The organism is Scytonema sp. UIC 10036, from assembly GCF_009725235.1.
In genome coordinates this window covers 57672-115342 of sequence record NZ_WJFC01000011.1, presented here as the reverse complement: position 1 = coordinate 115342, position 57671 = coordinate 57672, and the positions used below count along the sequence as shown (strand labels likewise).

The window sequence follows — 57671 nt, the reverse complement described above, 5'->3', positions numbered from 1 at the left end:
TCTAATGATTTAATTCCCATGTTATTTTCTCCAATTGCTAATTGCTAATTGCTAATTGCTGATTGCTGATTGCTAATTGCTGATTTCTCTTGCTATTAGCCATTAGCCATTAGCCATTAGCTAAATTGTAAAAAAATCATCTTCTGCCCATACAGGCATAGTGTCTTTTGATACAAGAGTGAGTAGGGCGTAGTCTTTCTTGTTCACTCCTGTAGGTAAATCTTTAGGAACTCCCATCATGGTTTGTGTTTTAAATACTGTTCCTGGCTTGAGGTCGTAGAAGGGGAATTCTGGTTCGGTACAACCCAAACATGGCATCCCCGCACGGGTTTTAGAGGAAACTCGATTCCACAAAATTCGGTTGCAAGAAGAATGGGTCATCGGTCCGCGACAACCTAAGTCGTAAAACAAGCATCCTTTCCGCTGACCAAATTCGGTGGTTGAGGCTTTGTAAGCAAAGTGGATATTGCGGGTACAGCCTGTTTGGGTATAAGTGTTGAAGAAGGTTTGGGGACGGTGCAGTTCGTCAAGAACTATATCACCAATTCGATTTGTGGCGATCGCAACTAATATTTGAGTTATCCAGTCAGGATGGGCTGGACATCCGGGAATATTGATAACGGGTAATCCCGATTTTGCCCGGAAGTCTTGACCTAAAAACCCCCCTTCTTGACGTTTCAGAAATTGCAATCCTGTAGATTCGCTGGGATTGGGTGCCATTGCGGGTATTCCTCCCCAACAGGCGCAGTCTCCCACTGCTACAACATAGTTGGCAACTTTTGATAAGTCTTGTAACCAGTCTTTCATGGGACGCTCGGCAAAACGGTTCCACTCCCCAGTTCCATCAGGTGCATTAACAACTGTGCCTTCAAAGACGAGAATATCTATGAAAATTTTTCCTAAAAGGCATTGCCACAGCATTGTTTGCAAGTTTGTACCTAGTTCCACACCTAGAGACGGATGCCAAAGTATGTTAATACCAAAGTCAGTGATGAGGTCGCAGACTGTAGGTTCTTCAGCATTAAGAAATGACATCGTGTTGCCCGAACAAGCACCACCTTGCAGCCATAGTAAGTTAGCCATTTGCTATTTAGTAAAAAAGTATAAAGTATGAAGGGATCTGACCAACTTTTGTACAGTTTCTCCATATCATCTCGTGTATTGTTTAATTCTACTGTTTATTATTTACATAAATTTTATCTTTTTTAGCTAAAAATATATTTATAATCAACCGAAAAAGTTAGAAGATAACACCTTCTTTTGATGTTTCAAGCTAATATGTGAGCAATTGCATCATTATATTCATCTCAAAGTATGGGTACAGTTTTCCGTACCCATACTGAGTTTTTTAGGAAATTTAGTAGGGTGGGCAATGCCTACCACAAGCGATATATGGTGGGCTTTAGACCTACATACTAATATAGATTAAAGGCCTTTCGCTCGTTAAGCGATCGAAGCGAGTTTTGAGTTTTTTGAAAACCTATAATAATTTCACCAAAATCTCAAAAAAATCTAAAATTTATTCCACAAAGACTTTATAATAAATATTAATAAAACACTTATTTACTTGAAAAATAAAGTGTTTTATATTGAAAGAAAAGAACTCTTAATCGCCGAACTTTTTAGGAAACTCAGGCGACTCATTTTAGAAGAGCCTCTCTATTGTAAGGGATTCAATTGCGTAAAGCCTCAAGAAACACATTTACAATTCGGTGTTGGGGAAATCGTATTTCCTTTATGTGTCACAAATATGTTGTGTCCTTGGGGTAAATCTTCATCTTATGGAAAACCTAAGTTCCAGACAATATCCAACTTCCTCAATTACGAATTACGACTTACGAATTACGAATTAGTATTATGACCCCTAGCATAACAGATTCAGCAGTAAAGGCGGCAATGGATGTCCTTGCTTCGTCTCCAGCATCGACACAAGAAAAAATTCAAATGTTAATTGAAATGGCGCAGGGCTTTCAAAAAAAGCCGAAAGCTGCTCAAGATTTGTGGAATGCTCTGTCATTATACAACCAGGCACACGATCTATGTGGTAACGAGCATTTGCTGTGGAAAGCCAGAGCGAATGCAGGAATGGCAAGTACTTTAAAGGCGATTCCCGATATTGGGGCGCAATCGCTGTTAGAAGCAAAAGAACAATTAGAAGAGGCGATCCCAATTTTGCAACAGCTTGCTTTACCAGAGGAAGTGGCAGAAGCCCATATGAATTTAGGGTTGGTGTTACAGTCACTCGTGCCTTTTAATTTAGCACGGATAACAGATGGCATCCAAGCTTACCAAAAGGCATTGCAAGTATTTACTAGTCACGACTACCCGCAAGAATACGCGATTTTACATAATAATATTGCGATCGCATACCTGTCAATGCCCGTTACATCAGAACGGCAATACTTATATCAAGGCTTAGCTGTACAAACCTTTGAGGAAGCACTCAAGCATATTCGACTGATAGATCATCCTAGAGAATATGCGATGTTACACAACAATCTCGGTAATGCTTTGCAGTATTTACCAAGTACACACCCGATAGACAATATTTTACGGGCTATAGCTGCCTATGACGAAGCATTAAAAGTACGCGATCGTCAAGACACACCCCTTGAATATGCTAATACAATTTCTAATAAAGCCAACGCTCTATTAAATTTACCAGATGATTTAGATAAACCCGAATCTGGGAATCCTCAAAATCTTGCAAAAGCGAATGCCTACTATGAAGAAGCTTTGGACATTTTCACCCAATACGGGCAGATAGAACAAGTGCAAATAATAAATCAGCTAAGGGATAGTGGTTAGTTGTTAGTCGTTAGTCGTTAATAGTTCTACCACTCACAACTAACAACTATCCACTATCCACTATCCACTAACAACTAACCAAAAGAATGTCAAACTTTTTAACCAATCCTTCAGTCAGAGAATTATTTACCAGTTTAATGGCTGATGAATTAAATCTAACAACGGGATTTATTTGGTTTTTAGTAGCAACAGTCATATCCATGATTGGTGGTGCTATAGGAGGAATGTGGTTAGCCGGACGCGATATTGGATACGAGTTTTCTGCTCTACTTGGTGGGTTATTTGGTCCGGCTGGTGTGATTCCTGGAGTTGTTCTAGCACTTATAGTTATAGATTTGTTGAGGAGTTTTTAGGAGGAGTTATGTTAGAGATAGGCTGGTTTACAGCCCGTTTATTTTTTAAGGGGAAACTACTGCGATCTCCTATGTATTTTGTACAGCAAACTTCATTCGGTATTGGCATCAGTTCGCTCATACTGTTCTTGTTTGCACAAGCAAACGTCAGTCTTTGGATGTCAGTTCCAATATCGAGTTTTATAGGTGGCTTAATTATGCCAGTTCTCCTTAAAGACATCAAGCTAAAGTAATTTTTTCGGTCAGACTGGCAAGTCAATAGATGAGCTACTTGTCAAAATGGAATTGATGAAGTTTAAACTCCGAACTTTAAAGGGTTTCAGTGATAGCACCAACAAGCACGCAAAAAGAGACAGAAATTGCCAACAGCTTACTCCTTTCGCCTCAAGGTGCTCGAGTCATTTTGGGAAAAAGTCTGGAACCAGGGCAATTAGCAATGCCTGTCGCACCTAGCAGACAAGAAATGTTTGGTCCTCGTGGTGCCTGTTTGATATCGGAAACAGGACCTTTGTGGGTATCAGACACAGGGCATCATCGTTTGTTAGGATGGCGCAACAGACCAACAGAAGATGGTCAAAAAGCAGATTGGGTCATTGGACAACCAGATTTTAACCATGAGGGACAAAATGCGAAAGGCGAAGTTGGGAGGGCTACTCTAAGTGTTCCAACTGGTATTTGTGCTTGTGGGGAAGGATTGGCGGTAGCAGATGCTTGGAACCACCGGGTTTTAATTTGGAAAAAATTGCCAGAGGATAACAATGTTCCAGCAGATATTGTGCTAGGTCAAGCTAGCTTTACTGAAAATCAACCCAATCGGGGAAATCAAGAAGCTGCAGCCCATACCTTGAACTGGTGTTATGGAGTTTTTTACCATCAAGGAAAGCTGTTTGTGACTGATACCGGAAATCGACGAGTTTTAATTTGGTATCAAATCCCCGAAGAAAACGGTCAGCCTGCCGATCTAGTATTGGGACAACCAGATATGATGTCCCGTAATGAAAATGGTGGTGGCTCTCCTTCTGCATCCAGTATGCGTTGGTGCCACGATATCACCGTTTGGGACGACAATCTGGTTGTCACAGACGCAGGTAACAATCGGGTGATGATTTGGCAGGGAATGCCAACAGAAAACAATGCTCCTTGTACAGTCGTGTTAGGACAAAAAACTTTTGATTCAGTAGAAATGAATCAAGGAGTTTATTTTCCCAGCGCTCATAGTCTGAGTATGCCGTATGGTGTGGCTTCTGTAAGGAAGTGGTTGTTAGTGGCAGATACTGCTAATTCCCGGTTATTAGGATGGAAACAACCCCAGTCAATCGTGACTTTGCTTGGGGTAAGGAGTGATGCGATCGCCGGACAATTGGATTTTCACAGTAAAGGTGAAAATCGCGATTATGGATTGCCAACGCGAGACAGCCTGAATTGGTGTTATGGAGTGAAGGTTTGCGGCAATACAACGGTTATCGCTGACTCGGGAAACAACCGAATTATGTTATGGCACTTGGACTATGAACGTTGAAGAAATTAGAATTTGCGGTACTGTACAAGGAGTTGGGTTTCGACCTACAGTATATCGCCTTGCCAAAGCTTGTGGTTTGTGTGGCGATGTTCGTAATGATGGTCAAGGAGTCTTGATTCGAGTATCTGGCAAACAAGAATCGATAGACGAATTTGTCCACAAATTACAGAAAGAATGCCCACCATTAGCAAAAATTAATGTATTAACGCGCAAGCGTTATCAAGGCGAATTTCAATTCGACGACTTTGTGATTTCTGGCAGTGTAAGTGACAGGGTGAAAACCGAAATTGCCCCTGATGCTGCTACTTGTCCGCAATGCAAAGCAGAAACCCTCGATCCCTTCAGCCGTTGGTATCGCTATCCCTTCACAAACTGCACTCACTGCGGTCCTCGCTTGAGTATTATTCGTGCCATTCCTTATGACCGTAGCAATACAAGCATGGATGCTTTTGCCATGTGCTCGGATTGTTTTGGCGAATATAAGGATGTCAATAATCGCCGCTTTCACGCTCAACCCGCAGCCTGTCATGTCTGCGGACCTAACGCTTGGTTAGAACGTTCTGATGGTAAACCAATAACAAGTTCTATGTTTTCTATGCTAGACGATATTGATTCTGTTTGTACCTTATTACAAAAAGGTGAGATTGTGGCCATTAAGGGTTTAGGAGGATTTCACCTAGCTTGCGATGCTACCAATGAAACCGCAGTGCAAAAACTGCGCCAGCGCAAAGGACGCCAAAGCAAGCCTTTTGCTTTGATGGCACGAGATATGGCTGTCATTGAAGAATACTGCACTCCTACCATTGTGGAAAAAGAATTACTTGAAAGCCCTACAGCACCTATTGTATTGCTTGAAGCAAAGGCAGGAGGTGATGAGGGTGAAAGAGGAAGTGGAAGAATCACCAAAATGGAAAACTGGGCAGCCAAAAAAAAACTTACACTTCAAGCCGCATAGCACCTTCTGTAGCACTAGGGCAAAAAACCCTTGGCTTTATGCTTCCTTATACCCCGCTTCACCATCTCATTCTTAAGCGGATGAACCGTCCGATTGTCTTAACTAGTGGCAATTTGTCTGATGAACCACAGTGTATTGATAATGATGAAGCGCGTGAGAAGTTGGGGAAAATTGCTGATTATTTTCTCTTCCACAATCGGCAAATTGTTAACCGGGTTGATGATTCAGTAGTGAGGGTTATAGGCAATAAAGTGCAAATTGTTCGTCGTGCTCGAGGCTATGCACCAGCACCTATCCACTTACCACCAGGTTTTCATCGTGTTCCACAGATTTTAGCAATGGGCAGTGAGTTGAAAAATACCTTTTGTCTATTGCAAGACACAAAAGCGATCGTATCCCAGCATTTGGGAGATCTAGAAAATGGAGTTACTTTCCGCGCTTATCAGGATATGCTGAATTTATACTTGAATTTATTTGAGTATAAACCGGAAGCGATCGCTGTCGATCTGCATCCTGAATACTTGTCTACAAAACTTGGTCAAGAACTGGCGTCAGTTCATAAATACGGGTACAGCACAACTGTACCCCTACTCTACATTCAGCATCACCACGCTCACATTGCTGCTTGTATGGTAGAGAACGGTGTACCGATTGATTCTCCCCCTATTTTAGGTGTCGCTTTTGATGGATTGGGTTACGGCGAAGATGGCACACTCTGGGGGGGAGAATTTCTTTTAACAGACTACCGCCAATTTAAACGATTGGCAACATTTAAACCAGTCGCCATGCTTGGTGGAAAGCAAGCTATCAAAGAACCGTGGCGTAATACCTACGCTCAATTAATCTCTAGCTTTTCCTGGGAAGACTTAAAACAAAATTACGGCAATTTAGAAATTATTAAATTTTTAGAACAAAAGCCTCTAAAGCTTCTAAATCAAGTTATAAAAAAACAAATTAATTCTCCTAAAACCTCATCAGTTGGTCGTTTATTTGATGCAGTCGCTGCCGCTATTGGTATTTGCCAAGACAGATGCAGTTACGAAGGACAAGCAGCGATAGAAATGGAAGCTGTATGCGATCGCACTCTTTTAGCTCCTTCTCCCAAAACAATTGGTTATTCTTTCACAATCGAACTTATAGATAAGCTCTATAATATAAATTCCTATCCAATGTGGCAAAGTTTGCTAGATGATTTGCTCCAGCAAGTACCCCAGTCAACTATTGCTGCAAAATTTCATTTAGGCTTAGCCAATATTCTCGTTCAAACAGTCAATTTACTTTGTCAAGAAAATCATATTCATTGTGTAGCACTCAGTGGAGGAGTTTTTCAAAATCAGATTTTATTAGAACAAGTCACTACAAAATTAAAAGCATTAAATATTCAAGTTTTAACTCATACTTTAGTGCCAACAAACGATGGAGGAATATCACTTGGACAAGCTGCGATCGCAGCAGCTTCATTACAAAATAGTTAGTGGTTAGTGGTTAGTGGTTAGTGGTTAGTGGTTAGTGGTTGATGGTTATTTATTACAACTAACAACTAATAACTAACAACTAACAACTCACCTTATTAGAGGAAAACAAAATGTGTTTGGGAATCCCCGGTCAAATCACAGAAATCACAGATATTGAGAAAAAATTAGCTGTTGTTAATGTTGGTGGTGTCAAGCGCCAAGTCAATATTGCTTGTGTTGTTAACGAACAGCATCCAATTGAATCCTGTGTTGGAGATTGGGTACTTGTTCACGTTGGCTTTGCCATGAGTAGAATTAACGAACAAGAAGCAGCCCAAACAATCCAACTCTTAGAAGAACTAGCAAATTTTGTTAATAGTTAGTGGTTAGTGGTTAGTGGTTAGTAGCTGCTAATAACAACCAACAACCAACAACCAACAACTAACAACCAACAACCAACAACTAACCCTTATGAAATACGTTGACGAATTTCGAGAACCGCAAAAAGCGTTATCTTTACTCAAACAAATTGAAAAATTATCGCAACAGCTAAAAGATCCCGTCAAAATTATGGAAATCTGTGGCGGGCATACTCATTCTATTTTTAAATATGGTATTGAGGACATCTTACCTAAAAATATTGAATTAATTCACGGTCCTGGTTGTCCTGTTTGTGTAATGCCAAAGGGAAGGCTGGATGATGCCATTGCTATCAGCCAAAATCCCAATGTCATCTTAGCAACCTTTGGCGATACAATGCGAGTTCCCGGTTCAAAAGCGAGTTTGTTGCAAGCCAAAGCACAAGGCGCGGATATCCGCATGGTTTATTCGCCTTTAGACAGTTTACAAATTGCGAGGGAAAACCCGGAGCGAGAGATTGTTTTCTTTGCTTTAGGCTTTGAAACAACTGCTCCCAGCACAGCTTTGACTCTCTTGCAAGCAGCCGCTGAAGAAATTAATAACTTTAGTATGTTTTGCAATCACGTCCTTGTGATTCCCGCTCTTAAAGCATTATTGGATAATCCAGATTTACAACTTGATGGTTTTATCGGTCCCGGTCATGTCAGTATGGTTATAGGAACTGACCCTTATCAGTTTATTTCCCAAGAGTATTATAAACCAATTGTGATTTCTGGATTTGAACCTTTAGATATTTTTCAATCCGTTTGGATGCTGTTACAACAAATTGTAGAAAATCGTTGTGAAGTAGAAAATCAATATAATCGCTTGGTAGAAAAAACAGGTAATCATGTTGCGATCGCAGCAATGAATAAAGTTTTTGAAGTGCGAGAAAATTTTGAGTGGCGTGGGTTAGGAGATCTACCTTATTCTGGCTTAAAAATTCGTTCCGACTATGCTCAATTTGATGCAGAATTAAAATTTCCTATCCCAAATCTTAAAGTTGCTGACCATAAGGCTTGTCAGTGTGGGGAAATCCTTAAAGGAGTTTTAAAGCCTTGGCAATGTAAAGTATTTGGCACGGCTTGCACTCCAGAAACACCTATTGGGACTTGCATGGTGTCTTCTGAAGGTGCTTGTGCGGCATATTACAAGTATGGTCGTTTTTCAAAGATGGCTGGGAAAGAGATGGTAGAGTAAGAAAAGGTAGTAATACCAACCATATAATCAACCTTTTTATACTTAGCGTAGAGTGTTTCAGGTGTAGGGTAGAAGAGCGATTTAGCTTCTCCCCTTCCTATGTTGTAGCTAATCCCCGCAAGGGAGTAATTAATTCTCGAAACCAGAGCTTTTCTTTGTATTACTTTTGCCTTTTTTATAAAACAAACTTGGTAATCTTCTAGAGCGAAGGGAGTATTCAGATTTTGAAAGGGTTTCGCTGGAATTAACGTATATAAGTCAAAACGTGACGGAAAAGTTATGGGTAAAGCCACAAATCCCCCATATCTGCAATAAAAAGTCTCTCCTAGGATGAGCAGGAAGGCGCTTTAAATTATTAGGCGGTAGAATTGACTATTTTTAAAATGTCTTATGATTTGCTTCTAGAATCGTTTTTAACAATTATAACTAAAATCTTATCTACAAGGGTTTATCAAATCAGTATACAAGTAATAATTAATACAATTTATAGAAATATAAGTAATATACTAGTGACTGCCTAAAAATCTGCCCTAACTTCCGTATATATATGAATGAGCAGCTAAAAGGCACTTTGCGATACCACAGACCATTATCTAGCTCTTTTAGTCAGGATGTTTATGGATGAACAACCCACCTTAATCAGGTGGGGGGTGAAGTTTTGTAAAAAGCGAGAGCGAAGAGAAATGAGAGCGCTACCCATCAAGGTTTTGCTAAATGAGGGTTCCGGCGATTCAAACTGTAGAACAACGCTTCTTGCATTGAAAAAGACAGTTTAAAGTTAAGCAGTCTTTGATGTGATGGCGAGCGCCTGCGTTAATCAACATCAGAGCACGGACAATATAGCAGTATTTAGGGGGACTGTGCCAAAATAAGCAGGCAATATATAAAGGAGAACATCTTTATGGCAATTTAAAATAAACCAATTTGTAACAGGTTATAATAAAATCAGTTTTGTCAATAGTAATTAAGCTGTAAATCAGCCAACTGATGGAGTATCAAATTTAAGTTTATACTGGCTTTTTAGGGTCAGAGTGAATGATGCTTCTAAATATGGCATGGTTGCCTGCTTAACAATTGTGTTTTCTACCCCGATCTCAGTAACATTGTAAGTACTGTTGCTTATTGACAAATTGTTCACGATCTTAAATTGTCACTGATAGCAGAATCAGATTCTTGTAGATGACGCAGAACACTGGCATAGAAGCCCTACTACAGCAAGGACACGAGCTATTATTTCGGGGACACTACCAAGTAGCTTTAGGGATCTTTCAGCAAGTAGTTAAGATGGAAGCCCAAAATCCGCAGGTTTTGTATAAATTGGCTTTAGCTTGCCATAAGCTATATGACCACCATGAGTCAGTTAAATATCTAAATCAAGCACTGGAAATTCACAAAGATTATATTCCAGCATTGGCGCTGCGAGGTTTGGCTTATAAAGAGTTGAATCAGAACGACAATGCTAAAACTGATTTTGACAGAGTAATTGCAATTAAGCCCAATGATTATGAAGATTTGCGAGGTCAATGCATTGCCTTCGCTGAATTACAACAGTACGAACAGGCACTTGCTAGTATAGACAAAGCGGTTAAGCTCAAACCTGATTCCCATGAAGCTTGGATGTATCATGGCATTTCCCTAGCAAGCTTGGGTCGCCATGAACAGGCACTTGCTAGTATAGACAAAGCAGTTAAGCTCAAACCTGATTCCCATGAAGCTTGGATGTATCATGGCATTTCCCTAGCAAGCTTGGGTCGCCATGAACAGGCACTTGCTAGTATAGACAAAGCAGTTAAGCTCAAACCTGATTCCCATGAAGCTTGGATGTATCATGGCATTTCCCTAGCAAGCTTGGGTCGCCATGAACAGGCACTTGCTAGTATAGACAAAGCAGTTAAGCTCAAACCTGATTCCCATGAAGCTTGGATGTATCATGGCATTTCCCTAGCAAGCTTGGGTCGCCATGAACAGGCACTTGCTAGTATAGACAAAGCGGTTAAGCTCAAACCTGATTCCTATAAAGCTTGGATGTATTATGGTATTACCTTGGTGAGTTTAAAACACTTGGAGGAGGCAGTTGATAGTTATGACCAAGCTATAGAAATTAACCCTGACTATGAAGATGCTTGGCGTAGACGTAGCTATGCAATATTTGAACTAAATAGATTAAAGCGCTTTGAATTTACGCTTACTAGCTGGGAAAAAGTTCTAAAAATCAAACCTAAAAACGCAGAGAACTGGTTTTATCACGGCAAAACATTAATCAATTTAGGTCAGGTGGAAAAGGCAATTGACAGTTACGATAAAGCCATAGAAATTAGCCCAGGCTACGCAGAAGCTTGGAAATGCAGAGGTCTTGCGCTCAAGCATTTAGGTCGCTTAGAAGAGGCAATTGACAACTATGACAAAGCCATAGAATTTGCTCCTGATGACACAGAAGCCTGGTACGAACTTGGCAACCTACTGGAAGACTTAGGGGACTTGGAAGATGCCTTTGACAGCTACAATGAAGCTGTAAAAATAGACCCCAATTATAAAGAAGCTTGGTACAGCCGCAGCAAGGTATTATTGCGCCTAAATCATCATTTAGAGGCTCTTGGCTCTTATGAGTGTACGTTAACCTTAGCTCCCAAAAATTACTATGCCTTAAATGGCAAAGGTTTAGCGCTAGTGAGTTTAGTACGTTACTCAGAGGCGATCGCAGCCTATAGAGAGTCCATATACTATAGTAAAAAACAATACTGGCGAGCTTGGCATAATCTGGGGTGGGCAATCATTAACTCAGGTAAGAGTTACAAGTTAGCAATAAAAAACTGGACTGACGGGCTAAAAGCTCTTAGGCCAGAAATCGGTGACTACTATCAAGAAGGTTGCGGAGTTTTGCATCACTCCATTGGTAAAGTTTACAACCGAGAAGGACGGAATCAGAGAAAACGTGATTATTGGCACAAAGCAAAAAAAAATTACGAAAAAGCACTGAAATTTCTGGAAAACAATCCCAAGCTGGGTGAGCGGTATCTTGAAGTTTTGCAAGATTTGTATTGTATCTATTTAAACTGGGAGGAAATAGAGAAAGCCGAAGAATTACAGCGCATTGGAGCAGATCTGTTGCGGCGCTTGCTAGCTGAGTCCAAGCATCCTGGTAAGAAAAAACAGCTTGCCCGCAAGTTTGTGGGCTTTAACCAGTTAACTGTTGATTTATATGCTCAGTTGAATCAGCTAGTGAAAGCACTGGAAACCGCAGAAGAGGGTAAAAATGCCTGCTTGACTTGGCTCCTCTCTGGCTGGAGCGAAGAATTTCCAACACCCAGCTGGGATAGGATTCAGCAACTAGCAAATTCCACAACAGCCCTTGTTTACTGGCATCTTAGCCCTGCTGCCCTCACTACGTTCATTATCAAACACGACGCTCCAAAGCCGATACTCATCACTTTTTCCCCACCAACGAACCCTGAAGAACTACCCATTCCAATGCAACGCTTACAGGAATTTGAAGACTGGGACAAAGAGTGGAATCAACTATATAGCGAGTATCGCAAGGGTAACAAACAGGAAGGAGGAATCACAAATAGCTGGCGCGATCTGCTTCCGGAAATGATTACTCGATTGGGGAAAATTCTGAATATACCCACTATCTTATCTCAACTTAACAATATCGGCAAACTAATCCTGATTCCCCACCGTGACTTGCACCGCTTCCCCCTCCATGTCTTGTTTCCTGAAACGTTTACCATTACCTATCTTCCCTGCGCCCAACTTGGCATTAATCTTCTAGGGAAAGAGGCTAGGATTGAGAGGAGTCTCCTGAGTGTAGAACATCCAGACAGTAAAGGTTTTTATCTTCTCCCCCATGCGGAAATTGAATCTGCTGCAATTACTCAGCTATTTAATCATCCCACCCCCAAACGGATTTCTGGTCAAGAAGCGACAAAAATAGCAGTGAAAGATGCCTTAACCAATGGGTACAGTATCTTTCACTTTACCGGACATGGGAGCTATGATTCCCAACATCCCAAACAATCTGCTCTTGCTCTTAGTGGTGAAGATTACCTAACACTAGAAGAAATTTGCAACATCAACCTTAGCGGATATCAGTTAGTCAGCCTTTCAGCTTGTGAAACTGCTATCACTGGTAACCAAACTATTACCGAAGAATATGTTGGCTTAATCAGTGCCTTTCTCTATCAGCATGTCCGCTATGTTATCAGTACCTTGTGGACTGTGACCGATGATGCTAGTAGCTTGCTGATGATTTATTGTTACTGGCAGATGAAAAAAGGCAAGTCACCATCTATTTCTCTCGCAAAAGCAACAAAATGGCTACGAAATTTAACAGATCGAAAACTCGAAAGGCTGTATAAAATAATATTTGCCCAACTATCACCAGATGACAAGCCTCTTCGTCCCTTCCTTAGAAGGAAGCTAGACCAATACAGTAAAATGAACTTATCTCAGAAGAAACAGAAGCGCTTTAGCGACCCTTATTATTGGGCAGCTTTTACTATTACTAGTGGGTATAATTGATCGGCTTATGAAACCTAACGACATAATTACTCTTACAGCCTTCCTGACTGCTCTAAATCAGCTAGATGAGCCTTTACCTGCCAATATCCAAGGCAAGTTAAATGAAATCGGCAAAGCCCTCGCTGCCGATCCAACGAATCTTGGTAACTTGGATGCGATCGCCGAAAGTTATGAACCTTTAGATAAAGCTTACCAAGAAGAGCTTGCAGTCCTTGAAAGCGAAGTTGGTGAACGTAATAAAGCTTTGCCTCTACTCCCCCTACCCAGCGAACCTAGCAAAGAATTGACCAATACTGCTATTGATACTTTTAGTTCCAATAACTCAGTATCTACTGCTCAACAAGCTGCAAACCCTACTATCCTAAAACGGATTTGGCAGTCTATCACTGGGAGAAAATAAAGTGTGCGTCTTCAGTACTTGTTATACTGTATTAACAATTTGCTAAAGGGAACAGGGAGGCAGAGGCAAGCTATTGTTCTAGCTTTTTAATAAGAGCAGCTATTGGGAAAGTATTAATTTCGATTGCTTCGTCGCATCGGAGAATTCTTCAGATGCATCTTTTAACATTCTTTCTAGTTCTTCTATCGTCAATATTTATGATGATGGTACACTATGTATATCTGTTTCTAACAATTTCTGTGTTGTCTTGTTACCTAGTCTTTTTGTATAAGTTCTTTTCTTTCTAACAAAATCTAGATTTTCACTAAATAGTTTTTTACATTTTTAACACTTAAATTGTAGTCTATTAATTTCTAAAAATACTGGTGTTTTCCAGACAGTTTAAAATATTAATAAAAAATTGCAATTGCCAGACAAAAATATGTTATAATTTTGGCTAATCTAATTTAAAACTTTTGTTTGTGGTTATAAATTCATTTCCAAACATCGTCAAAGGCATTCTTAAGCCTTTATCTAAAAACGATTATCCAGTTCTAAATACCCGTCTTTTCATTGAATGCTGGTTAACTTATTTTTTATTAGCTAGGAAGTTAACATAACAGGTACTTAAGAAGCTCAAGATTTCTTTTATTCGAGCTATATAGTAGAAGTCTTATTGCTTTATAGTCGAAGTATTACTGCTTTTATTAAAAATATGGAAAAGCTAGAATATAGACCCCTGTTCCCTGTTGCCTTTAACAAGTTGTTAATTCAGTATAACAAGTATTGAAGCGCCTAAAATGTCTGACAAGATTATTTATCCCAGTATTGATTTATTCCTTTATGACTTAAAAGATGGTTTGGGTCAAGATGAATTGAAAATCGATCAAAACTGTCGGGACTTTTGTCATAAAATATACAACGCTCTGGATGAGGAAAGCTTTGAGGAAAAATACAAACAAATCCAGAAGCATAAAAATACTGACGCTGATGTTATTGAGTTACTAGAAACTCGAAGGAAAGAATTTCAATCTCCGTTAGATGGCTACTACTATCCCCTGAAACTCGGTGACACTTATGCCCTCCAGGTTGACTATTCCGGTAAAGAAGATGCTAACGGTAGACCCAATGATAGCGAACAAGAACTTGATGACGAACCTTTCCTAAAACTAAAACAGGAAATTGAAAAACAAATCTCTTATGAGGTAGGTACACTTGGACAAACCTGGTTAGCTTGGGGAAAGCTAACAGAGAAGAAGTCCGATTCTGAAATTGAGAAAATTGCAAAAAACTGCTACATCCAGCTAGTTAAAAACTACAACTGGGACAGAGATTTTATAGGCAAAGGTCAATGGTTCGGAGGAACCATCTTTGAGTTGTGGTACTGCCCAGAAAATGTGGGATTAACAGGTAAAGAATTTTGGGAGAAGTTTAGGAGAGAGAATCATCACGTTTTAATTTGGTTATTCCCTGACGATCAATCTCCAGATGAAATGAGACAAAAATTAAACAGTGTCTATTATGATTTGCTGCGCTTATTTCAATATCGCCATAAAGTAGTTTGGTCATACTATCAAAGTCGCCATCAAAAATATCTTCTAAAAAAAGAATATATTGAAATTCAACCCTCAATTAATCTAACCAGTTATTTATCTAGACAATTGCAAACTAATAAACTGAAGCTAAATCAACTTCAAAAGATTCTAACTGATAACTTAATTAATCTTGCTGATTATACTATTGCATTAAACTATCTAGAAAATCAACGGCGTACAATTAAAGTCAATTTAGGGAATTATAAATATCGTTTAGATGCAATGCTGAAAAAATATCCGGGTAGCAATTTAGATTGTCTAAAATTTTTTAGTGATAGTGATATTTATGCTCAAAAATATCAGCGACAAATCGAGGCTGACTATGAAAATCTAAGCCCCGGATTCACTCTATTAGAAAACCTAAATAGCACCATCCAAGGCATCATCAACCTAGAGCAAACTAAAAGCGATCGCGCCCTAGATAATACAATTGCCATTGCAAGTGTTGGACTAGCTATTAGCGGGCTCACCGCCACTGTTGCTACAGCTCATAACCCTCCACCCAAATCCTACACTGACCTATCTTTTTTACTATCGCCAGCCTTTGTTTTGAGCATTGCTTTCAGCGCACCTTTTTTAATTGCGTTGCTCGTTCGCCTCTTCCGCCGTTAAAAATGACTCAAATTTCATCAGCACAAAAATATAATGTCATAATTTGAAAGCTGGCTGTCTCTCAGAACGGGAAGCGGACAATGTTGAAAGCAACTGTGCCCCTGTTGCTAAAAACAGAATGAGGATCAGATATGGGGGTAGAGCTGACAAAGACACTGTTGGCGTTTCACATTTCGTTATATAATTGTGTTCTTCTTCCCTACCTACTTAGGTTAGGTAAACTGCTCCAGAATTTTTAATTTTTCTTCAAAGGATTGCTGTTTCATCTAAAGGTACTATACTCTATCGAAGAGCTAAAATATTATAACCCCATGTCAGATAATCAGGGCTTCGCGGATCGAAATTCTCAACCTTTGCGCGTCATTATATCTGGTGGTTCGATGGGTGGTTTGTGTGCGGGCTTAGCACTGCGCCGCATTGGGTGTCATGTGAGAATTTTTGAACAATTGCCTGATGTTTTGCAAAGTTGGGGCGCTGGTTCTGTTGTCCAATTGGAAATGGATCGCTTTTTCTTTGAGTATGGTATTCCTGCAACAGAAGCAGTAGGTGTTCTGTCTGAGAAGCAACAGTTTCTATCAATTGATGGCAGCATAATTTGGGAAGAAGCAACACCACAAGTCATGATTTCCTGGGATATGCTCTACCATCAACTCAGGAAAAGTTTCCCAAATGAGCTTTACCATCAAGGAAACAAAATTGTTGGTTTTGAACAGAATGACAACTGCGTTAAAGTGCGCTTGGAAGATGGGCAAGAAGAGGAGTGCGATCTACTGATTGAGGCTGAAAGTGCAAGTTCTGCCATTCGTCAGCAACTGCTACTTGATGCCGTTCCGCAATATGCAGGATATGTTGCATGGCGAGGAACCATCGATGAAAGTGTTCTTGTGCCTGAAGTTGCAGAATTTTTGGCTCATAACTTCACATTCTATAACGGACCTAATATGCAAGCAATTTGTTATTTGGTACCGGGATCGAATGGGGAACTAGAAGTCGGAAAGCGTCGCTTTAACTGGCTTTGGTACTTTAATGTTCCTGTAGAAGAATTACCTGAACTGATAGGTAACGATCGAGAAGTTGTACAAAAATTTTACTTGCCTCAAGCAGAAGTTACAGAAAAAGTCATGCATCAGCGCCATGTAGAAGCAAAGAAGTTTTTACCTGCAGTCTTTCAGCATTTGTTTGAACTGACAGAAAAACCTTTGATTCAGCCAATCTACGATCTGTCAGTACCCCGTATGGCTTTCGGACGAGTGTGTTTAATGGGCGATGCGGCATTTCTGATCCGTCCTCATACAGATGCTGGTACTTCTAAAGCTGTTACAAATGCGATCGAACTAGCACAAGAATTACAGGAAGCTCGCGGGAATGTGGTAGAAGCGCTGAAAAGTTGGGAAATGACACAACTTCCTTTAGGGAATTACGTGAGAGTTTTGGGAGTGACTTTGAGCAACCGTTTGGGACTTTCTAACTCTCCATCATTTGTTCTTCATCATCCGTAACTCGTTCCCAGGCTCCGCCTGGGAATGCATATCATCCGTAACTCGTTCCCAGGCTCCGCCTGGGAACGAGAGCACGAGAGCTGAACAATCTACAAACTTACTTAGTTAAACATAATTTAATATGAATTTTTCCTCAGGAAATTCAGGGCAGCACTCCTTCACTCCAAAAGTCCAATTGTTTCGCCGCCCGGTTAAAGTCACAGATACTCACATTACCCTCGCACATGGCAGTGGTGGTACAGCGATGCGCGATTTGATTGACGATATCTTTGTTAAAAATTTTGATAATCCTATTCTTTCTGAATTAGAAGATCAAGCGAGTTTCAATTTAGCCAATCTATTACAACAGGGAGATAGATTAGCTTTCACGACAGATTCTTATGTTGTAGATCCTTTGTTTTTTCCTGGTGGTGATATTGGCAAATTAGCTGTCAATGGGACAGTGAACGATTTAGCCATGAGTGGTGCTAAACCCTTATACCTCAGTTGCAGCGTGATTTTAGAAGAAGGGCTGGCTGTAGAAACTTTACGGCGTGTTGCTGAAAGTATGCAAGTTGCTGCTAAAGAAGCTGGTATAAAAATTGTGACAGGTGATACAAAAGTTGTGCATCGTGGTGCTGCAGATAAATTGTTTATTAATACTGCTGGTATTGGTGTGATTCCAGCAGGAGTTTCCATCTCTGCCCGCAATCTTCAACCAGGAGATATAGTTATTGTCAATGGTGAATTGGGCAATCATGGCACAGCAATTTTAATTGCTCGTGGAGAATTAGCGTTAGACAGTCAGATTGAAAGTGATTGTCAGCCCTTAAACGGTTTAGTTGATACTATCTTGAATGTCTGTCCTGATGTTCATGCCATGCGAGACGTAACGCGAGGTGGTTTAGCCACGGTATTAAATGAATTTGCTGTGAGTTCGCAAGTAGGAATTCGTCTTGATGAGCAAACTTTACCTGTACGTGAAGAAGTCAAGGGTGTTTGTGAAATTCTGGGCTTAGACCCATTGTATTTGGCAAATGAAGGCAAATTAGTGGTAGTTGTAAGACGTGAGAATGCGGATACAGTGTTATCTGCTATGCAGTCTCACCCAGCTGGTAAAGATGCTTGTATAATTGGCGAAGTGATTTCCTCACCTCCAGGCATTGTGTTGTTAAAAACTGTCTTTGGTGCTGAACGCATTGTTGATATGCTGGTTGGCGAGCAGCTACCAAGGATTTGTTGATTAAACAAAGGCAGGGATCTGAGGAGGATAAACAGGTGAATGTCAAAGATGAAAATGAACAAACAAGTTCTCCTCAACATAGTTACTGTTTCCGTGCAGATGATAACTACAAAATAGGCGACTCACTAGGATTTGAGTTAGACAGCGAACAAGCTAGATCGGCAGAGATTCAAAATCCTTTAGAGGATGTTTGAAAAGTCATGATTGATGTATCAAATATTTTTTACCCCACCCTAACCCTCCCCTTATAAAGGGGAGGGAACTCAATTTCTCTTATTTCCCCCCTTTATAAGGGGGGACTAAGGGGGGTAATCATGTGAACTCTTAATCCTGATAATGCGTATGAAATCCTAGTTTCTTTTTTATCTGATGTCAATCCAGAGATACGCAGTACAGCTGCTTGTAATTTAGGAGAAATTCACGACATTCGCAGTGTGCCGCATCTCATTGATTTAGTAAGATATGATACGGCAGAGAGCGTTCGTAGCGAAGCTCTTTCAGCTTTAGAGAATTATAGAAGTCCGGAAATTCTCGACTGTCTTATTAATGAAGTTTATCGTGAGAAAAAATCCAGAAGACCTAGACAAGTAGTAGCACAGCAACTCCAGAAATACAACGAAGAAAAATCAGTAGATGCATTAACGGCTCTACTCCTACAAGATGAAGATGTTTATGTACGTATTTTTGCCGCTGACTCCCTTTTAATACTTAATCGTCCAAGACTTAGTGGAGTTTGGAAACAGGCTCTAGATGATGAAAGCACTTATGTAATAGAAATAGCTAATCAGGCTCTGTCCCAGATAAAAGACAGCAACGAATTGCTTGAAGCTGGCTGATAAATTTCTATGAATTGAAGTTTACCTTGCCTGGTATACCTCTCTCATCATAGTATGGAAATCTCAGTGTGAAAGTCGTTTTATGTGATGTACTTTCTACATCAATTAATGCTCCCATATGCTTCGCTAGTTTTTGCACTAAAGCTAGCCCCAATCCCGTTCCACTATATTTCCAAGGATCGTTATTGGGAATGCGATAGAAGGGGTCAAAAATTTTCAGTTGCTGGATCGCTGCAATTTCTACTCCAGAATTACTCACACTGAGCACGACTGTATCTGCTGTCTTGAAAGTAGATACTATAATTGTTCCGCCCGCAGGAGTGAATTTACAAGCATTATTTAAGAGTTCTGTAAGAATACGTTCTAAGTCCGCAATCTCTGTTTCCAATAAAGGAATATCGTTAGCTATATTCAGAGTTAACTGCTGTTGCTGGCAGCTTGCCAGTTCTCGAAATGGCTCAACGATCGCCGGAAGCCAGCTTTGTAAATCGATAGGAATTAAAGTCAAAGGATCGATTTCTGCTTCTAAATATGTCAGCGATAATAAATCGTTTATTAACTTACTTTCTCTCCGACATTCTTTATGAAGGATATGTAATAGTTGGGGAATCATTTCTACCTCATGCAATCCTTCTTGCTTGAGAACACTTTCCATTGTTTGTACCGCAAGATGAATACTGGTGATTGGGGTTTTCAGTTCGTGAGAAAGTGTTCTGAGAAATTCTTGTTTTAAACGTTCTAGTTTTTCTGATTCTTGCTTTTGCACTTCCAACTGAACTTGTAAGTTTTTCACTTGCTGTTGCAATTGAGCTTGTTGGACGGCAATTTCTAAGTGCGTTGTGACTTGTTTGAGTAAGTCTATTTCTGTTTGGTGCCATTGACGCGGTTTATAGCTTTGTTGAGCTGTTAGCAATCCCCATAATTGTTGTTTAAAGAGAATCGGAACAACTATATTAGCTCTTACTTCTATGGATTTCAGTAGATCGATGTAGCACGGAGCTAACCCTGCTGCATATATGTCTTCTATCACTTGAATACAGCGTCTTTTGTATCTTTCCGCATATTTTTCTGCAAAGCAAGGATCTGCGATGGTTTTTCCTAGCAGCGAACTACTAGCAGTGACACTTGCTTCTACTGCTATAATGCCACTCATATTTGATTCCAATTGGTAAATGAGTACGCGATCGCATCCCAAAAACCGTCTCAGTTCTCTCACCGTCTCATTGAGAATGGTATTCAAATCGTCACATTGACAAATACGTTGTGCGATCGCTTCTAGCAGAGACTCTCTCTGAGTTTGATATTGTACAACCGAATCGTGAATTCTCGGTATAAACTGGTGGCTGCTGTTTTTTTTGTCTGGATTTGGGACTCGACGACGAACTGCTGATGGCAGTTGTGTTAGCTCTACGGTTGATTCTGATGAATTGATACTCATGCGAGAGACCTTATCTGGTGTTGCCGACACTACACTAAGCGCTCTCTATTGTAGATATACTAGTAGAAAACGCATTTTTGCACCAAAATCACAGCAAAAGATTTTTAGTCTTTGCTTGTTGATACTTTTATCTGTCGCTACTTTGTATAAAGAACATGACCAAGCTAGTGCTTAGATGAAAAGATGTCCCCTGAACAGAGAAAAAAACACGTTGGCGAGTTTACACTAATTTACTAAAATTCATTTTTTAAAATTTTTGTAGTATCTAATTGTTGCACATACTGCTGGTACGTAGATAATAGGTTGCTAAGAAAATTTACAATCTTTAATATTTTCCCTAATAAATCTTAGGTAGGTAGGGAGTAGGGACAAGGGGGACAAGGGGGACAAGGGGACAAGGGAGACAAGGGGACAAGGGAGACAAGGGGGACAAGGGGGACAAGGGAGACAAGGGAGACAAGGGAGAAGAACTAATAACTCATCCCTACCCCCTACCCCTACCCCTACCCCCTACTCCCTACTTCCTACTCCCTACCCCCTACTCCCTACTCCCTACTCCTACCCCTACCCCCTACCCCCTACTCCCTACCCCTACTCCCTCACTTTAAAATTTGGTCACCATAGACTCCTGTGAAGACAGCTACCACAACCAAGTCACAGCTAAACCAACCACTTCGCTTAAAAACAACTGCGTCAAGTGATAGAGTAAACCGCCAACAATCGAACCAATCCCCACTCCGAGCGCCCAACTCACCGCACTTATTAATACCCATTGCAGTGCTAGAGGGCTGTGCTTTTGGATGGCAAACCAATGAGCCAAACCCATACTGAATCCCGCTATTGTCCCTAAAATCACGCCGTTAACAATTCTTAGGCCAAGAACTTGGGTTGATAGTACCATCCAACCAACAGCACCAATTCCAGCAGTCGTCACAAAAACCCAACCTGCAAGACTTGACCATACCCACAACCAAGGGTTTTTGAGACGTCTTCTTAGAACGAAAGCTTGCGGTAATGCAACAAGCAACCCACCCACAGCCCCTTGCAAGACACCAATATCTGATTTCTCACCAATTTCAATTAGTAACAAACTTAATAGAAAACCGCCAAAAGTGGCGATCGCCCATTTTAATGTAAATTTCCCTGATTGCATCAAACTATTATCTAATCTTCTTGAATTTTCTTTTCTGCTGCCGGAAACATTTCCAAAAAAGCTTTGCGGCGCTGTCGTGGAGAGTCAGGAGTCATATAACTCCACAAAGTTTCCCAGTAAAAAAAGGAAACTCCATTAAAGTTTTGCTCCCGCACAACCTTAACCTGTTCTGTAATTTGCTGGATATTGACTGGATTAGTCCAAATTCCAGTTAATATCCCTACACTCACTGGAATTGTGCGGCGAGCATTTTGCACTTCTGGCTGTGAGAGTTCAGCCAAAAAACTGTTTTTGTCACTGCGATACACTTGTAAAACCAACTCATCTACCAAACCTGTTTTTACCCAAGTATCCCAATCTTGTAAATAGTGTTTATACGAAAATCTATGTGAATTAGGAGACAATGATATCTTAATGTTAGGTTTCACATTTCTGACAGCGCGAACAATTTCTTGCATGAAAATAGTTATCTTATCAGAACGCCAGCGCATCCACTCTGAGTCGAAAGGATCGGATGGTGGTTTTTTGCCTTGATGTTCTTGCTGATAAAGAGCGATCGTGAAGGAATCGTAACCTAATTGGACTGGCATTCCAAAATGGTCATCAAGTTGAATTCCATCGATCTTATAATTTGTAACGACTTCTAAAATTAACCCTTTGATAAACTCTTTGACTTCTGGATGAAGGGGATTTAACCAAACTTGCTTTTTGAATGTACTCGTACCGAGCAACTGTTGCCAAAAAGATGGTTGTGGTTTACTGGTTTCTACATTATGGAGATTGTTATCTACCAATTCAGCACCAGAGAGTTGTGTTGTGAGCCAATCAGGATGCTGCATTGCTAATTCCGAGCGCGAAGGTAACATCAACCCGTACTCAAACCAGGGAATGACGCGGATCTTTTTTTGAGAGGCAATGTTCGCAATCGTTGCTAAAATATCTCTACCACCATGCATTATCTCTATTAAAGGTTGCGTTTCTATCCCTATCTCTTGTTTGAGAAGTTGACTTTTATAAAAAGTGTGCCCCCTATTCCAAACAACAGGATAAACCGTATTAAATTTCAGTGCTGAGAGTTGGTTTAAAGCACGGTTAATACCCCAAGGAACAAACAAGACACCGCTACTCACATTCGTTAACCAAACACCTCTGATTTCTTCTTGAGGCGAATCATTTTCATTCCGAACAGAAATTGAGGTAGAAGGTGAAGAGAATAAGAATAAACTCAGGAGTAACCCTAAAAGAATAAAAAAATTGAACTTGTGGTGAATAAAACGATACATTTGAATTGTACTGCGATCGCGAATCGGGAGTTGTCCTCCTACTGCTTACTTCTAAGGTTTTATCTAAAGAAATGATTTTTGCAATAGGTTGAATAAAATATTTACAAATCTTTGACAAAATATCGTAAAAATATTAATATTTTTTGTAACTTTAACAACAGATTTGGAATTCAGACAAAAACAAGTGTACGAAAACATGTAGGTTGGGTTGAGGAACGAAACCCAACATTTACAAGCATTATTTGGGTTTCTCCACCAGTTTACCCAACCTACAAAAATTCTTATCCCTTGCAGTATTAGAACCGCTATAAATTATTTCGCCATGAATTTGGAAAATTTTTAATTTCAGGCGATTGGGAGTTACAGCAAATTTCAACTTAGTGAGGTACAAAAATTACCCCCCTCTGTCCCCCCAAGGCATCGGGGGGATGAAAGGGGGGTGTACCTCATGAGACTGAGAAAGGCTATAGCATTTTTCCGACAACTGTAGTTGCGATGCATGCGTTCGCCGCTAGGCGTGCCGTAGGCATAGACAGCGCAACTACGAACCTAAAATCGCTCCACTCCCTCAAACTTCTTAGCTAATTCGCCCATCGCATTCGCGGCTTCACCACAAGTACGGGGTGTGGGGAAAATCTTACCTGGATTTGCTAAACCTTTAGTATTAAAAGTTTGCCTTACCCATTGCATGGTTTCTAGATCGACTTCAGTAAACATTTCTGGCATATAACACCTTTTTTCTGCACCGATGCCATGTTCTCCAGAAATACTGCCACCGACTTGAACGCAAAGTTTAAGAATTTTTCCCCCAACTTCTTCTACCTTTTCTAACTCTCCAGGAATGGAGTTGTCAAACAAAATGAGGGGGTGAAGATTCCCGTCACCAGCATGAAAGACATTAGCAATGCGATAACCGTACTTTTGACTTAATGCTTCTATTTCTCCAAGCACATAGGGTAATTGAGTACGGGGAATAACCCCATCTTGGACGTAATAATCCGGACTTAAATGCCCTGCTGCGGCAAAAGCTGCTTTCCGTCCTTTCCACAATTTTAGGCGTTGTTCTGGATCGCTAGCAATTGTGATGTTCCGCGCACCATTATTTTTACAAATTTCTGCAATTCGCTGTTTATTTGCTGCAACTTCTACAGCTAAACCATCAATTTCAACTATCAAAATAGCAGCAGCATCACGGGGATAACAATTTGTTGCCACAACATCTTCAACAGCGTTAATACTCAGATTATCCATGATTTCCATACCACCAGGAATAATCCCCGCACTGATGATATCGGAAACACTAGCCCCAGCTGCTTCTATACTGGTAAAATCTGCTAGAAGTACGCAAATCGATTCTGCACTTTTGAGAATTCGTAAAGTAATTTCTGTGGCGATTCCGAGAGTTCCCTCAGAACCAACAAAGATTCCTGTTAGATCGTAACCGGGCATTTCGGGTATTTGTCCTCCCAAATCCACAATTGAACCATCAGGAGTTACAATTTTTAATCCCAAAACGTGGTTGGTGGTAACACCGTACTTCAGACAATGCACTCCACCTGAGTTTTCCGCGACGTTCCCACCTATGGAACAAATAATTTGGCTGGAGGGATCGGGGGCGTAGTAAAAACCAGCACCACTGACTGCTTGCGTCACCCAATTGTTAATTACCCCTGGTTGTACGACAACACGTTGATTTTCTAAATCGATATTGAGGATTTGCCGCATTAAAGCGGTAACAATTAACACGCAATTTTCAACAGGCAATGCGCCACCAGATAAGCCAGTACCAGAACCTCTAGCGATGAAGGGGATGGAATTGCGATCGCATATCTTCACAATTTCTGCCACTTGTTCTGTCGTTCTTGGCAGTACTACAATAGCAGGGCGTTGGCGATAGCTGGTGAGTCCATCACATTCATAAGTAATCAGTTCTTCACGACGTTGCACCACGCCATTTTTGCCGAGTACTGCTTCAAACTGCTTGATGATGGGTTTCCAGTTGCGTTGTTGTTTGTCTTGGGTGAGCATAGGGCTTCAAAGTCTTTATATTTTAAATTTACACCACCACCTTTGTACCTGTAAGTTAATTAACCTAGAGGCTAATATCTTCGCCCGTGACGATCGGCCTTGATTCATTTGCACCGACTGACTTAATTGTTTGGATTATGTTGTTTAATCCCAACCAAAGATTGAGATCGCAACAGTGCAAGCGTGAGAAAATGAAATAAAAATCAAAGGTGGTATATCATGAGACGAGAATTTAATGTGATTATTGAGCGAGATGCAGATGGCTACTTTATCGCTTCGGTTCCTAATCTCGCTGGATGTCATACCCAAGCCAAATCTTTAGATGAGTTGATGGAACGTATCCGAGAAGCGATCGCACTCTGTTTAGAATTTGAGGAGGAACAGGATTCGTTGGATTTTGTGGGCGTTCAACGAGTCGCGGTTGAAGTATGAGTCAACTGCCTAGTATGACAGGACGCGAAGTCATAGCTGCTCTTGGTAAAATAGGTTTTGATGTTGCTAGGGTGCGTGGAAGTCATCATATTTTGATACATAGTGATGGACGGCGGACGGTAGTTCCAGTACATTCTGGAGAAACAATTGGTCGGGGTTTTTTAGCACAAATACTACGCGATTGTCAAATAACCCGTGACGAATTTAGGTCTCTTTTATGAGAGATGACATTCGCTCTGCGATAATCGGGCATGGGTATCAAGTTCCTTTTGCTCTCATATTAGAATTAGTAAAAATTCCCGTGCCGAAATGACTCTATGTCATGTATATCACGCATGGCGATCGCGTTCTAAATCGTAGATCGCTTTTTCAAAATACCAATCTGCTGTTTTGTTGGGATACTTTAACATCATGTGGGTTAGAAGTCGATTTGCTGCTTCGCGATCGTCATGTAGTAAAAGCAGAAGTTTCTTTTGTAGCTTGCGGCTCCCTTGATTGAGAATGAGGGAAGTATTTTTCTTGTTTCCAAGCGCGGAAGCACTTGTTATACTTACGCTCTTATTTCCTGTTCCTTTTAAAGCAACACCAACAATAAGGCTACCAGCCACTACAGATGCTAATACAAGTGCAGATTGGCTGTCTCGTTCTGTCGGCTCTTGTGAAGTTGTGAGACTAGAAGCTGCAAGTTGTGATGCAGGTTGTGCAATTTGCTGCTCGATGTTTGATGTTAATCCAGATGCAAAAAGGCTAGCTGCAATTCCAGCCACTAAAACTTGAAAAGTGGTAGTAGATTTCTTTAAAGAAAATATATGAGACATCTTGAACTAAATAATAACTCTACTACTATCTTGGTCAAGAAATGTGACAACAATATGTCAAGTCAAAGCAAAGCTTCCCCAATCCGAAATCTAAAATCCAAAAGTGCCAAATTTCCTGTCGGACTTGCAACCAAGCTTGAGTGTTGTAGTTTTCACCAACAAAAGAGCGATCGATTGCTTGCCAAGCTTTATCTACAATTTGCCTGTAATTGTTCTCAGCTTCAGCATCTGTAGCTTTCAACGCTAATTCATTTTGCACGGTTCAATACCTTTGCCAATTTACGAGGCTGAGTTAATGTATTAACGTCCTGTTCTCAAAGGTTTGGCAAAAACAATAAGTCCTAAAAATTACTTCCATCTTTCCAGCAAGCATTTTTTAATGTCTTGCCGCAGTATCAAGGGTTTGAGCTTCCAAGCAACCTGGTCAGCTAAACGCTTATGTATGAGCCATTTTGCTGTTTTTGCCAAAATTTTTGTAGGCTCTTATTTTGGCAAAGGTATTGGTTTAACCAAAGGTAATTTGACAGGACATCTTTCAAAACTAGAAGAAGCAGGCTACGTTAAAATAGAGAAAACCTTTCGCGGTAAATTACCACATACTATTTGTCAACTCAGTCAAAAGGGGCGTAAAGCGTTTGAAACATATCGTCAGCAGATGCAACAGTTTATCGATAGCACTTCTGTGTCAGATAAATCAACATTTGATAACTTTACACCCCAAGACAGTTAGGCAATTTCTTCAGCATTACTAATTGATAGAATGAAAATCTCACACAAAAGCGCAGAAAAACCTTAGCGTCTTTGCGTCTTTGCGTGAGGCTAAAAAATCATTCATATTTTAATTCAGCAACGCCATAAATCAAAGTTGTATTACTTATATAAAAAGAGAAAATTGCTATTGCTAGGACTGATGGTGGCACTAGTAGTAATATTAAGTCCATCCAAACAGCCAATTCTGCTTTAGCAGGAATGACAAAATAGTTGTGAATACCATAACACACGAGGTTGATCGATGGATACCAAATCCAGAAAGCTAACCAATCTCACGGCGGTAGATTCTCAAAATCAAGTTGAGCCAATTTCACAAGAAATCCACCGTCAGATCGTCATGGATGTCTTGTCCATTCATGCCAACATACCAGATATCAACCCACACATTCAAACCGTAACTGTATTTGATTGTCAACACGATCGCTATCAACTATTGCAAATAGGGTGGACAGACTCTCACAAGCGCATTTTCACCCCAATTCTTCATCTTGATATTATTGAAGGTAAAGTTTGGATTCAAGAAAATCGAACAGATATTGATATTGGTGAAGAACTTTCCTCAAGAGGTATTCCGAAATCCGACATTGTTTTAGGACTACACCCGCCTCATCTGCGACCCTATAACTCAGAGTATTCAATCACTTAGTTCGCTATCACAGAAAGTCAATCAAATCCAGGAAGTTAGGCATTAAACCCATAACCTTGTAAAATCATGCAAGATGGTTTGCAAAAGCTTGTCTTGTCTAGCTTTCAGAAACTATTTAAAATTTGAATATACTTTTCATTTTTTTTCAACCGCAAATTCACGTAATTCCACATAAAGATTTTTTTATCTACGTGCGTAGATTGGGTGTATCTACGGATGCAATCTTCTCCACGCCTTCTTCATAATTGATCCCTACACTAAACAACAAAGTTCTAATTAACAGATTGATGTTGGCTAGAACAGGTACAGCATCTACCTAAAAATCCCTTTGATACTCTCTAGTCATTAAAGAAAACATATGGCTAATTTAAAATCATTTACTATTTTGCTGGTAGAAAACAATTTACCTGAACTGCGGCTGATTCAGCGTATTTTAGCCAAGTCACGCTTACCCATTTCGTTGCAAGTTGTAGAAGATGGGTTGAGCGCTTTAACTTATTTATCAGAAATAGGGTTATATAGTAGTCGAGATTGTTTTCCCGTACCAAAACTCATAGTCTTGGCTGACCTAATTCTACCAGATATAAATGGGATTGAATTGATAACTTGGATCGAGCAGCAATCTCACCTCAAAGATATACCAGTCATCGCCACAATCAGTTCTGCTAGTCTCAGTGAAATTATTGAGTTAGATAGGATGAAGATTCAGCACTTTGCCAAACCTACATCGGTCAATGACTGGCAAAAATTTATCAGAAAGATAATGTCTTTAGTCTCTACGACTAGAGTAGAGACAAGAGTTGCGTAGAGCTTGAAAATTTACCCGAATGGTTGAGTTGAATTTCCTACACCTCCAGTGCTGGTAAAATTCAATTGGACGACCATATCGTTATAGTCGCGATCGCCTCCGTTATGGATATCCTCGAAACCAAATTTATTATCTCCAAGCAGGCGAATATGGTCTACCTTATCGGGATTAACTTCTGTAAAGGCAAAGTATGCAACTGTACCAGTACCTAACACATTATTTGGGTTTTGAGCGCGAAGTTGCTCGATAGTACCGTTGGCGATAATGTACGGTGCGATGAGTGTATCGCCATTGAACTGTCCCGTGACATTTGTTGTATCCCCACTCAAGTTGATGATGGTGCGTTGGAATGCGGCTTCCACATAACCTGGATCGCCCGGTTTGAGATTTCCCAGACGCCCGCTTTCGTCATCAATAGTGTAAAAACCAACAGAATTTTTGTAAGCGGCTTCACTGTTGACTGTAAACTGAGTTGTGAGCGCTCCAGTAATCCCCCGTAGGTCAATAAGTTCCCGTTCTGCTTGTAGTTTAGTTCCAATCGTGAGAGGACTATTGCTAGTTTTAACGTTTAAAACTAAGTCATCAAAATCGCGATCCCCTCCACCAATTTGGTCTTCCCACTGAACAGACAAGACCCCATCATTCAAATTATTGATTTGCAAGTGGTCAAAGCTATCAATATTAGCCACATTCGAGGAGAAAAAGACATTGGGAGTCGGTTGAGAAGCCGCTAAATTCGCTTTGACTTCATCAGTACTAGCATTTTGGACTAAATAAAAGCTGAGGTAAGATCCAGAGTTAAAATTCAGCTTGCGAATTCCTAGTAGATCGGGAGCGGGATTATTTGCGAGTGCAGAGAGAAGGACTTGAGAACGTGTCATTGCTGCTTGCAAATAACCAGGTTGACCGGGTGCAATACCGTTGATTTCACCTTTATCGTTATCAACGACAAACACACCCACTTCGTTGACAAATTTACCGTTATTTTTCTCAAGAGCAAATTCTAGTTCAACCTGCGAACCACTTCCCGTAACGAACAACAAATCATTTGCAGTAGCACTGACACTCGATCTACCACCACTACCTCCATCAGTACCAGTACCACCACCAGTACTTCCATCAGTACCTCCATCACCACCTGATGTCCCACCCCCACCAGTCGGATCGTTAACTTGTATGTTGAGTGGAGGAATGACAACACCATTGTAATTGGGGTCAGCACTACTAGCAGTAAATTTTATGGTCTCAGTCTGGGTACCTTCTTGGATACCATCATCTGGTGTGGAAACAGTTACCGTGTGGGGAATGTAAGCATCGGTGGGAGTAAAGGTAATTGTTATGGGTTTACCAAGTCCATTACCTAAATCGACTTGAGAACCGGGTTCAATCGTAATCGTGACGGGCTGACTGGGAATAGTATCCAGAACGATATTGATACTACCCGTCTCGCCACCTTCGGTAATTATAACCGTATCTTTACCGTCTTCTGGCTTAATACTGACTCCCGGTCTGCTTCCATCAAGGGGTTTAGGTGCAGTAATACCGAAAGTTCCCGCTTTGAGAAAGACAGCAGAATCTAATAAACCATCCCGGTTATCTTTAACATTAATAGCTACTTTATTACGGGAATTTGGTTCAACAACTCCAACAAAAGTCAAAGGTTTGGTGTAGCCGTCTAATTTCGTTTGACTGCTAGCAGGACCAGTACCAACTGGATTGTAGATTAAGTCAGGATGATATGAGGAGGGATAGGGATTTTTGGCTAAATTATTAATGGTAACGGTATCTCCATCACTCAACCGCGCCATATTAAAGCCATTAAGTTCTAAACTAAAGGCGTCGTTAAACTTACCTGCATATTCAGCCAACTCTTCCGAACCAAACGCAAATTGGAAGAAGACATATTGCGTACTAGCATCAGCATCAAATTCTATTTCCATTGAAATAGCATCATCTGCTACACCAGGTAAACCAAAATCTTGGCTGAGGTCGTTTAAGCTATTGACTTCGCGGTTGGAAACAGTAATATTACCGCCTGCAACTTCACCATTATCACCAACTTCACCAATATAAAGATAAAGAGGTTGTCCTGATGCTAACGACTGCCTTAAGTTAAAGCCAGCTTTCCCTAAATTCCCCAAACTAACAAAACCATTGGCGCTACTACCAGTAGTAGACACCGCATCAAAACTTCCTAAATTGGCAATACCATTATTAACTGTACCATTGATAGTCCCAAACAAATCTGGATTTTCAGCATCGCTTGGCGGACGTTGATTTCCTGGTGTAAAGATAGTTCCTATGGGACTAAAGTCAAAGACATTCAGACTGGGTAAACTTTGAATGTCAGCAGCGTTAGTAATCTTGGTATTGCTGATTTTAATTCCATCTAAATCGAATCCAGTAAATCGACCATTGCTACCACCAATGACACCACCGTCACCAATTGTTAAAGATTTGAGGTCAAATCCTAAATTCGTTAAATCTGCACGATAGACAGCAGTTGCTGCGTTGCTGGGGTCACCTGTAACACCGTCAAGTTTCTCAAACTGTAATGAAACATTAGTACCGGGCGAAAGACCGCCATCAGCCGTATTTTTACCCGGTAGATCGACAACTTTACCAGTACTGAGGACTATTCCTTCACCCAAACCAAATGGATCGTTTTGGAAAGTCCCAAAAGCACGGCTATCACCTTTGAGTTTTACCTTAAAGTTACTTAGCCCGTTGGTGTTTCCCAGTAACTTACTGAGTAAGCGATCGCCATCTCCATCTTGAGCGATCGCAAAGTCTGTAGTTGCGTCCGACGCCGACAAAGGTTGAACATCTGCTTTGAGGCTTTGTACTGGAAGGCTACCTAATGGAGGGACTCCAGGCGATTGAGGCTGTATCTGGTTAGTGATGTTTGCTTGAGATGTGAGATTTGAATTTTGGGGATAATTAAATTTTTGTAAAAGACTCAGTGTATTTGCTGGTTGGGCGTCATTAACATAGCGTACATAGCTAGCACCCAAATCAAAATCAGTGACGCCTTGGAGAATTGCAATTAAGTCACCCGTTAGCGCTGTTGGAGCATCTTTTCGGTAAATTTCGATGGAATTATTGGCAATTTGAGTGAAGTAATCTTCTTTCACTCCTTGCAATTGGAGAATATCTCCTTCTAAGGAATTAAAATCGGTAATTAAAGCATAAGTATTTGCTCCTACAGTAGAACGGTTGTCATCGTTATAATAGACGAATGTCTCCTCACCCAACCAAAATTCATCTGCACCGCTACCACCACTTAAAGTATCAACTTCCGAATTAAGTTCTGGGTAAACTCCTACACCAAAATTAATTCCTATTAAGATATCATTGCCACTGTCACCTTTGAGAGCATCGTTACCTTCACCACCAACGAGGAGGTCGTTATCGTTTCCACTACTGAGTTGGTCGTTTCCAGTACCTCCATTGATAGCGTCATTACCAGCACCACCATCAAAAGTATCATGACCACCCTCAGCAATCGCAATCCCTGGAATCGCAACAGCACTATTGACTTGAGATGTATTAAATGTCCATTTATCAACGATTATGTCATCTCCATCGCCACCAGTAGCGATATCATCACCACTACCCGCGACAACAAAATCTTTTCCTTCTCCCGCCTGGACTTGGTCTTGACCACCATTACCTACAATTAAGTCATCCCCAACATTACCAACCAGAACATCGTTTAAATCCGCACCAAATATTTGGTCATTTTTACTAGTTCCAGTAATGTTGAAACGTTCAAAGTTAGTAAACTTAGTTTCATCTAGAATACTACCATCATTACTGGTATTCCGGTAGTAACGTCCGCCATTTTTAGCATTGAAATTGGGAATTTCTGCCAGCATTCCCGTGCCAATATCTTCCACTGAATAGTCTATAACTAACAAGTCATCTTCAATTTCATTGATGACTTCTTGAGGAACGACTACCGAGTTATTACCTTCACTATCCGTATTTCCGACTTGTTGAACATTAACTGATAAGTCTTCGGTTGTGGATGGTACTGACGCAATCACAACAGGTTCTGGATCTTGACCGCCATCAACAACATCGATTCCCAAACCCGCATGGACACTATCGTTTCCTTGGGCGGTACTAAAGTTATTATTCACTCTTCCCAATTGGATGAGCGTGTCATTTCCACCAGCCGTTTTGATATCTTTGAAAATTTCAAAGTTGCGAATTGCTGTTCCATCACTGAGAATCAGCGCTTGTGTGGGATTTTCAACTAAAGGATTGGTTCCAATGAGGGAGATATTGTATTGCAGCGTGGTGCTGCTCGTCTTCACAACCTTACCCGAAAGGTCGATGGATAGAGTATCAATTCCACGTCCGCCATCAATAAAAATGCCAAATGTGTTGTTGGGGATAGTCTTAAATTCCAGATTGACATCGTTTTGGTCAAAAACAACATCATTTCCATCACCAGCAAGAATCAAGTTACTACCACGACCGCCATAGATAGTGTCATGACCATCTCCAGAAATTAAAATATCATTGCCAGAACCACCGATAATTGAGTCATCTTGCATGGTTCCTTTAACAATTAAACGTTCGATGTTAGTGAAATTAACAGCATCTAAAACCGAACCACCAGAATTGCGTTGTCGTAAGAAACCTCCAGATATTGCAGAACCAACGGTATAACCGCCCGTCATTCCCTTACCAATATCTCGGATGGAATAATCAACAATGAGGGTATCTGCTAATCCACCACCATCAACGTTATCCGTACCGCCACTACTTAAACCAGAGTCAATGACGTTAACTCCATTATCTGCAATGAGGGTGTCGCCAAAATCTGACCCGCGTAAATTCTCAACAGTGGATATTCCAGGTAATAAGCTAACAAAAGTATCCCCTTGAGCATGGCTACCAGAACCAACACCTTGAAGATAGACGTTCACTCCACCAGGAGATTCATTATAATCAGCCCAATCAATACCCAAACCGCCATCAAAATTATCTGCGCCTGCGCCACCAATGAGAGTATCGTTACCGCTTTCGCCTTTGAGAGTATCGTCACCTGCTAACCCTTCAAGTTTGTTATCGCCGATGTCGCCTTCAAGGGTGTCATTGTAGTTAGAACCGATGAGATTTTCAATGGAGTTATATTCTGTTTCTACAGGTTTTTTATCTTTGTCCAGAATCTTGGCTTTGACTAATTTATCGCCTTCAGCATCAGAACCCGAACCTTCACCCGTTTTGAGACTGACGTTCACACCACCATTAGAACTGCGGTAAATAGCCGTGTCATTTCCGCCACCACCATCTAATAAATCTTTCCCTCCACCACCTTCTAACTTGTCATCGCCTTCATAGCCACCTAAAGCATTATCAGAATTATTACCAATGAGAACATCATCCAAAACAGTGGCGTGGACGTTTTCAACTGAAACTAACTTATCGCCTTCTGCTTCGCCACCAAAAGCTTTACCCGTGCGGAGGCTCACAAAAACTGCACCAGGAGAAGTTAAATATGTTGTTGTATCAACTCCCGTACCGCCATCCAGAATATCCCGTCCCTCACCACCAAGAAGAACGTCGTCGCCTTCACCCGCAAAGATATCGTCGTTACCCTCGTTTGCATCAATGAAATTTTTCTCTGAACTACCAGTGATAATATCTCTGAATTGCGATCCTTCAACATTTTGAATATTTTGCAGCAAGTCAACCGTACCGTAACCATCTTTTATGGCTATGTTTGCGGCTAAGTTAACGATGACTCCCTTGGGCGCATCTGTATAGCTGGTGGTGTTATTTCCTCCTTTACCGTCAAGGCGATCGCTACCTGCTCCCCCAGTTAAGAAATCAGTTCCTTCTCCACCAATAACAATATCGTTCCCCTCTCCACCATCAAGTTGAGCGGAAACATCAACACCATCAGTCAGGGTAATAGTGTCATCTCCAGAACGCCCATCAATAGCGATCGCTTTGAGAAAGTCGTACTGTTTTCCAGGAGGCTTCCCTTCTGGAAAATCGAGTCCTAACAGAAGTACAGATTCATTTCCATCCTTTTTATTACCAGAAAGATATTGAACCGTGATGGTCTCACCATTATTTGTACCCTTGCGGTCAATCACCCCTTGTGCTTTCAAAAACTCTTCAGTTTCTGGGTCAGGTTCCGGGTCTTCAACATTAAAGTGCTTATCGTTTGGATCGCAACCCGTACTAAAATCGATAAGGTTGATATTGGCTAAGTCCAAACGTTTTGTAAAGCTAAAAAAGCCTAAGTCGAGAGTGACAGATCCAAAGATAATTAAAGCTAAATTACCACTAGGTGCTAATAAACACAGAGGGTCTTCATAGAGTTCGCTTCCCCGGACTTTAGAAGGAGAATTTTTCCCCAATTCAACAGTAGCTCTCAGTCCTCCGCCCACCTCAAGTTCAACAACAGCAAGATTAACTGCGGCGGCTGCACCAATTTCCCCAAATATAGTAAAATAACCTTTATTTTCCGGTTTACTCAGGAAGAAGCCGTTAGTTAGGTCAACAGGATTTTGAAAGTTATTTTTGGTAAAATCAATCAATCCTTGTGCATCATAACCAAACCCAAATTGAGCACTTGCGCCAGCTTTTGCATAAATCTGAATGACAACTGGTCCAAAAACAGGAATAGGAGGAATGATACCCGAACCTAACGTACCCGTTTCAAACTTTAATCCAGGTGGGTTGTACTCAAAAAGAGTCACATTTTGACCCAATAGCAAATTAAAGGCTTTGGTTGGATCGGTCAAAAGCGGAAATTTAATCCCATCTTCTGCTTCTAGCTTTTTGAGTGTATCAACATAGCTGTTGGATGGTTCTTCCCCAAGGGGTAAGATGGACTTTGCTCCGACTTTTTGTACTACGTCCGGAGATGGGTTTGGGTTATTTGGATTGGCGTTGAAATCACCAAGATAGATTTTAATCCCGTTCGTAGCATCACTTTCAAGACTATTAAACTGCTTGAGAGTCTTAGTAATTTGTCTGATAAAGTCTTCAGTACCGGGTTGTACCAGACTTGGTGCAAATTGTTGAGCAATACCAAGCAATGAGTAGTCAATAACAGGTAGTGGTTCAACAAGAGGACTCAGGATTGAGTCAATGGGACGTGTAATTCTTTGGATATCTTTGAGAGTTGGTCCCACAAAGTTATTGGCAAAGGAACCTAAGTCTAGAGCAACATTTTTAAATTCAACACTGGGAATAGCAGCGCCTAAATTCCAGTTATTGACATTAAAGTCAGCGCTAATTGATGGTAAATTACCATTTTTATCCAAGCCAGTATCAAGCTGTAACTTTAGGTTAGCATTTGCAGTGAAGTTGGGAGAACCAAGACTGATATTATTAAGATTTGAGAATTTGACACGCTGACTGGTGGTGTTTGTTAGATCGACCGCAAATTTACTATTGAGGTTGCTACCGTTGTCAGTGGCGCTAATTTGTAGAAAGCCCAGCGAACCTTCTAACTTTAATGGTTGAGCAGTTTTATCTTTAAGATTTGCGTTGAGATCGACTTGAAATTCATCTGGAGTCGTTGTGTCAAAGAAAAAAGCATCAGCACCACTGGTATTATCAACTCCAAAACCGACATTTAAACCAAATGCTAAACTGGGAGTAATACCTCCTGTTAAGTTAACACCTAAATTAGGCAACCCCAAATTTTTTGATAAGGAAAGATCGGGAGTAAAGCTTTTACCAATTTTGAATTGAAACCCAATACTGGTAGCATCAGTAGGAGTTTTAATATCATTGATATCGATTAAATTATTATTATCCAAGTCTAACAGCAAGCCCAAGCCGCCTTGACTTTCTGGCTTTAACGCATCAAATAAAGCTTGCTGTACCGACGCTGTAGTTTTATTAGTAATTTTATCAAGTTCATCTAATATTCTTTTTTCAACGGTATCTGTAATGAATTCGTTGACATAATTACCGAGAGGAATATCACCTAAAATTGGCAAATTGTTTAAAGTTTGTCCTGCAACAGCATTTTTGATATTCTGAAAGAAAGGCTGAATAGACTGGCTTAACAACGATAAATTACTTTCTGGGCTAGTCTCCGCTTCTGCTGCTATAACTTGTCCATTTATCTGAAGGAAAATGCGATCGTCTTCTGTGCGTAATTGTTGCAGTAAATAGTCATCTAAAACTTTGCCTTGAACTAAGGCTGAGAAAATTGCCCCTTCATCTCCCGAACTATCAAGATTTGAATTGAAATGGTTGTCTAGAGAGTGAGCAATTTCTTCTAAGAAAGTAGAGGCAATATATTCCGGTCGATTTATATACTTTTCAAGATAATCTTGCGAAACATAAATTGTATTTACACTGGCTGCATATGCTGCATTTGCATTGAGCAGAATCTCCGAACTGACAATTTCAATATGAGGAAGATTGCTAAAATCTCCCAAACTCCACGCTTGAGTTAAACTCTCAACCTGAGACAATGAAGTAAAATTATCAAATGCTCTTGTCAGTAAATCTCTCCACCCAGGTTCTTGTGCTTTTTCTTGAAGTTTAGTTTTAGCTAATGCGATCCCTTGATTTAAGACTTGTAAAGAACTCATAATTTTTCTCTAAAAAAAAAAATACATATTGATTCCGCCTACCTGCTACCTCGTTCCCAGGCTCCGCCTGGGAATGCAGATCTAGAGGCTCCGCCTCCCGAGATCGCCTCGTTCTCAAGCAGCAGCCCAGAAACGAGAGACTTTCCTTATAGGAGAGGGAGGAGCAACTTTAATATTGCAACAACTTCTTGATTTACCTGGAGACTTAAGATGTCAATCAGTTTGCCAACTTTAAAACTGATGACATCTATCTACTGAAGCGAGAATAATGCAAAGTTTAAAAATCTCTAGAAATTTTTAACTTCTGAAGATGCAGAATTTGCGTAACTTCCCCGTCTCTTGTTTCTAGCTAGAGGGTTGTGAATGCATACTGCTCATTTCAGCTTTACGTAGGTAAATTATTACTTTTACTATCGCCTTCTGACCTCACTTTTGAATGTATTCTTTATTTATCCCGATGTATGTGGACATAAGGATACCAAAACTTATTCCATTATGGTTTGGTAAAATTTGATGGTCAATACTAAGATGTTCAACTTGGCTTCAAATACCCTAAAAATTAACGATTGTTTACAAGTCTGTTCTTAGGGGAAAATACGGAGCCTCGAAACCCAGTATTTTTACATACTGGGTTGAGCGAGCTTATAATCCCATTACTTTCCATTTCAACGCGCTGTTGTTGCTGAGAATCAAGCAAACGTGTTTCTGGATCGTGTAGTTTGTTTAGCATGCTATGAATAGCTTCATAGGTTGCTTGCTGATATAAATTCTGACTCAGTTGTTTTGGCTAAAACTGCTTTTAGCTAAAGCCAAAAGAAGCCCTACATCTGACCACAAAGTGGCAGTGTAGGATGAATTTTGGGGTGATGACGATTCCATGTTTGCCCGGAGGTAAGCCGTAGGCTTTGAGGGCAACATTTTGACTTCGCCACCAATTAATTCTTCTTTTTCGTTGACAACGCTGTATCCAATATTTTGATAGCCAGCATCAATACCCAAATTTCCTGGTTGAGTATAACCACTAGAACCATAAATTAATTGAATGGTAAACGGGTCGCGAGAAGAAATTCTGGCTTTGCCCTCTTTTAAAAGCAATCTAGCTTTACGGGGAGAGGTCGGCATTAACGGTTTAAGGTGCTTGTTGATAACATAAACTTTCATAATTTGTATTCCTAATAAATAGGTAATCGCCTTTGAGCGTGGTTTTCTTTGCCAATGTTTATCAAGGTTTTGTACCAGCAACACTTTCCCTCTCTCCGCAGGAATGTTTAATCACTGGCCGTAGTGTTTGGGACTAGAAAACGGTTTGCCAAACTTACATCCCAAAGTACCTATGTATTCTTGATAAACGTAGTCACTCTAGCACGGGCGAGTTACTGAGGCTAATGACGCACCTCTAATTTCTTAGAAGCCCACACTTACCGCTTTGCACCAAGTGTGTGGAGTCGTCACTGCAGCTAGATGTCAAGACGTTCAGTTTTTTCTGTCAATCTTGATTTGTTAAATATACCTTAGAACTTATATCTAAAGCAAACTCAAGTGGGATTGGTGAACCGACTTCTTGGTTGCTGCGATTAATTTGGAAAGAAAGCGATCGCACTTGAGAGAGATGCAACTCAAAAGTATTAGCAAGTTTTCCCCTAATTTTAGGTTGAAAGTGACTCACAGGAAGTTTCACCCTTGTCCATTCTGTCCCAACAACAAACTCTTGCTCAAATGTGAGGATACCAGTACTTTGCTCTTCTTGGTCATCTTTTATTTTTAACGTATAAACAACTTTAGGATCTTGAGACTTAGCATAAAACTCAATGTACTTATATCTTGTTAAGTCTAAAAAGACAGGTGTTTCTATAAATGCAAACCCCACAAGTCCTTCATTCCCAGAGATAGCAGCAAGTTCGCCCTGAAATTGCAATGTATTACCTGCTTCAAGGAATGTCGCCTCACTGCTACCAACTGATGGTCTTTCTGTTTTATCAGTCTTGACTACCCAAGGAGCCTCAATAGTTAATAGGGCTTGTTTGGGGTCTTCAAAATTGCTGTTTTCTGCGCTTGCTTCAGTAGAGTTTATCAAAGTCAAAAAAATTCCTGCAACAACTAACTTTTTTATCATGTTAGGATTTTTTGGCAATGAGAGGAATGGAATTGCGATGGCAAACTTTAACCTCTTCTGCCACTTTTTCTATAAGCTACAGAAAGACGGCATCTCAAGCATATCATCTTTCTCGATCTCATAACTCCATCGCTGCTCAATAACGTCCAATCTCCTATCCCAAAAAGCAATCATCTCTTGAATGACATAGGACGAAGCTTGCTTTTCGCTCATGTTCATATTTTCAACTGCAAATTTACGTAGCCATGTAGGAGGCGGAGCCTCCACGAAGGCATTCCCAGGCGGAGCCTGGGAACGAGGTAGGCGGAACGAGGTTGGGGGTCAGATTTATAGCTCTATAATCCCATTACTGCCCGATAATGTGCTTCGATTTGGGCAACGGTTTGAGATTTACGATTTGCATGCCATTGACTGTGGTTGAACAACTGCTGTCGTAACTCCTCAACGTTAATATTGGTGACTTGTCCATCAGCAACGATCTGCTTGCCATTTACCCATATACTATGTACAACATTGGTAGGACGACCGAGAATTAATAAGCCAATGGGATCTGTACGTGGTAATAGGGATAAGCTGGTGAGATCGTACAATACCAAATCGGCTTTCTTACCTACAGTGACTGAACCCAGTTTATCTGCTACATTCAATCCTTTTGCACCACCTAAGGATGCCATTTCTACTGACTGACGGGGTGTAATCCAGTGTTGGTAATCTAAATCTGTAACGTTATGTAATATGGAACCTATTTTGATTGCTTCCAGTAAGTCTTGGGAGTCGTTGCTAGAAGCTCCATCGCAACCAAAAGATACGTTTACCCCAGCTTGACGGTATTTTAAAATGGGAGCAATGCCACTGCCCAAACGCAAATTACTTAAAGGATTGTGTACAACTGTAGACTTTGTTTCGGCAAGGATCGCAATGTCGTTGTCTGTAAGGTGGACGCAATGGGCTAATGTGGTACGGTAGTCTAGGTAACCAATGCGCTTTAAGTGTTCGACTGCAGTGCAACCGTATTTTTCTTGGGCTAGTTTTTCTTGTGCTTTGGTTTCCAATAAGTGGGAGTGACGGCAAAGGTTGTAGCGATCGCTTAACTCACTACACCCTTCAAATAAAGCATCGGAACACAATTGTATCCCTGTGGGAGCAACGAGAATATTCATCCCCTCATCCGGACGGTGAAACTGTCTGACAGCTTCTTCTATGAGTTCTAATGTTGCTGTGGTTGAGCGATAGTAGGGATCGTGTGTTTGCTCTGTTTCCCCGGATGGTATACCCGCCGTCAGGGATTCATCTTGAATAAGGGGTGCAACAAAGGCGCGGATACCAACTTCTCGATAAGCGCGAACAGCCGTTGCAATTGTTTCTAACTCTTGTCCTGGAATAAGTATGAGATGATCGACTACACTTGTGCCACCCGATAGTAGAGTCTCTACTGCCGTACTGAGAGCAGTTAAGTAAACTTTTTCTGTATCGAGAGGTGCAAAATCATAAAGTTCTGCCAGCCATAATTCTAATGGTAAAGGTGGAATAGCTCCTCGTTGCCACATTTCTGAGGAGTGGGTATGGGCATTGACGAATCCCGGCAGTAATAATTTATTCTCACCGTTAATTGCAGTCCCAACAACTTCTAAATGAGGTGCTACCTTAGCTATAGTTCCATCTATAACTTGCACGTCTACGGTGACATAATCATCGTCAGTGGCAATCAAAACATTCTGGATAGTGAAGTTCACCATATTTAACCTTGATTAAGTAATCGAACGTTGAGAGGATTTTCACGTTACAAAATAAGCAATGGTTTCGGGTGTAACAATGTTATGAATATACCTCTTCGGAATTTAGGAATTGCACCAAACGCATGGGCTGTCAACCAGACGTTTGCAGACATTACTCGTCCTCCCCAACCCCCACAACCTGTTATCTTACCAACAGAAACTAAAACTCTGCGCCTTGACTTGGCAAAAACTGCCATTCTCGTCGTTGATATGCAAAACGACTTTTGTCACCCTGATGGTTGGTTGGCGCATATCGGTGTAGACGTTACCCCAGCACGCAAACCTATTGAACCGTTGCAAGCTTTATTGCCTGCACTTCGGGAAAAAGGTGTTCCAGTCATCTGGTTGAATTGGGGTAATCGTCCCGACTTACTTAATATTAGTGCCAACGTACTTCACGTTTACAATCCTACAGGGGAAGGTGTTGGATTGGGCGATCCCTTACCGAGCAATGGCGCTCCAGTTCTGATGGCTGGTAGTTGGGCGGCGGCGGTAGTGGATGAATTGGAACAACTACCTCAAGACATTCGAGTGGATAAATACCGCATGAGTGGTTTTTGGGATACTCCCTTAGATAGTATCTTAAAGAACCTAGGTAGAAATACCCTATTATTTACAGGTGTTAATGCCGATCAGTGTGTCATGGTAACCCTATGTGATGCCAATTTCTTGGGTTATGACTGCCTGTTAATCAAAGACTGTACCGCCACAACTTCTCCCGATTACTGTTGGCTGGCAACGCTTTACAACGTCAACCAGTGCTTTGGCTTTGTGACTGATTCCGAATCTATTTTAACAGCACTCAATAACCTTGGAGGATAAATCAATGCGTGCGACTCGTTGTGTTATTCCTGTCGTCAAGTCACCGAAAGATTACCAAGCTTATCGGATCAGTCCCAACGACTCAAATCGGTTGGCGATCGTCTTCGATCCAGCCAGCGCCAATACTTCTCTGACTTGTTGTGTAGAAATTTTTGATGTTGGTGGCAAAACACCCCCCAACCGCCATCAAATGGCAGTAGAAATGTTTTTTGTTCTGAAAGGGGAAGGGGTAGCCATGTGTGATGGCAAAACTGTTCCCATTAAAGCAGGAGATAGTTTATTAGTTCCACCTACAGGTACTCATTTGATTAAAAATACAGGTTCCAGTCGATTGTATACGTTGACTATTATGGTTCCCAATGAGGATTTTGCCGAACTAATTCGCAGTGGTACACCAGTGACATTAGATGAGGAAGATATGTCAGTACTTGGTAGAGTGGATACTTTAGCACCCATACATTAATTCCACACCATCTGGAGTTCTAAATAAAAATACCCCAGAATTTCTTGTGGTATGACTTGAAAAGCTCGCTATGAATGAGGGACGGGCGAGGACGCCCATCCCACCCAGTTTTTCAGGCTTGCTATACTCTGAAGTAATAGGCATAATCGGTTTAGATATGTGTTACTAACTCAATGGCTAAAGATGTTTTTCATGATGCAGTTAGGAAAGGGTTAGAAAAGGAGGGTTGGCTAATTACAGATGACCCACTGAGAATTCAGGTAGGTGGGGTGAATATGGAAATTGACTTGGGAGCAGAAAAAATCATCGCGGCAGAACGTGGAGAGGAAAAAATCGCTGTTGAAATTAAAAGTTTTATCGGTACATCAAATATTTCTGAATTTCATACTGCTATTGGGCAATTTATTAACTATCGAGTAGCTTTGGAAGAACAGCAACCCGAACGGATTTTATATTTAGCTGTTCCACTCGGCGTCTATCTATCGTAAGTTTTTTATTCTCCCATTTGTACAAACTATAATTAAACGTTTTCAAATTACTTTAATAATTTACGATCCAGTGAGTGAGGTAATTTTAGAATGGAAAAACTAGAACTTTATCGCACTTATATAAAACAACTATTAAGCGATTATGCCAGTCTCAGCCCATTAGATGGAGAAGCTGAAACTGAACTGATTTTCGATACTGAGCGCGATCGCTATCAAGTTGTTCATACAGGATGGAAGAATCGACGACCCATGTATGGTTGTGTTTTGCATCTAGATATTAAAGGTGAGAAAATTTGGATACACCATGATGGCACAGAAATTGGTATTGCTGATGAGTTAGTAAAGTTAGGAGTCCCGAAATCAGATATTGTTTTAGCATTTCATGAACCTTTAGTGAGACAATATACTGGGTTTGCAGTGGGTTAAAAAGCAAATTTTGATGGTGGATAAAATTAAGAGTCGAATATATGTGGAGGTGATAGCTATGACCCAAGCCATACCTAAATTAGTAACCCATGAGGAATTTATGGACTGGTATCCCAACAACGGGGTACAGTACGAGCTGCATAAAAAAGTGATTGTTGAGATGGCACCGCCAACTGGAGCTCATGAAAAAGTTATCGCATTTTTATCACGCAAACTGACTGTGGAGTTCGACCGACTCAACTTACCTTACGGAATTCCTAAAACTGCATTTGTAAAAACTCATGACGCCGAGTCTACTTACTCACCCGATATATTGTTACTAAATCTTAACAATCTCATCAACGAACCTCTTTTTGAAAAACAGTCAACGGTTACTCAAGCAGTATCTGTACCCTTAGTAGTCGAAGTTATTAGTACTAATTGGCGGGATGATTACTACGACAAGTTTGGAGACTACGAAGAAATGGGTATACCTGAGTTCTGGATTGCAGATTATGCAGCACTAGGGGGTAAAAAGTTTATTGGAGACCCGAAACAGCCGACTTTCTCAGTATGTCAACTTGTTGGAGATGAGTACCAAGTTACCAAATTTACAGGTAATGATTTAATTATTTCTCCCACCTTTCCTAACCTCAAACTCACCGCACAGCAAGTTTTTGATTCAGCTTTGTAAATTTTTCCTGCCTGCAACAGGCTTAAGATTTTTCTTGTTCCAGGATGGCGGGAATATCACGACTGCGCTGCATCAGTTCCTCGCGTTTGTTGTCCCACCACTCCTTGCTCACTTCAATTGGTTCGCCACTGTCTTATTATTTTGACATTTTTTGCCAATTTTCTGCTACCCGGAAAATAATTTGAGTTTGCGTAAGTCCTGATTTGTTTCTAAAATTTAGATATTTATGTTTGTGGGAGTCACTCCTATGGTCTTGCAAGAGCTTAAAGAGCAAGCTCGTAAATTGTCTGTAAGCGATCGCCTTGAGCTTATCCGTGCGCTCGTCGAATCCTTACAAGATACCTCAAGGCAACAACCTGAACGGACGCGTATTATCAAGCAGATGAAAGGTTTATTGAAAACTGACCAGCCAGCACCGACTGATGAACAGGTAGAAGCAATGCTAGAAGAACGTCGAGTGGAGAAGTATATTTAGTGAGAGTCCTGAGGCGATCGCACTGAGCGATAGTGAATTAATTTTTTTGATAAACCGCAGAGGACGCAGAGGACGCAGAGGAAAGAGAGAGCAAAGAATTACCATTTTTCTGTAATTCAATTAACTGAGGTGTTTCGGGATGTGATGAGACTGTAAGCGGTGACAAGAGAGAGTTGTCCTCGCTGGATGCAAAGGGAATGGATAGTGTAGCGATTTCTGTGTTGTCCTGTGTGTACTTACCTCCGCCTTGGCTTAATACCATTGCGGCTAAAACTAGAGTTGCTCCAACCAAACCACGAACTCCAAGTGTCTCACCAAGTAGTAGAAACGAGATAACGGCTGAGAACACTGGATCGAGTGTGTAAAATAGGGCTGCTTCTTGAGCGGAAACCCAGCGCTGGCTCATTGTCTCTATCAAGACGGTGGCAGCAGTGGCAACTAGACCTAGGTAAAGAACTGCACTGAAGTTTGTACGAATTGCGTGTATTTGTCCAACCAGTTCGGGTGTTGCCCAAAGCATACCAAGCACTGCTATGACTAAGACTTGAACGGCGGTGAGTGAAAGGGTTGGATGGCGGTGTGTAACTTTTTCAAGAATCAGGATGTAGACGGCGTAGATGAAAGCATTACCGAACAACAAGAAATCGCCGATGCTGAACTGTCTGCTTTCCCATGACATGACTCCAATACCAGTGATGGCCACGATCGCTGCTAACAGAGTTTTTAGCAGTACGCGCTGACCGATCGCCAAACCCAAAAGCGGTACTATCACAACGGTCAGGCTACTAACAAATGCTGCTCGATTTGCGTGTACCGTCTCAAGTGCCATTGTTTGGGTAGCAAAGGAGGCGAAGAGTACCAGTCCTAATAGAAATCCGTCGCGGATTAATTGAGCATTCAGGCGGCCCAAGTACGGAGCTAATACCACCGCAGCTACAACAAAGCGGCTTGCAAGTATTGCAGAGGGTGAAAGGCTACCAATCGCATTTTTAATCAGTGGAAATGTTGTTCCCCAGATTAAGGATGCGGCAACTAGCAGGATGACACCAAGAGTGTGCAAGCCTTTTTGTGTAGATCGATCGCAGTCATTTAATAGTGTCATGTTAAAGTTATAAACTTGTAGAAATTTTCTCGATTGTTTGATGAACTTTGATGGACATAATGTCAGTGATGTGTCATATGAATGGAGCTAAGGACGATATGGCAGTCGTTTCACTCTCACCAGTTCGACCTTTTTAAAAATTGCTTGGGCAAAAGAGAAGAAAAAACATAATATTTGTCCGAAATCTGTATATCAAATTGCTTTTTCAAAATAAATTTTGTATCACTTGCTACGGGATTTAATCTATTCAGAAGCAGAAGTTGTGGCAAGCATTAATATCCCTCTGGTAGAGGATTTGTGGTAAAGGCGATCGATGATTTGGTAGAGGCACTGAGTAACGTAAAATGATAGCAACAGAAAAACCTGGTATCTTTTGCAAAACTAAGTTTCTCAGTATTGAACTGATATAGGTTGACCTACTCTCCTATTCAAAATGTTTAAAGTCCTTCCCAAACAAACTTCATCGGTGTTAATGCGTGATGGCATAAGACTTGATGCGGACGTATACCGTCCCGATGCAGAAGGAGAATTTCCCGTACTGTTGATGCGACAACCTTATGGAAGAGCGATCGCATCCACGGTTGTTTATGCCCATCCCACTTGGTATGCGGCTCGCGGGTATATTGTCGTTATTCAGGATGTACGGGGAAGAGGGACATCAGAAGGAGAATTTCAGCTATTTGCCCGTGAAATAGAAGATGGAGAAGACTCGGTAAACTGGGCGGCAAAATTACCAGGGAGTAAGGGTGAAGTCGGGATGTATGGTTTTTCCTACCAAGGCATGACGCAACTCTATGCAGCTGCTACCAAACCAAAAGCGTTAAAAACCATTTGCCCTGCAATGATTGGCTACGATTTATATACAGATTGGGCGTATGAAGGTGGAGCGTTCTGCTTGGAAGGCAATCTCTCCTGGGCAATTCAGCTAGCCACGGAAACAGCCCGTTTGCGAAAGGACGAAAAAGCCTACCATGCTTTGCGTGCTGCTTATCGCAATCTACCTTTGTACGATCGCAACCCCACTCTTCCAGAAGTTTTACAGAATTTTGCCCCTGATTCGTTTTATCACGATTGGTTGGCTCATTCCCAACCCGATGAATACTGGGAAAAACTTTCACCCAAAACCTACTTCCAAAATGTCGATTTACCCATGTTCCATATTGGGGGCTGGTTTGATACTTACTTGCGCGGTACGATGCATTTATATAAAGATATGGCAGCGCGGAGTCAGTACCGCCAACAACTGCTAGTGGGACCTTGGGCACATTTGCCTTGGGGTCGCAAAGTTGGTGCTGTTGATTTTGGTATTGATGCAGCTAGCCCTGTAGATGAAATGCAAGTCCGGTGGTTTGACCAATTCCTTAAAGGTGTAGATACGGGATTGCTAGAGGAACCGCCTGTTTGCTTGTTTGAAATGGGTAGCGATCGCTGGCGCAAGTTTGAGAGTTTTCCCGATGCAATCCATAAAACTTACTATTTGTCAAGCCAGGGACTCAGTAGCATTCGAGAAGATTCCGGAACTATAAAATCAATCCAAAATCCAAAATCCAAAATCCAAAATCCAAAGTCTAAAATCCAAAATCTAAAATCCAAAATCCAAAATTCCTCTGACATTCTAGTTCATGACCCTTGGCGACCGGTTCCATCACTTGGCGGTCATGCAGCAATGAGTGCAGGTTCCTTTGAGCGATCGCACATTGATTGTCGTTCCGATGTTCTCACTTATACGAGTGAAGTTTTAGAAGAAGATTTGTATTTGGTTGGCGATATTATTGTTGAAGTTTGGTGTAGTGCCGATAAACCCAGTTACGATTTATGTGCTGTGCTGTCACAAGTGTATTCTGACGGACGGGTATACAACGTGACTCAAGGCTATCTTCGTTGTGATGGTAGCAACTTTACCAAAAGAAAAATTCAATTGCAGACAACCTGTGTCAGAATTGCCAGAGGGAACTCCTTCCGCTTGAGTTTGAGTGCTGCTTGTTTCCCCGCATACGCTCTGAATCCCGGTAATGGGTCATCATTGGGGATGGAGGCGGAAGTTATTACATTGATGGTAAGTTGTGAGGGAGAGACGCGATCGCAAATTTTACTACCACTGAATCTAGCCAACGAAACCTAAGTGCATACCTATTTCATGATGGCGTTTCATAACCAACGCTCGAAAACATTTGTGATTCGACATACCCTACTATTTATGGGAGACCTTGGAGATTACACAGAGGATAAACTCATGAAAACAGGGATAAATCGACAGTTTCGCTTAGCAGTTCGTCCTGTTGGCAATATCAAGGAAAGTGATTTTGAGTACCTTGAACAACCAATTCCCAATCCTAGTGATGGTGAGGTGCTAGTACGTACTATATATCTTTCGCTAGATCCTACTAATCGCATTTGGATGAGCGATATGCCACAGTATATGCCTCCCGTAGAAATCGGGCAAGTCATGCGCGGAGTTGTTACAGGTGTGGTTGAAGAGTCTAAAAATCCTAATTTTCAACAAGGGGATCTGGTTACTGGTGTGCTTGGCTGGCAGGATTATACTATTGCTCTTGGAAACAGTGGTTTGGGAATCAGACGACTACCCCACCCTCTACCTGCTCCACTCACTGCATTTACCGGACCGCTTGGAGCTACCGGTTACACGGCGTATTTTGGGCTTTTAGACATAGGACAGCCCAAAGCAGGGGAAACTGTGGTTGTGTCAGCAGCTTCAGGTGCAGTTGGTTCCGTTGCTGGACAAATTGCTAAGATTAAGGGCTGCCGAGTCGTTGGTATAACCAGCTCGAATGAAAAATGTCAGTGGCTTACACAAGAGCTTGGTTTTGATGAGGCTATTAACTACAAAACGGCTGATTTGGAAACAGCGCTTGCGCGATCGTGTCCTAATGGAATTGATGTGTATTTCGATAATGTTGGCGGTTCTATCTTAGATGCTGTTTTAACCAAAGTTAATTTGTATGCACGTATTCCTGTATGCGGTTTGATTTCAACTTACAATGCAACAGAGCCTGTTCCCGGTCCGTATAATTTCAGCCAAATTTTAATGAAGCGAGTGCGTCTGGAAGGGTTTATTATCCTCGATTATTATCCGCGATTGTCTCCTGCTATAAGAGATCTTGGACAATGGCTCAACGAAGGTAAAATTAAATATGCTGTTGAAATTGTCGAAGGCTTGGAAAATGCTCCATCAGCCATTCTAAAACTGTTTGATGGCAATAAAAAGGGAAAACTGGTCGTTAAAGTTTCAGAGGAACCTACATTCTAGTTGTCAAGCTAGCAGAAACCCTATTGATGACGAAATTGAGGCGATCGCCAAAGACGAAAAACGCTCTATGAGCCAAATGGTTAAGTTACTGGTCGAGTATGCGATCGCCTCACGCCAAGAAAAAGTTAAGGACAAAAGCAAATGACCAACGCAGGACAACCGCCAACCACTGAGGAACGACTCAGCCGCTTAGAAACTCTGTTTGCCAACGTTGGCGAAAAAGTTCTAGAACATGACGGCAACATTGATGTACTGGTAGCGAATATCCAGGAATTAAGCGAAAATCTCAGAAATCTAAGCGAACAGACCAACCGCAATATCAACAATTTGATAGAGCAAGCAGCCCAAGACAGGCAGCAAGCCGCCATTGACCGCCAAGCTTTTCGCGAACGAACCGATCGCCTAGCAGCCGAAGCAGCACAGGACCGTCAAACTTTTCAAAACGAAATTCGGCGGATTTGGGAATATCTACGCGATACGGCTTAAGCCGTTAAGCGAAGCTTATCGCAATGGTGGTAGCAGTACGCCTCAGTAAAAGGACAAGGATAACAAATGACCAACACAACAGAAGACCCACCAAGCATTGAGGAATATCTCGCTAATCTGGAAACCCTAATTGCCTGGAGTTTAGACTAAGCAGTGTCAAACGATACAGCAGGGTAAAAGCCCTGCCAGAAGCCGTTTTCAGCGTTTTATGTCCAAGATTTCGAGCAGGGGTTGTCCAAAACGGTTAGGAGGCGTTTGAGCAATTCTTCCTGTCTGGTCAGTGCAGCTATGAGTTGTGCTGTGTCGTAACTTGCGCTCATTTCATATGAAGTTATAAACACTTAAAATAAGATTGATTATTTTCTCACTATTTGGAGAGGAAAAATATATTTACGACTAACAAAGTTGGTCTTTTACAGCCATTTTCAGGTAAATCAACCACAGTTGTAGGGGCGCAAGGCATTGCACCCTGATAAACGGTGTGGTTCATTTAGGTGAAAACTGCTGTAAAATACATTTCTACAAATTGTTACATTTCCGGTTTTTCAGAAATTTTTAAGCATTAATACTTAGATTAACATTGCAGATTTGGTGAAGCACCATCTAAACCAATTGTGCCAGTTGCGTAAGTCCTGTTTTTATCCAAGCGTATTTGATGAAACACCTTCAATGCGGTTGATGACTTTTGGCGATCCCATATTCGAGACACTACTACAATTGGGACAAGAATAACTATCGGCGACAGATTTATCAATTGTTGACAAGTGGCATTTCTGGCAACAAGAAGGTATAACTGCTGGTGCTTCCTTCAGTGGAGAAGGTCTTACAAGGACAGCCACAAGGATGAGTTACGCAACCGCCGCGATACTATCTTTGCTGATAAATTCTTTAAGCTTGTGGCTGCGCCAGAGTCACCTACAGATGTGGATGATGTTGCAGATGCGATCGCTTTATGTTTAATTGATTTCCAAGAAGCAACAAACAATTTCCACGACAACTGAAGGTCCTCCACCTATAATTGAGCGAATTTTTAACAACACAGGTGAAGCAGGAAAGTTTCGGATTTTTAGAAATCGCTTGTTATTCCTAGTCGCTAATAAGCAAGAATTAGACAGAGCGATCGATAATGTGAGGGAATATCGGGCTATCCTAAATATCCTCAATTCTCCCAACCGCTTGCAAGATTTATCAGAAAGTCAGCAGCAACAACTCAAACAGAGGAAAGGAGATTTTGATTTAAAAGTACGAATATCTTTAACGAATGCCTACCGTCACTTATTCTACCCAGCTAATGACCCAGTTAAAGCGCCTAAAGAGTTGATGCACTACACACTTCCAGCACAAGATTCCAGTGAAGTGAAGGGTAAGAATAACCAGCAAGATGTTATTTTAAAAGCGCTAAGAGATTGTCAGAAAATTCGTGCTGAAGATGCACCAGCATACGCACCTGCTTACATCTTGCAGAAAGTGTGGTTACCTGGTTTAGACCATTGGACAACAAAAGCGCTGCGAGAAGCTTTTGCTAAAGATCGCGGTTTAAATATACTCCTAGATGTTGAAGTGTCAAAGTTGCGAGATACTATCCGTCAAGGTTTGCTCTTGGGAAGCTGGGATATGAAGATAGGAGAACGGGTTTATATTAAAACTGATGATGGCAAGTTTACCCTACCTGACACCATTGAATTTTCTGACAGGATGGTGCTTTATCGCCGGGGCATTTTGGAACTGCCAAAACCACGAGAAATTGAACTCAATGCCCAAATTATGCCCAGTACTGATTCTTCTAAACCAGTGCGTGTTAGGTGGAAAGCATCGGGGGCGTTAGCCATTCAGCTTTATCAAGATGGAAATTCTATAGCAAGAGAATTTCGTCCGAGTGACGAGTATGAGACTACCATCACCAAAACCACAACTTTTAAAATCTTAGTTGATTACGGTAATGGTGATGTAGAAGAGAGGGAAACTCAAGCGAAGCTACTGATTTACGGTACAGGAGGTTCATCTCGTATACCCAGTGCAGCCGAACCAGTAGGTATATTTGATGTCAAACGAGAAGAATTGGAGTTTGATGGGACGCCTTAAGAGACATAATCCAAAATTTAAAATCTAAAATTATCTTGGTCAATTTATGAGTCAGCAATTAGATAGCAACCAACAGCCTCCTAGCCTTCTAGATGATTTAATGAGCGAAGAATGGTTAAGAAAAGCCGTTGAGTCAGAAGACCTCGTGCGTGGTAATATTGGTGCTGGGTTGAGTTGGGGTAATGCTTTTGGGGAACTGATGCTTAAGAGCGAACTATTTGGTCGCTTAACTACGTTACGCATTTCCTTAAACCGAGAAATACGCTTGATGTTGACCGAGTGGGATTTAGGAACTGCGCGAAAATCAGCTACAGAAACTGCGCGATCGCTTTTATTAGATAAATTAAAATCCCCTAACCCGTTGGTACGTTCAAAAATCAATGCTGTTTTGGAGAACTCGGAGCTTTTTGGTGAGGAGTTTATCCCCAATCATGAGGTGTTACGGGAGTTAATTGGGGTAATGCTGACTGTTGAGGACTGGAAAACAATCTCTCGCGTCGCGGGTGATTCTCTGTCAGCGCAGATAATGAATCAAGCGACATCTGAGAAAATATCCGCGTAGGTGTTGCGCCCTGTTTTCTTGTTCTAAAGTGTCCAAAAACTTGTTCAAGTCACATCGCGCTAAGCAAAGCGCGATCGCTCAGCGTTGCCTTACGAAAATGGCATTTCTAGCTATCTCAATCCATAATACCTAAAGGAAGCTGTAGTATTACAAACAATCTATGCCCAACCCAACTCCCAAACATCCCGTTGTTTTTATCGAAAAAATGATGCCCGTGCAACTGTTGAACGAGCAGGTATACTACGAACACGGGGGAAACCCATTTAAAGGGTTGCATCGTTGGTACTCGCGCAAACCGTTGTCATTTAGTCAGCAATGATTTATTTATGCGGACGTTTGAGGTGGCATTGAAAGTCATTCCCCGGATTGGGGATGAAAAGAAGCGCATTCCTGAAGAAAAAGCGTTATTAGATTTGTGGCTAGCGATGGATGAAATCAAAGCCAAAGTTTCTTACGTGCAATCTGAGTTACCGTTAAGTTATGGGCAAATGAGTTTAGATTTATTTGCTGACAGTTCACAGGTTATGGATGACTGAAACTAAAAATTCCAGTCAACCGTCAACCATTAACAGAAGGAGCGACGTAATTTACGGGGTGCTGACTGGACTCCTTATACACAAAATTGCTGAATCTTGGGTGTCAGTTGTCGATTCTTAAGGTAGACTTGATAAATAATAACTATCCATTACAGAAGGAGCTTAGTCAATGAAAGTTAAAGGAATCAAACGGGGTCAAATTATTGAACTTTTAGAAATAGTTGAGAATATCCCAGATGGAGTAGAAATTGCTATTGATTTAGAACCTCCTATTGAACATAGTGAAACTCAAAAAACCTTGACAGACGAGGAGAGATTAGTAAGACTCAATAAATTATTTGGAGTTTGGAAAGATCAGCCTGAGTTAATAGACATTTTTGCTGAAATAGACAAAGAACGTCACGCTTATAGAGGAAGAGTCATAGACTCAATTGATACTCAGGATAATAGCTAATGTACTTGCTAGATACTAATATATGCATTGCACTGCTGAATGAGAATCCAAAAGTGGTCTCCACATTCAATCGCTTTTTCAGTCAATGCTATCTCTCTACAATCGTCCTTTCAGAGCTTTATAAGGGAATTTACTGTTCTCAACAGATTGAAAAAAACCGAAAAAGTCTTGTAGAACTGTCCGAGTTATTACCTGTTGAGCCATTTGATTTGAATGCTGCTATAGAATTTGGCAAAATTCAGAGTGAATTGAGACAGATTGGTAAACCAACAGGAGAAATTGATGCATTAATTGCGTCTGTTGCTCGTTCCCGTCAAGATATTCTCGTCACCAACAATATTAAAGATTTTGAAAATATACCTAACTTACAATTAGAAAACTGGCTATAGTCATTGAAAAAACTTCGCGAACATCCTTGGAAAATTAGCTATTCTAGCAATACTCACAATACCATTGCTGACTTCTATATACCAGCGCTAGAGTCCGCCGTTCAATACGATCGCAAATCTGGCTTTTTCAGCAGTGCTATTCTGAGTAAAGTCGCTCGTGGTTTGGGTGCAATGCTGCACAATCAAGGGCGAATGCGGTTAATTATGGGATGTCAGTTTACTGCTGAAGATTTACAAGCTATTCAACAAGGATATGCACTGAGAGATGCTTTATTAACTCGTCTTGATGCTGAATTAACACCACCGGAAAACTTAGTTCAACTCAAACATTTTGAAATTATAAGCTGGTTGATTCAAAATCAATATTTAGATATTAAAATTGCTATTCCCTTAAAAGAAAATAGGACTCCAGAAGTCAGCGAAGAACAACTAGATCCACAGCATATATTTCATGAAAAAGTGGTAATTTTTACTGATAATAGTGGCGATCGCCTAGCTTTTAACGGTTCCAATAATGAATCTATTGGCGGTTGGGAAAGAAATGTAGAATCTTTCCACGTTTATTGTTCTTGGGAAGGTGGACGAGAACTCGACAGAGTCAATGAAGAAGTTGTGAGATTTGAGCAACTTTGGTACAACTTAGCGCCTAATGTGCGAATATTTGAAGTTCCAGAAGCGGTACAGAAAAAGCTGTTACGTTACGCCCCAGCCTCAAAACCAACTTGGAATATTCAAACAGAATTTGACAATCGACCTCTCAACCAATCGGAACCAGATACACCAGAGTTTACACCCACATCCGAACTAGGAACTCCTGTTATCTCTCCAGAAGAAAGAGAAGAAGAACGCCTTCTGTGAAGTTCAACCTAGAGCACAGATGCGATCGCCAATCTTATTTCTTGTCGTTGTAGCATTTTAAAACACACCAATTGCTGCCTGAATTGCCCGTTGAATTCGAGCTAGAGATTCAGAACTAATTTGACCATAAGGACCTCTTTCTAGATAGCGTTTTTCCACATTGGTAATAACTTCACACATAGCAACAGAAGCTAGTTCTAATCCACCCTCACCAGCCGGAATCAAAACACGGTTGGGATGATCGACGGCGCTTTGAGTATCAGAGGAAAATGGAACAACTAAAACGGTTGAACTATATTCGTTACGAATATCCAAGGAAACAACGACCACAGGACGTTTTTTAGTGTCGCCCGATTGCCGCAAAGCTCTACATAAATAAATCTCGCGTTGACGTGGGAAGTTACCTGTAGTGTTCATTTCTATTCATCCCAACTGGCGATCGCTCCATCTTGGGTGTCAGTTGTCCATTCTTCCTCAAATTCAATATCAGCTTGAGTGCGAGATTGGTAAAATCTTCGCAATTTGTCTTCAATTTGTTTAGCATACCAAAGACGCAGTGCTTCTTCAAAAGCAGCAGAGCGGTTATCTGTCAGTTTGTCAACTTCATCTAGTAAGTGCGAGTCAACGGTAATCGAAACTCGCCGCTTTTGCACTGAGTTAGACATGAGTGATTTTAGTTTTAGCTACAGGATTTTAAACGGGTGGAAATTATCTGGAGTTATAATAACATTAATAGTATTACTTATTATCATACCATAAATACTCAACCAACCCCCAAACAGTCCCCTGTCTTTATCGAGAAAATGATGCTTGTGCAAACATTAAACAAGCAGGTATATTACGAACACGAGGGAAACCCATTTAAGGAGCTGCATCGCTGGTACTCTCGCAAACCTTTGTCATTTTTTTTCCAAAAAAATTGCTTTCCTTTTTAGTTGGAGTTTGAAAACTCACTGTAACTACGGGATCGTACTTCCTATGAGTGCTACAATTATCTACTTAGTTATAAGTAAAAATACGTGCTAGTATTGCTATATTAGTTAACGTGTTTCCCGTCCTGCTACTGCAATCTAGCGTAGCCCTTTCTCAGCCAATTCTCTAAACTTTCAAGGAGATGCTTAATATGCGTGACGAATCTAGATCCTTTGAAGCGTTAAAACTTATTAGCGATTGGGCAAAGTGGCTTGTTACGATTGAGACAGGAACTATCGCAATCATCGGCACACTCTTTCAATCAAATCGAGGCACAATTCCAGATTTGGCAAAGGTTTTTGGAACTGTAGCTATCATTTGCTTCTTGATATCGATTACTGCGGCAGGTATCCTACTTTAGTCATCACCTACCGAGAAGGGCGGGTGCGAATCATCTCCGTAAGGCGAGCACGAAAAGAAGAGGTGGCACTGTATGAAGGCAGATGAATTTGACCAACGGTTCGATGCGGGAGAGGACGTGACCGAGTTCTTGGACACGTCCCAAGCGCGGCGTCCCGGTCATGAGCAAAAACGGGTCAATGTCGATTTCCCCGTATGGATGATTGAAGCTCTTGACCATGAAGCACGGCGGCTTGGCGTTACCCGGCAAAGCATCATTAAGGTGTGGATCGCTGAAAGGCTCGAACGTCGGGCATAGGTTTGCCCTTAAACGTATAAAGAGCGATCGCATCATTTCCTTACCCAATCTCGTTAATCCGGCTTTGAACCCCTTCGAGCCTTAGGAAAAGTACTATAGTTACGGCTGTTACACAGTCAGTATGCCCCGACAGTGTTTTAAGTTGCTTCCCCACTTCTAAATCCCAAACTTTTAGAATATTCTTTGAAGTTGAAACAGCTAGCTTACCATCAGACGGGATCGCGCTTTGGAGGTATCATTATTATACCAATGACTCTTTTTTCCTTCCTGTTAGCTAGGGGTTGCTTTTCGGTTGGATATCAATTGTTGACAAGTGGTAAGGTGTTTAATCTCAATCCCCTTGCGATTAAAGAAGTATTTGGGAAACGATCTTGACAGCCAAAGTCTCTTAAGTGCAATTTGAGTTACCGTGAAGTTATAGGCAAATGAGTCTAGATTTATTTGCTGACGGTTCACAGTTGACTTACCAAGCTCGATTATGTTCAAATACAACCCGTTAGACTGTCTACCAACATCTGCAGAATTACCAGATTCTGATGACACTCCTGTGGATAACGAACTCCAAATTTTAATTCCCAATTTGTTACTCGCTATTTTGTCTCTATGTTGGCAAGAGCGCGATGACTGGTTTTTTGGTATAAATATGGGAATTTACTACGATTCGACTTATTCTGCGATTGTTCCTGACGGCTTTCTTAGCTTGGGAGTAGAACGTTTTGTTGGTGAAAATGGCAGACCGAGCTATGTGCTTTGGGAGGAAGATGGAATTGTTCCCATTTTGGCTTTAGAAGTGGTTTCTAAAACATATAACGGAGAATACGAACAGAAAAAAACAGATTATGCCCAATTGGGAATTTTATACTATGCAATTTATGCTCCAACACGCTTACGCCGCAAGCGCAAACGTTTAGAAGTTTATCGTTTAGTCGAGGGGAAATATGTTTTGCAACCAGAGGATATAGTCTGGATGCCTGAAGTGGGATTAGGTATTGGACGCGAACAAGGAACCTATCAGGGACTTACACGGGAATGGTTATACTGGTATGACCAAAATGGTAATCGATACCCTACACCAGAAGAACAACTTCAAGAGCTTTTAACTAAATTACAGCAACGCGGAATCGATCCAAATACCCTGTGATATTCTTTTTTTGTTAGCCACTTTTGTCGGCAAAGTTAATCAAACAAAAGCAGTTAAACTGCATGAAATTGATGAACAAACATTATAGCAATTCCCACTTTAGTGAGGTACAGGATATTGAATTAACCGCAGCCAGTAGCGGATGGACGCGGATAAATTCGTACTTCAGTAGACTAGGAAAGTCAAAACAACCGTACCACGGAAGTACAATCCCCAGAGCTAAGAGCTAAAATTACAGAAATCACCACGAGGTTGTTAGGAGGAACTTAATGCCCAACTGGATTGCAATCGAAGCAGGATTTTTGAAACTAACCTATACTCGAGAATTGGGTGAACTCGCAGCTTGTTTAGCACGTATAAAAGCTTGGTGCCTTATTGAAGATTCCTTTCGAGAAGTTGTCCCAGTAATTTTGGATGAAAGTTTGTTATATGTGTCCTTATTACAACGAGAAAATGACATAGTTGAATTAACACAGCTGAAACAATTACTTGAAGATTGGCGGGAGCGATGGGAGATTATCGCTTCCGCACCCAGTGAGGTTACTGTTGTCGTTACAACCGCAGCAACTTGGAGTGAGCGATTGTTAGATATGTCCGGCTTGCTGGTAGCAGAATCA

At 41.1% G+C, this 57671-nt stretch carries 57 protein-coding genes and 3 pseudogenes (2 of these 60 cut by a window edge); 44 read left to right on the top strand and 16 right to left on the bottom strand.

Annotated elements, in window-relative coordinates; all coding sequences use genetic code 11:
- Positions 1-20 carry the 5' portion of a nickel-dependent hydrogenase large subunit gene (locus tag F7734_RS07845; RefSeq protein ID WP_155744141.1) on the bottom strand. 1576 nt of this gene lie to the left of the window's left edge, so only the first 20 of its 1596 coding nucleotides appear in the window; the start codon lies at positions 18-20; its stop codon lies off the left edge, out of view.
- Positions 21-120: 100 nt separating this feature from the next.
- Positions 121-1083 (bottom strand): hydrogenase small subunit, encoded by a 963-nt coding sequence (locus F7734_RS07840; protein WP_155744140.1) that lies wholly within the window; start codon positions 1081-1083, stop codon positions 121-123.
- Between the two features lie 774 nt (positions 1084-1857).
- On the opposite strand from F7734_RS07840, the gene F7734_RS07835 reads away from it, so the two are divergent.
- The 17 genes and pseudogenes from F7734_RS07835 (at position 1858) to F7734_RS65990 (ending at position 19352) form a co-directional block, all read left to right on the top strand.
- Positions 1858-2808: a hypothetical protein gene (locus F7734_RS07835; RefSeq protein ID WP_155744139.1), complete on the top strand. Its 951-nt coding sequence runs from the start codon at positions 1858-1860 to the stop codon at positions 2806-2808.
- Positions 2809-2894: 86 nt separating this feature from the next.
- On the top strand, positions 2895-3161 hold the full coding sequence (locus F7734_RS07830) for a hypothetical protein (protein WP_155744138.1): 267 nt from the start codon (positions 2895-2897) through the stop codon (positions 3159-3161).
- A gap of 8 nt (positions 3162-3169) precedes the next feature.
- Positions 3170-3394 carry a hypothetical protein gene (locus tag F7734_RS07825; protein WP_155744137.1) on the top strand — a complete coding sequence of 75 codons (225 nt, stop codon included), beginning with the start codon at positions 3170-3172 and terminating at the stop codon, positions 3392-3394.
- Positions 3395-3486: 92 nt separating this feature from the next.
- On the top strand, positions 3487-4680 hold the full coding sequence (locus tag F7734_RS07820) for a hypothetical protein (RefSeq protein WP_347566145.1): 1194 nt from the start codon (positions 3487-3489) through the stop codon (positions 4678-4680).
- Positions 4670-5635, top strand: coding sequence for an acylphosphatase (locus F7734_RS65130; RefSeq protein WP_279239678.1), 966 nt, complete (start codon positions 4670-4672; stop codon positions 5633-5635). Before F7734_RS07820 ends, F7734_RS65130 begins: the two co-directional genes overlap by 11 nt.
- Before the next feature lie 38 nt (positions 5636-5673).
- Complete coding sequence (locus F7734_RS65125; protein WP_279239677.1) at positions 5674-7110, top strand: Sua5/YciO/YrdC/YwlC family protein; 1437 nt, start codon at positions 5674-5676, stop codon at positions 7108-7110.
- 110 nt (positions 7111-7220) lie between these two features.
- Positions 7221-7472, top strand: coding sequence for a HypC/HybG/HupF family hydrogenase formation chaperone (locus tag F7734_RS07810; protein WP_155744136.1), 252 nt, complete (start codon positions 7221-7223; stop codon positions 7470-7472).
- 88 nt (positions 7473-7560) lie between these two features.
- The gene (hypD, locus tag F7734_RS07805) at positions 7561-8688 is read left to right on the top strand and encodes a hydrogenase formation protein HypD (protein ID WP_155744135.1); all 1128 of its coding nucleotides are present in this window, start codon (positions 7561-7563) and stop codon (positions 8686-8688) included.
- A gap of 1179 nt (positions 8689-9867) precedes the next feature.
- Entirely contained in the window at positions 9868-13209 is a 3342-nt protein-coding gene (locus F7734_RS07800) for a CHAT domain-containing protein (protein WP_155744134.1), read from the top strand.
- Positions 13210-13216: 7 nt separating this feature from the next.
- Complete coding sequence (locus F7734_RS07795) at positions 13217-13609, top strand: hypothetical protein (protein WP_155744133.1); 393 nt, start codon at positions 13217-13219, stop codon at positions 13607-13609.
- Between the two features lie 461 nt (positions 13610-14070).
- Positions 14071-14181 (top strand): annotated as a pseudogene (locus F7734_RS07790) (IS4 family transposase); the annotation flags it as partial.
- 207 nt (positions 14182-14388) lie between these two features.
- Entirely contained in the window at positions 14389-15795 is a 1407-nt protein-coding gene (locus F7734_RS07785) for a hypothetical protein (RefSeq protein ID WP_155744132.1), read from the top strand.
- A gap of 311 nt (positions 15796-16106) precedes the next feature.
- The gene (locus tag F7734_RS07780; protein ID WP_155744131.1) at positions 16107-17294 is read left to right on the top strand and encodes an FAD-dependent monooxygenase; all 1188 of its coding nucleotides are present in this window, start codon (positions 16107-16109) and stop codon (positions 17292-17294) included.
- A 121-nt stretch (positions 17295-17415) separates the two neighbouring features.
- Positions 17416-18516, top strand: coding sequence for a hydrogenase expression/formation protein HypE (gene hypE, locus F7734_RS07775; RefSeq protein ID WP_155744130.1), 1101 nt, complete (start codon positions 17416-17418; stop codon positions 18514-18516).
- A 35-nt stretch (positions 18517-18551) separates the two neighbouring features.
- Positions 18552-18710: a hypothetical protein gene (locus tag F7734_RS07770; protein WP_155744129.1), complete on the top strand. Its 159-nt coding sequence runs from the start codon at positions 18552-18554 to the stop codon at positions 18708-18710.
- A gap of 147 nt (positions 18711-18857) precedes the next feature.
- Positions 18858-19013 (top strand): annotated as a pseudogene (locus F7734_RS65995) (HEAT repeat domain-containing protein); the annotation flags it as partial.
- Positions 19014-19043: 30 nt separating this feature from the next.
- Positions 19044-19352, top strand: coding sequence for a HEAT repeat domain-containing protein (locus tag F7734_RS65990; protein WP_347566144.1), 309 nt, complete (start codon positions 19044-19046; stop codon positions 19350-19352).
- 7 nt (positions 19353-19359) lie between these two features.
- Here F7734_RS65990 and F7734_RS07760 read toward each other — a convergent pair whose 3' ends face one another.
- The 4 genes from F7734_RS07760 to glcD all read right to left on the bottom strand — a co-directional run bounded on the left by F7734_RS07760 (position 19360) and on the right by glcD (position 25254).
- Positions 19360-20790 carry a GAF domain-containing sensor histidine kinase gene (locus F7734_RS07760; protein ID WP_155744128.1) on the bottom strand — a complete coding sequence of 477 codons (1431 nt, stop codon included), beginning with the start codon at positions 20788-20790 and terminating at the stop codon, positions 19360-19362.
- A 640-nt stretch (positions 20791-21430) separates the two neighbouring features.
- The gene (locus F7734_RS07755; protein ID WP_243146748.1) at positions 21431-21943 is read right to left on the bottom strand and encodes a hypothetical protein; all 513 of its coding nucleotides are present in this window, start codon (positions 21941-21943) and stop codon (positions 21431-21433) included.
- 11 nt (positions 21944-21954) lie between these two features.
- Positions 21955-23226, bottom strand: coding sequence for a glycoside hydrolase family 10 protein (locus tag F7734_RS07750; RefSeq protein WP_155744127.1), 1272 nt, complete (start codon positions 23224-23226; stop codon positions 21955-21957).
- 549 nt (positions 23227-23775) lie between these two features.
- Positions 23776-25254, bottom strand: coding sequence for a glycolate oxidase subunit GlcD (glcD, locus tag F7734_RS07745; RefSeq protein ID WP_155744126.1), 1479 nt, complete (start codon positions 25252-25254; stop codon positions 23776-23778).
- A 219-nt stretch (positions 25255-25473) separates the two neighbouring features.
- Here glcD and F7734_RS07740 point away from each other — a divergent pair, with 219 nt between their 5' ends.
- A complete protein-coding gene (locus F7734_RS07740) occupies positions 25474-25686 on the top strand; it encodes a type II toxin-antitoxin system HicB family antitoxin (protein WP_155744125.1) in 213 nt (70 codons plus the stop codon).
- On the top strand, positions 25683-25907 hold the full coding sequence (locus tag F7734_RS07735) for a type II toxin-antitoxin system HicA family toxin (protein ID WP_155744124.1): 225 nt from the start codon (positions 25683-25685) through the stop codon (positions 25905-25907). The genes F7734_RS07740 and F7734_RS07735 overlap by 4 nt, the downstream gene beginning before the upstream one ends.
- Before the next feature lie 108 nt (positions 25908-26015).
- Here the strand turns inward: F7734_RS07735 and F7734_RS07730 are convergent, their stop codons facing one another.
- On the bottom strand, positions 26016-26504 hold the full coding sequence (locus F7734_RS07730; protein ID WP_155744123.1) for a hypothetical protein: 489 nt from the start codon (positions 26502-26504) through the stop codon (positions 26016-26018).
- Between the two features lie 34 nt (positions 26505-26538).
- Positions 26539-26763 (bottom strand): hypothetical protein, encoded by a 225-nt coding sequence (locus tag F7734_RS07725; protein WP_155744122.1) that lies wholly within the window; start codon positions 26761-26763, stop codon positions 26539-26541.
- A gap of 183 nt (positions 26764-26946) precedes the next feature.
- Here F7734_RS07725 and F7734_RS07720 point away from each other — a divergent pair, with 183 nt between their 5' ends.
- From F7734_RS07720 to F7734_RS07710, 3 genes are all read left to right on the top strand, one after another.
- The gene (locus F7734_RS07720; protein ID WP_207714044.1) at positions 26947-27234 is read left to right on the top strand and encodes a transcriptional regulator; all 288 of its coding nucleotides are present in this window, start codon (positions 26947-26949) and stop codon (positions 27232-27234) included.
- Between the two features lie 282 nt (positions 27235-27516).
- Positions 27517-27921 carry a XisI protein gene (locus F7734_RS07715; protein ID WP_155744120.1) on the top strand — a complete coding sequence of 135 codons (405 nt, stop codon included), beginning with the start codon at positions 27517-27519 and terminating at the stop codon, positions 27919-27921.
- A gap of 358 nt (positions 27922-28279) precedes the next feature.
- The gene (locus F7734_RS07710) at positions 28280-28729 is read left to right on the top strand and encodes a response regulator (RefSeq protein WP_155744119.1); all 450 of its coding nucleotides are present in this window, start codon (positions 28280-28282) and stop codon (positions 28727-28729) included.
- 11 nt (positions 28730-28740) lie between these two features.
- Here F7734_RS07710 and F7734_RS07705 read toward each other — a convergent pair whose 3' ends face one another.
- From F7734_RS07705 to F7734_RS07685, 5 genes are all read right to left on the bottom strand, one after another.
- Positions 28741-37311 (bottom strand): choice-of-anchor L domain-containing protein, encoded by an 8571-nt coding sequence (locus F7734_RS07705; protein ID WP_155744118.1) that lies wholly within the window; start codon positions 37309-37311, stop codon positions 28741-28743.
- Positions 37312-38085: 774 nt separating this feature from the next.
- On the bottom strand, positions 38086-38472 hold the full coding sequence (locus F7734_RS63200; RefSeq protein ID WP_243146747.1) for an RRXRR domain-containing protein: 387 nt from the start codon (positions 38470-38472) through the stop codon (positions 38086-38088).
- Between the two features lie 325 nt (positions 38473-38797).
- Complete coding sequence (locus F7734_RS07695; protein ID WP_155744117.1) at positions 38798-39424, bottom strand: CIA30 family protein; 627 nt, start codon at positions 39422-39424, stop codon at positions 38798-38800.
- Positions 39425-39493: 69 nt separating this feature from the next.
- Complete coding sequence (locus F7734_RS07690; RefSeq protein WP_155744116.1) at positions 39494-39637, bottom strand: hypothetical protein; 144 nt, start codon at positions 39635-39637, stop codon at positions 39494-39496.
- A gap of 122 nt (positions 39638-39759) precedes the next feature.
- Complete coding sequence (locus F7734_RS07685) at positions 39760-41157, bottom strand: amidohydrolase (RefSeq protein WP_166481784.1); 1398 nt, start codon at positions 41155-41157, stop codon at positions 39760-39762.
- A gap of 84 nt (positions 41158-41241) precedes the next feature.
- Here F7734_RS07685 and F7734_RS07680 point away from each other — a divergent pair, with 84 nt between their 5' ends.
- The 6 genes and pseudogenes from F7734_RS07680 to F7734_RS07655 all read left to right on the top strand — a co-directional run bounded on the left by F7734_RS07680 (position 41242) and on the right by F7734_RS07655 (position 44546).
- Complete coding sequence (locus F7734_RS07680; RefSeq protein ID WP_155744114.1) at positions 41242-42021, top strand: cysteine hydrolase; 780 nt, start codon at positions 41242-41244, stop codon at positions 42019-42021.
- Between the two features lie 4 nt (positions 42022-42025).
- On the top strand, positions 42026-42484 hold the full coding sequence (locus F7734_RS07675; RefSeq protein ID WP_155744113.1) for a cupin domain-containing protein: 459 nt from the start codon (positions 42026-42028) through the stop codon (positions 42482-42484).
- Positions 42485-42657: 173 nt separating this feature from the next.
- A pseudogene (locus F7734_RS07670) lies at positions 42658-43075 on the top strand (XisH family protein).
- Complete coding sequence (locus F7734_RS07665; protein WP_155744112.1) at positions 43063-43398, top strand: XisI protein; 336 nt, start codon at positions 43063-43065, stop codon at positions 43396-43398. Before F7734_RS07670 ends, F7734_RS07665 begins: the two are co-directional and overlap by 13 nt.
- Positions 43399-43456: 58 nt before the next feature.
- Positions 43457-44071, top strand: a complete 615-nt coding sequence (locus F7734_RS07660) for a Uma2 family endonuclease (protein WP_155744111.1) — start codon at positions 43457-43459, stop codon at positions 44069-44071.
- Positions 44072-44318: 247 nt separating this feature from the next.
- Positions 44319-44546, top strand: a complete 228-nt coding sequence (locus F7734_RS07655) for a hypothetical protein (protein WP_155744110.1) — start codon at positions 44319-44321, stop codon at positions 44544-44546.
- 37 nt (positions 44547-44583) lie between these two features.
- On the opposite strand, the gene F7734_RS07650 is transcribed toward F7734_RS07655, so the two are convergent.
- Positions 44584-45648 carry a DMT family transporter gene (locus F7734_RS07650; RefSeq protein WP_155744109.1) on the bottom strand — a complete coding sequence of 355 codons (1065 nt, stop codon included), beginning with the start codon at positions 45646-45648 and terminating at the stop codon, positions 44584-44586.
- A gap of 433 nt (positions 45649-46081) precedes the next feature.
- Between F7734_RS07650 and F7734_RS07645 the strand changes: the two genes are divergently transcribed.
- From F7734_RS07645 to F7734_RS07595, 12 genes are all read left to right on the top strand, one after another.
- The gene (locus tag F7734_RS07645) at positions 46082-47770 is read left to right on the top strand and encodes a CocE/NonD family hydrolase (protein WP_155744108.1); all 1689 of its coding nucleotides are present in this window, start codon (positions 46082-46084) and stop codon (positions 47768-47770) included.
- 111 nt (positions 47771-47881) lie between these two features.
- Entirely contained in the window at positions 47882-48916 is a 1035-nt protein-coding gene (locus F7734_RS07640; RefSeq protein ID WP_155744107.1) for an NADP-dependent oxidoreductase, read from the top strand.
- Positions 48861-49061, top strand: a complete 201-nt coding sequence (locus F7734_RS07635; protein ID WP_155744106.1) for a hypothetical protein — start codon at positions 48861-48863, stop codon at positions 49059-49061. The genes F7734_RS07640 and F7734_RS07635 overlap by 56 nt, the downstream gene beginning before the upstream one ends.
- A complete protein-coding gene (locus F7734_RS07630; RefSeq protein WP_155744105.1) occupies positions 49058-49402 on the top strand; it encodes a hypothetical protein in 345 nt (114 codons plus the stop codon). The genes F7734_RS07635 and F7734_RS07630 overlap by 4 nt, the downstream gene beginning before the upstream one ends.
- A 764-nt stretch (positions 49403-50166) precedes the next feature.
- Positions 50167-50403: a hypothetical protein gene (locus F7734_RS63195; protein ID WP_243146746.1), complete on the top strand. Its 237-nt coding sequence runs from the start codon at positions 50167-50169 to the stop codon at positions 50401-50403.
- A complete protein-coding gene (locus F7734_RS07625; RefSeq protein ID WP_243146745.1) occupies positions 50363-51484 on the top strand; it encodes a hypothetical protein in 1122 nt (373 codons plus the stop codon). Before F7734_RS63195 ends, F7734_RS07625 begins: the two co-directional genes overlap by 41 nt.
- A 46-nt stretch (positions 51485-51530) precedes the next feature.
- A complete protein-coding gene (locus F7734_RS07620; RefSeq protein WP_155744104.1) occupies positions 51531-52046 on the top strand; it encodes a hypothetical protein in 516 nt (171 codons plus the stop codon).
- Positions 52047-52206: 160 nt separating this feature from the next.
- A complete protein-coding gene (locus F7734_RS07615) occupies positions 52207-52365 on the top strand; it encodes a hypothetical protein (RefSeq protein ID WP_155744103.1) in 159 nt (52 codons plus the stop codon).
- A 7-nt stretch (positions 52366-52372) separates the two neighbouring features.
- Positions 52373-52582: a hypothetical protein gene (locus tag F7734_RS07610; protein ID WP_243146744.1), complete on the top strand. Its 210-nt coding sequence runs from the start codon at positions 52373-52375 to the stop codon at positions 52580-52582.
- Positions 52583-52751: 169 nt separating this feature from the next.
- Entirely contained in the window at positions 52752-53036 is a 285-nt protein-coding gene (locus tag F7734_RS07605) for a hypothetical protein (RefSeq protein ID WP_155744102.1), read from the top strand.
- Positions 53036-53425 (top strand): type II toxin-antitoxin system VapC family toxin, encoded by a 390-nt coding sequence (locus F7734_RS07600; RefSeq protein ID WP_155744101.1) that lies wholly within the window; start codon positions 53036-53038, stop codon positions 53423-53425. Before F7734_RS07605 ends, F7734_RS07600 begins: the two co-directional genes overlap by 1 nt.
- A gap of 3 nt (positions 53426-53428) precedes the next feature.
- A complete protein-coding gene (locus F7734_RS07595; RefSeq protein WP_243146743.1) occupies positions 53429-54283 on the top strand; it encodes a hypothetical protein in 855 nt (284 codons plus the stop codon).
- Between the two features lie 57 nt (positions 54284-54340).
- Here the strand turns inward: F7734_RS07595 and F7734_RS07590 are convergent, their stop codons facing one another.
- Entirely contained in the window at positions 54341-54700 is a 360-nt protein-coding gene (locus F7734_RS07590) for a type II toxin-antitoxin system PemK/MazF family toxin (protein WP_155744100.1), read from the bottom strand.
- 2 nt (positions 54701-54702) lie between these two features.
- Positions 54703-54948, bottom strand: a complete 246-nt coding sequence (locus F7734_RS07585; protein ID WP_155744099.1) for a ribbon-helix-helix domain-containing protein — start codon at positions 54946-54948, stop codon at positions 54703-54705.
- A gap of 458 nt (positions 54949-55406) precedes the next feature.
- On the opposite strand from F7734_RS07585, the gene F7734_RS07580 reads away from it, so the two are divergent.
- From F7734_RS07580 to F7734_RS07560, 4 genes are all read left to right on the top strand, one after another.
- Positions 55407-55616 (top strand): hypothetical protein, encoded by a 210-nt coding sequence (locus F7734_RS07580; RefSeq protein WP_155744098.1) that lies wholly within the window; start codon positions 55407-55409, stop codon positions 55614-55616.
- A 129-nt stretch (positions 55617-55745) separates the two neighbouring features.
- Positions 55746-55913 carry a ribbon-helix-helix protein, CopG family gene (locus tag F7734_RS07570; protein ID WP_243146742.1) on the top strand — a complete coding sequence of 56 codons (168 nt, stop codon included), beginning with the start codon at positions 55746-55748 and terminating at the stop codon, positions 55911-55913.
- Between the two features lie 478 nt (positions 55914-56391).
- Entirely contained in the window at positions 56392-57054 is a 663-nt protein-coding gene (locus F7734_RS07565; RefSeq protein ID WP_155744095.1) for a Uma2 family endonuclease, read from the top strand.
- Between the two features lie 269 nt (positions 57055-57323).
- Positions 57324-57671, top strand: the 5' portion of a protein-coding gene (locus tag F7734_RS07560) for a hypothetical protein (protein WP_155744094.1). 12 nt of this gene lie beyond the right edge of the window; only the first 348 of its 360 coding nucleotides appear in the window; its start codon is at positions 57324-57326; the stop codon falls past the right edge of the window.

Coding starts and splice junctions, on each gene's coding strand:
- F7734_RS07840 (WP_155744140.1), bottom strand. CDS start 1,083: ATGGCTAACTTACTATGGCTGCAAGGTGGTGCTTGTTCGGGCAACACG.
- F7734_RS07835 (WP_155744139.1), top strand. CDS start 1,858: ATGACCCCTAGCATAACAGATTCAGCAGTAAAGGCGGCAATGGATGTC.
- F7734_RS07830 (WP_155744138.1), top strand. CDS start 2,895: ATGTCAAACTTTTTAACCAATCCTTCAGTCAGAGAATTATTTACCAGT.
- F7734_RS07825 (WP_155744137.1), top strand. CDS start 3,170: ATGTTAGAGATAGGCTGGTTTACAGCCCGTTTATTTTTTAAGGGGAAA.
- F7734_RS65130 (WP_279239678.1), top strand. CDS start 4,670: ATGAACGTTGAAGAAATTAGAATTTGCGGTACTGTACAAGGAGTTGGG.
- F7734_RS65125 (WP_279239677.1), top strand. CDS start 5,674: ATGCTTCCTTATACCCCGCTTCACCATCTCATTCTTAAGCGGATGAAC.
- F7734_RS07810 (WP_155744136.1), top strand. CDS start 7,221: ATGTGTTTGGGAATCCCCGGTCAAATCACAGAAATCACAGATATTGAG.
- hypD (WP_155744135.1), top strand. CDS start 7,561: ATGAAATACGTTGACGAATTTCGAGAACCGCAAAAAGCGTTATCTTTA.
- F7734_RS07800 (WP_155744134.1), top strand. CDS start 9,868: ATGACGCAGAACACTGGCATAGAAGCCCTACTACAGCAAGGACACGAG.
- F7734_RS07795 (WP_155744133.1), top strand. CDS start 13,217: ATGAAACCTAACGACATAATTACTCTTACAGCCTTCCTGACTGCTCTA.
- F7734_RS07785 (WP_155744132.1), top strand. CDS start 14,389: ATGTCTGACAAGATTATTTATCCCAGTATTGATTTATTCCTTTATGAC.
- F7734_RS07780 (WP_155744131.1), top strand. CDS start 16,107: ATGTCAGATAATCAGGGCTTCGCGGATCGAAATTCTCAACCTTTGCGC.
- hypE (WP_155744130.1), top strand. CDS start 17,416: ATGAATTTTTCCTCAGGAAATTCAGGGCAGCACTCCTTCACTCCAAAA.
- F7734_RS07760 (WP_155744128.1), bottom strand. CDS start 20,790: ATGAGTATCAATTCATCAGAATCAACCGTAGAGCTAACACAACTGCCA.
- F7734_RS07755 (WP_243146748.1), bottom strand. CDS start 21,943: ATGCAATCAGGGAAATTTACATTAAAATGGGCGATCGCCACTTTTGGC.
- F7734_RS07750 (WP_155744127.1), bottom strand. CDS start 23,226: ATGTATCGTTTTATTCACCACAAGTTCAATTTTTTTATTCTTTTAGGG.
- glcD (WP_155744126.1), bottom strand. CDS start 25,254: ATGCTCACCCAAGACAAACAACAACGCAACTGGAAACCCATCATCAAG.
- F7734_RS07740 (WP_155744125.1), top strand. CDS start 25,474: ATGAGACGAGAATTTAATGTGATTATTGAGCGAGATGCAGATGGCTAC.
- F7734_RS07735 (WP_155744124.1), top strand. CDS start 25,683: ATGAGTCAACTGCCTAGTATGACAGGACGCGAAGTCATAGCTGCTCTT.
- F7734_RS07730 (WP_155744123.1), bottom strand. CDS start 26,504: ATGTCTCATATATTTTCTTTAAAGAAATCTACTACCACTTTTCAAGTT.
- F7734_RS07720 (WP_207714044.1), top strand. CDS start 26,947: ATGAGCCATTTTGCTGTTTTTGCCAAAATTTTTGTAGGCTCTTATTTT.
- F7734_RS07715 (WP_155744120.1), top strand. CDS start 27,517: ATGGATACCAAATCCAGAAAGCTAACCAATCTCACGGCGGTAGATTCT.
- F7734_RS07710 (WP_155744119.1), top strand. CDS start 28,280: ATGGCTAATTTAAAATCATTTACTATTTTGCTGGTAGAAAACAATTTA.
- F7734_RS07705 (WP_155744118.1), bottom strand. CDS start 37,311: ATGAGTTCTTTACAAGTCTTAAATCAAGGGATCGCATTAGCTAAAACT.
- F7734_RS63200 (WP_243146747.1), bottom strand. CDS start 38,472: ATGAAAGTTTATGTTATCAACAAGCACCTTAAACCGTTAATGCCGACC.
- F7734_RS07695 (WP_155744117.1), bottom strand. CDS start 39,424: ATGATAAAAAAGTTAGTTGTTGCAGGAATTTTTTTGACTTTGATAAAC.
- F7734_RS07690 (WP_155744116.1), bottom strand. CDS start 39,637: ATGAGCGAAAAGCAAGCTTCGTCCTATGTCATTCAAGAGATGATTGCT.
- F7734_RS07680 (WP_155744114.1), top strand. CDS start 41,242: ATGAATATACCTCTTCGGAATTTAGGAATTGCACCAAACGCATGGGCT.
- F7734_RS07675 (WP_155744113.1), top strand. CDS start 42,026: ATGCGTGCGACTCGTTGTGTTATTCCTGTCGTCAAGTCACCGAAAGAT.
- F7734_RS07665 (WP_155744112.1), top strand. CDS start 43,063: ATGGAAAAACTAGAACTTTATCGCACTTATATAAAACAACTATTAAGC.
- F7734_RS07660 (WP_155744111.1), top strand. CDS start 43,457: ATGACCCAAGCCATACCTAAATTAGTAACCCATGAGGAATTTATGGAC.
- F7734_RS07655 (WP_155744110.1), top strand. CDS start 44,319: ATGGTCTTGCAAGAGCTTAAAGAGCAAGCTCGTAAATTGTCTGTAAGC.
- F7734_RS07650 (WP_155744109.1), bottom strand. CDS start 45,648: ATGACACTATTAAATGACTGCGATCGATCTACACAAAAAGGCTTGCAC.
- F7734_RS07645 (WP_155744108.1), top strand. CDS start 46,082: ATGTTTAAAGTCCTTCCCAAACAAACTTCATCGGTGTTAATGCGTGAT.
- F7734_RS07640 (WP_155744107.1), top strand. CDS start 47,882: ATGAAAACAGGGATAAATCGACAGTTTCGCTTAGCAGTTCGTCCTGTT.
- F7734_RS07635 (WP_155744106.1), top strand. CDS start 48,861: ATGGCAATAAAAAGGGAAAACTGGTCGTTAAAGTTTCAGAGGAACCTA.
- F7734_RS07630 (WP_155744105.1), top strand. CDS start 49,058: ATGACCAACGCAGGACAACCGCCAACCACTGAGGAACGACTCAGCCGC.
- F7734_RS07620 (WP_155744104.1), top strand. CDS start 51,531: ATGAGTCAGCAATTAGATAGCAACCAACAGCCTCCTAGCCTTCTAGAT.
- F7734_RS07615 (WP_155744103.1), top strand. CDS start 52,207: ATGCCCAACCCAACTCCCAAACATCCCGTTGTTTTTATCGAAAAAATG.
- F7734_RS07610 (WP_243146744.1), top strand. CDS start 52,373: ATGCGGACGTTTGAGGTGGCATTGAAAGTCATTCCCCGGATTGGGGAT.
- F7734_RS07605 (WP_155744102.1), top strand. CDS start 52,752: ATGAAAGTTAAAGGAATCAAACGGGGTCAAATTATTGAACTTTTAGAA.
- F7734_RS07600 (WP_155744101.1), top strand. CDS start 53,036: ATGTACTTGCTAGATACTAATATATGCATTGCACTGCTGAATGAGAAT.
- F7734_RS07590 (WP_155744100.1), bottom strand. CDS start 54,700: ATGAACACTACAGGTAACTTCCCACGTCAACGCGAGATTTATTTATGT.
- F7734_RS07585 (WP_155744099.1), bottom strand. CDS start 54,948: ATGTCTAACTCAGTGCAAAAGCGGCGAGTTTCGATTACCGTTGACTCG.
- F7734_RS07580 (WP_155744098.1), top strand. CDS start 55,407: ATGCGTGACGAATCTAGATCCTTTGAAGCGTTAAAACTTATTAGCGAT.
- F7734_RS07565 (WP_155744095.1), top strand. CDS start 56,392: ATGTTCAAATACAACCCGTTAGACTGTCTACCAACATCTGCAGAATTA.